Origin of the sequence: Pseudomonas sp. S3E12, from assembly GCF_001702295.1 — a bacterium.
GTDB classification, from domain to species: domain Bacteria; phylum Pseudomonadota; class Gammaproteobacteria; order Pseudomonadales; family Pseudomonadaceae; genus Aquipseudomonas; species Aquipseudomonas marginalis.
On sequence record NZ_MBDT01000020.1, the window covers coordinates 1 to 56,325 of the forward strand.

The window sequence follows — 56,325 nt, forward strand, 5'->3', positions numbered from 1 at the left end:
GAAACCCCACACTACCATCGGCGATGCATCGTTTCACTGCTGAGTTCGGGATGGGATCAGGTGGTTCCAATGCTCTATGGTCGTCAAGAAATTCGGGTACTGAGTCGTGGCCAGCGGGCCTCGCTTCAGCAAATTGGGTATGTGACAGCTGTCGGTGTTTTGTGAAATCTCGAACTTTCGGTTCATTGCGTCTTCACACACCGCAATCTGGCCTTTCGACGCAAATTGCTTGGGTGTTATATGGTCAAGCCTCACGGGCAATTAGTATTGGTTAGCTCAACGCCTCACAGCGCTTACACACCCAACCTATCAACGTCGTAGTCTTCGACGGCCCTTCAGGGGACTCAAGGTCCCAGTGAGATCTCATCTTGAGGCTAGTTTCCCGCTTAGATGCTTTCAGCGGTTATCTATTCCGAACATAGCTACCCGGCAATGCCACTGGCGTGACAACCGGAACACCAGAGGTTCGTCCACTCCGGTCCTCTCGTACTAGGAGCAGCCCCTCTCAAATCTCAAACGTCCACGGCAGATAGGGACCGAACTGTCTCACGACGTTCTAAACCCAGCTCGCGTACCACTTTAAATGGCGAACAGCCATACCCTTGGGACCGGCTTCAGCCCCAGGATGTGATGAGCCGACATCGAGGTGCCAAACACCGCCGTCGATATGAACTCTTGGGCGGTATCAGCCTGTTATCCCCGGAGTACCTTTTATCCGTTGAGCGATGGCCCTTCCATACAGAACCACCGGATCACTAAGACCTACTTTCGTACCTGCTCGACGTGTCTGTCTCGCAGTCAAGCGCGCTTTTGCCTTTATACTCTACGACCGATTTCCGACCGGTCTGAGCGCACCTTCGTACTCCTCCGTTACTCTTTAGGAGGAGACCGCCCCAGTCAAACTACCCACCATACACTGTCCTCGATCCGGATAACGGACCTGAGTTAGAACCTCAAAGTTGCCAGGGTGGTATTTCAAGGTTGGCTCCACGCAGACTGGCGTCCACGCTTCAAAGCCTCCCACCTATCCTACACAAGCAAATTCAAAGTCCAGTGCAAAGCTATAGTAAAGGTTCACGGGGTCTTTCCGTCTAGCCGCGGATACACTGCATCTTCACAGCGATTTCAATTTCACTGAGTCTCGGGTGGAGACAGCGCCGCCATCGTTACGCCATTCGTGCAGGTCGGAACTTACCCGACAAGGAATTTCGCTACCTTAGGACCGTTATAGTTACGGCCGCCGTTTACCGGGGCTTCGATCAAGAGCTTCGCGTTAGCTAACCCCATCAATTAACCTTCCGGCACCGGGCAGGCGTCACACCCTATACGTCCACTTTCGTGTTTGCAGAGTGCTGTGTTTTTAATAAACAGTCGCAGCGGCCTGGTATCTTCGACCGGCATGGGCTTACGGAGCAAGTCCTTCACCCTCACCGGCGCACCTTCTCCCGAAGTTACGGTGCCATTTTGCCTAGTTCCTTCACCCGAGTTCTCTCAAGCGCCTTGGTATTCTCTACCCAACCACCTGTGTCGGTTTGGGGTACGGTTCCTGGTTACCTGAAGCTTAGAAGCTTTTCTTGGAAGCATGGCATCAACCACTTCGTTAACTAAAAGTTAACTCGTCATCAGCTCTCGGCCTTAGAATCCCGGATTTACCTAAGATTCCAGCCTACCACCTTAAACTTGGACAACCAACGCCAAGCTGGCCTAGCCTTCTCCGTCCCTCCATCGCAATAACCAGAAGTACAGGAATATTAACCTGTTTTCCATCGACTACGCTTTTCAGCCTCGCCTTAGGGACCGACTAACCCTGCGTCGATTAACGTTGCGCAGGAAACCTTGGTCTTTCGGCGTGGGTGTTTTTCACACCCATTATCGTTACTCATGTCAGCATTCGCACTTCTGATACCTCCAGCAAGCTTCTCAACTCACCTTCACAGGCTTACAGAACGCTCCTCTACCGCATCACTTACGTGATACCCGTAGCTTCGGTGTATGGTTTGAGCCCCGTTACATCTTCCGCGCAGGCCGACTCGACTAGTGAGCTATTACGCTTTCTTTAAAGGGTGGCTGCTTCTAAGCCAACCTCCTAGCTGTCTAAGCCTTCCCACATCGTTTCCCACTTAACCATAACTTTGGGACCTTAGCTGACGGTCTGGGTTGTTTCCCTTTTCACGACGGACGTTAGCACCCGCCGTGTGTCTCCCATGCTCGGCACTTGTAGGTATTCGGAGTTTGCATCGGTTTGGTAAGTCGGGATGACCCCCTAGCCGAAACAGTGCTCTACCCCCTACAGTGATACATGAGGCGCTACCTAAATAGCTTTCGAGGAGAACCAGCTATCTCCGAGCTTGATTAGCCTTTCACTCCGATCCACAGGTCATCCGCTAACTTTTCAACGGTAGTCGGTTCGGTCCTCCAGTTAGTGTTACCCAACCTTCAACCTGCCCATGGATAGATCGCCCGGTTTCGGGTCTATTCCCAGCGACTAGACGCCCTATTAAGACTCGCTTTCGCTACGCCTCCCCTATTCGGTTAAGCTCGCCACTGAAAATAAGTCGCTGACCCATTATACAAAAGGTACGCAGTCACCCAACAAAGTGGGCTCCCACTGCTTGTACGCATACGGTTTCAGGATCTATTTCACTCCCCTCTCCGGGGTTCTTTTCGCCTTTCCCTCACGGTACTAGTTCACTATCGGTCAGTCAGTAGTATTTAGCCTTGGAGGATGGTCCCCCCATATTCAGACAAAGTTTCTCGTGCTCCGTCCTACTCGATTTCATGACTAAGAGATTTTCGCGTACAGGGCTATCACCCACTATGGCCGCACTTTCCAGAGCGTTCCGCTAATCTCAAAGCCACTTAAGGGCTAGTCCCCGTTCGCTCGCCACTACTAAGGGAATCTCGGTTGATTTCTTTTCCTCAGGGTACTTAGATGTTTCAGTTCCCCTGGTTCGCCTCTTGCACCTATGTATTCAGTACAAGATAACCATCTTATGATGGCTGGGTTCCCCCATTCAGACATCTCCGGATCAAAGTCTGTTTGCCGACTCCCCGAAGCTTTTCGCAGGCTACCACGTCTTTCATCGCCTCTGACTGCCAAGGCATCCACCGTATGCGCTTCTTCACTTGACCATATAACCCCAAGCAATCTGGTTATACTGTGAAGACGACATTCGCCGAAAATTCGATCATACTCAATTAAGAGCCACTCACAAATTTTACCTTAGCCTGATCCGTTACCAGTGAAAGTAACGTTCAGTCTATCTTTCTATCACATACCCAAATTTTTAAAGAACGATCTAATCAAAGACTAGAAATCAACATTCACCATCATACTGATGGAATGCTCATTTCTAAGCTTTCATAACGCAGAAGCAGTAGTGGTGGAGCCAAACGGGATCGAACCGTTGACCTCCTGCGTGCAAGGCAGGCGCTCTCCCAGCTGAGCTATGGCCCCGTATTTCTACAGGCGTTTCCCACACAAAATTGGTGGGTCTGGGCAGATTCGAACTGCCGACCTCACCCTTATCAGGGGTGCGCTCTAACCAACTGAGCTACAGACCCAATTTCGGGCTGCTTCTTTATCGTCTTCTTCAATGAATCAAGCAATTCGTGTGGGAACTTATGGAGCAGCTGATGTCGTCGATTAAGGAGGTGATCCAGCCGCAGGTTCCCCTACGGCTACCTTGTTACGACTTCACCCCAGTCATGAATCACACCGTGGTAACCGTCCTCCCGAAGGTTAGACTAGCTACTTCTGGTGCAACCCACTCCCATGGTGTGACGGGCGGTGTGTACAAGGCCCGGGAACGTATTCACCGCGACATTCTGATTCGCGATTACTAGCGATTCCGACTTCACGCAGTCGAGTTGCAGACTGCGATCCGGACTACGATCGGTTTTCTGGGATTAGCTCCACCTCGCGGCTTGGCAACCCTCTGTACCGACCATTGTAGCACGTGTGTAGCCCAGGCCGTAAGGGCCATGATGACTTGACGTCATCCCCACCTTCCTCCGGTTTGTCACCGGCAGTCTCCTTAGAGTGCCCACCATGACGTGCTGGTAACTAAGGACAAGGGTTGCGCTCGTTACGGGACTTAACCCAACATCTCACGACACGAGCTGACGACAGCCATGCAGCACCTGTCTCAATGTTCCCGAAGGCACCAATCCATCTCTGGAAAGTTCATTGGATGTCAAGGCCTGGTAAGGTTCTTCGCGTTGCTTCGAATTAAACCACATGCTCCACCGCTTGTGCGGGCCCCCGTCAATTCATTTGAGTTTTAACCTTGCGGCCGTACTCCCCAGGCGGTCAACTTAATGCGTTAGCTGCGCCACTAAGAGCTCAAGGCTCCCAACGGCTAGTTGACATCGTTTACGGCGTGGACTACCAGGGTATCTAATCCTGTTTGCTCCCCACGCTTTCGCACCTCAGTGTCAGTATCAGTCCAGGTGGTCGCCTTCGCCACTGGTGTTCCTTCCTATATCTACGCATTTCACCGCTACACAGGAAATTCCACCACCCTCTACCATACTCTAGTCAGTCAGTTTTGAATGCAGTTCCCAGGTTGAGCCCGGGGATTTCACATCCAACTTAACAAACCACCTACGCGCGCTTTACGCCCAGTAATTCCGATTAACGCTTGCACCCTCTGTATTACCGCGGCTGCTGGCACAGAGTTAGCCGGTGCTTATTCTGTCGGTAACGTCAAAACCATCACGTATTAGGTAATGGCCCTTCCTCCCAACTTAAAGTGCTTTACAATCCGAAGACCTTCTTCACACACGCGGCATGGCTGGATCAGGCTTTCGCCCATTGTCCAATATTCCCCACTGCTGCCTCCCGTAGGAGTCTGGACCGTGTCTCAGTTCCAGTGTGACTGATCATCCTCTCAGACCAGTTACGGATCGTCGCCTTGGTGAGCCATTACCCCACCAACTAGCTAATCCGACCTAGGCTCATCTGATAGCGCAAGGCCCGAAGGTCCCCTGCTTTCTCCCGTAGGACGTATGCGGTATTAGCGTCCGTTTCCGAACGTTATCCCCCACTACCAGGCAGATTCCTAGGCATTACTCACCCGTCCGCCGCTCTCAAGAGAAGCAAGCTTCTCTCTACCGCTCGACTTGCATGTGTTAGGCCTGCCGCCAGCGTTCAATCTGAGCCATGATCAAACTCTTCAGTTCAAACATCTTTGGGTTTTTAAGAAACCCTAAACTTGGCTCAGCAATCGTTGGTTATTCTTTGATTTCTCGCGGAGTAACTTGTGATGCTGATAATCTTGTTGACTATCAGTCTGACTCCACAAGCACCCACACGAATTGCTTGATTCAGTTGTTAAAGAGCGGTTGGTTAAGAGCTTTCGTCTCAACCGAGGCGCGCATTCTACAGCAGCCTCATTTGCTGTCAAGTGATTATTTTCAGAAGCTTTCGAAGATTTCTTCAACAACTTCAACCACTTGCGCTTGCGATCTCTCGTTAGCGGGAGGCGAATTCTACAGCGTTACACGCTGCTGTCAACACCTCTTTTTTCTCCGCTTTCGACCGAGAAGATCGAATCGTTAATAGCGTCAAACAACACGACCCTACCAACTTCTTCTGGGCCTCGATGAACTGAAGCAATCCGCTGCCTTATTCTGCATAACTCATTGTTTACCAATGAGTTTTACGTTTCGACTGCGCCGGAAGTGGGGCGAATTATAGACTTCCAGGATCTGCCGTCAATACTTAATTTAGCTTTTTCTATCAAAGGGCCTGCCAACCTATAAATCCCTCTATATATAGAAGGTCTCGTTGTCGAATTGAGCAATATATTGCTCAAATCCGAACAGTTAAGCATCATAGCGGTCCCTGATTCTCGAATATGACCTCGGACGAACGCCCCAATGACCACCTCCCCCCGCAGCTTGGCCTCGGCGTTGTTTCCTGTCGGCCTGCTGTTGATCGCCATGGCCTCCATCCAGTCCGGAGCCTCACTGGCCAAGAGCATGTTCCCGATTGTCGGAGCCCAGGGCACCACAACCCTGCGCCTGATCTTCGCCAGCGTAATCATGTTGCTCATCTTGCGACCATGGCGCGCCAGGCTGACCGCAAAATCCCTGCGTACAGTGGTTGTATACGGCATGGCCTTGGGCGGCATGAATTTCCTCTTCTATATGTCCTTGCGCAGCGTTCCGTTGGGCATTGCCGTAGCCCTTGAATTCACCGGACCGCTCGCCGTCGCGATCTACGCGTCGCGCCGAGCGGTAGACTTCCTGTGGATAGCACTCGCTATCATCGGCCTGCTCCTGCTGATCCCCACGGGGGAAGCCAGCAGCGGAATCGACCTGGCCGGCGCGACCTATGCTTTGGGGGCGGGGGCTTGCTGGGCACTCTACATTCTGTTCGGACAGAAAGCAGGCAACGACAACGGCGTCCAGACCGCCGCCCTGGGCGTAATGATCGCTGCCCTGTTTGTTGCGCCCATCGGCATTGTCCACGCCGGTACCGCACTACTGACCCCGGCATTGATCCCTGTCGCCATTGGTGTCGCGATTCTGTCCACTGCACTTCCCTACACCCTGGAGATGGTAGCGCTGACACGCCTCCCCGCCCGCACATTCGGAACGCTTATGAGCATTGAGCCTGCTTTCGGTGCGCTCTCAGGACTTTTCTTCCTGCAGGAACATCTATCCCTACCGCAATGGCTGGCCATAAGTTGCATCATCATGGCCTCGGTAGGTGCGACGTTGACAATGCGCAATGACTCCAAGCCGCTGGTTCCGGCGGATTGAATCATCTTTGAAAGTTGCTCTGGTATTTGCCGCGTATTTAGGCCATGTTTAAACTGCAAACGAATGTCATTCATGGAGTTTTTCGACAAGGACAGCGCGAACGCTACACTCGAGAGCGAGTAGAGCCGACTTCGAGCATTGTGAAGCGGCTATATAAGGATGGGAATGAAGCGAATTTTGATACTGTTAATGGTCGTGGCCCTTGCTGGCTGTGCCGCGACTACCAAGACAGAAGTAAAACGCGGCAAAAAAGGGCTGCATATCAACTGTTCCGGCCTGTCTTCTTCCTGGGACCAGTGCTACACCAGTGCAACCAACTCTTGTGGCGCGAAGGGCTACCGGGTTATCGCCAAGTCCGGTGACAATTCCGAGGAACCAGGGGACTACCCCTTCGGCCTAAACCCTGCCGGCTATACCAGCCGCAGCATGATCGTTATCTGCAAGTGATCTCCTCCGAGCAGTCACCAGCGACTGCTCATCCACATGCCTGATACAACCTCACCCCAACGCGGCGCTGCAACTGAATTATTGCAGCTCCTGATTTTGCAACAGATCAAATAGCCGTCGTGCGCACCTGCAACCACTCCAACGCAGCACCGCTGAGTAGCGGGCTCAGACGTTCACGCACCTGGGCGTGATAGGCGTTGAACCACTCGCGCTCTTCCACCGTGAGCAGCGACGGCTCCAGGCAACGGGTGTCGATCGGGCACAAGGTCAGGGTTTCAAACGAGAGGAACTCACCAAACTCGGTCTTGCCTGCCTCGCGGTTCAATACCAGGTTCTCTATACGCACGCCCCAACGTCCAGGGCGGTAGGTGCCCGGCTCGATGGAGGTGATCATCCCTGGCTGCATCGCGGTTTGCGGCGCAGTGGCGGCCTGGTAGGCGATCACTTGTGGGCCTTCATGCACATTGAGGAAGTACCCTACGCCGTGCCCGGTACCGTGGCCGTAGTCCACGCCTTCGGCCCAGATCGGCGCACGGGCAATGGAATCCAGCAGCGGCGATAGAATGCCTTTGGGGAAATGCGCACGTGACAGTGCAATCACGCCCTTCAGCACACGGGTGCAGTCACGTTTCTGTTCGTCGCTCGGCGTACCGATAGGCACCATCCGCGTGATATCCGTGGTACCGCCCAAATACTGGCCACCCGAGTCGATCAGCAGCAAGCCGTCGCCTTCGATTACCGCATGCTCTTCTTCGGTGGCGTGGTAATGCGGCATGGCCCCATTGGCATTGAACGCTGCGATGGTATTGAAACTCAGCGACACGTAATCGGGGCGACGGGTGCGCGCAGCCGTCAGGTGTTCATCAATGGTCAATTCAGTGATGCGTTCACGTCCGAGTGCACTGTCCAGCCAGGCGAAGAATTCGCACAGCGCCGCGCCGTCCTGTTCCATGGCTCGGCGGATGTGCTCCGCGTCCGCCAGGCTCTTGCGGGATTTGGCCAGCGTGGTGGGGTTCAACCCTTCGATCAGCTTGACGCCGGCATCCAGGTTTTCCAGCAGACCGGCAGTAACGCGGGCCGGGTCAACCTGCATGCTGGCGCCCGATGGCACCGCGCGCAGTGCATCCGCCACGTCGCTGTAGTCGCGCAACGTCACACCATCCTGCGCAAGCACCGCACGCAGGTCCGCGTCGACTTTACTCAGCGCCACAAACAACGTGGCCTGTTGTTGATTGATCAACGCAAACGACACAAACACCGGGTTAAACGAAACATCGCCGCCACGCAGGTTGAACAGCCAGGCGATGTCATCCAGGGTGGCGATGAAGTGCCAGTCGGCGCCCTTCTCTTTCAAACTGGCGCGCAGTGCGGCAAGTTTATCGCCACGGCTGACGGTCGCTTGCGGTGGCAGATGCTGATAGATCGGCTGGCTCGGCAGGCTCGGACGGTCCTTCCAAACTGCATCGAGTACGTCGATATCGGTCCGCAGGCGCGCCCCGCGCTCTGCCAGCCTGGCGCCCAAGGTGCGCGCCGACGCGACAGCCATGACCGCACCGTCCACCGCCACCACACCGCCTTCCGGCGTCTGCTCGGCCAGCCACTCCAACGGCCCGGGTTGGCCCGGTTGCAGCTTGACCAATTCAATGCCACTGCCCTTGAGCTCCTTGGTCGCCTGTTCCCAGTAACGGCTGTCGGCCCAGACACCGGCGAAATCCGCAGTGACAATCAGCGTGCCTACCGAGCCATGGAACCCCGACAACCATTGGCGCCCCTGCCAGTAACCCGGCAAATATTCGGACAAATGCGGGTCAGCCGATGGCACCAGCAGGGCGTGAATGCCCTCGCGGCTCATCAGTTCGCGGGTGTGCGCCAGGCGCTGGGGAACCGTTCCATGGGTCAAAGGCTGCGTACTCATTGTGTCTCCTGCTAACCACTAATAATTGTTATGTGAAAATCAGACGGCCCAGAACGCCGGTGCGCTGGCCAGTGCGGCCTTGATCAATTGCACGGCCTGGTCGATGTCCTGCTCGGTGGTAAACCGGCCCAGGCTCAAACGTATGGTGCGGCCGGCAGAACGTGCGTCAAGGCCCAACGCAAGCAGCACGTGGGAAGGCGCATTGCTCGCGGAGTTGCAGGCCGAGGTCGCCGAAAAGGCGATGCCCGCACTCAACGCAGCAGCGTCGAATTCACCTTCGCTGAACGTCAGGCTGAGGGTGTGAGGAATGCGCTGCGCAGGGCTGCCATTGAGGCGCACGCCACCGAGCGTATCCAACTGCTCCAGCAGGCGCTGGCGCAAGGCCGTGATGACTACCTTCTCCTGCGCAAAAGACGCCGCCGCCAAGGCGAATGCCGCGCCCATGCCCGCAATCTGATGAGTGGCCAGGGTACCGGAGCGCAAGCCCCCCTCGTGGCCGCCACCATGAATCTGTGCCGACACTTTCTGTTGCGCCCGAGGGCCGACATACAGCGCGCCAATCCCCTTGGGGCCATACAGCTTGTGCGCGGAAAACGACATCAAATCCACCGGCCACTGCGCCAGGTCGATCTCCACCTTGCCCGCGCCCTGCGCCGCGTCGACATGCAACAACGCGCCATGCTCACGCACGCGCGCGCCGATGGCGGGGATGTCATTGAGGGTGCCCAGTTCGTTATTCACCAGCATCAGCGATACCAGAAAGGTGTCTTCACGCAATGTCTCGCTGACGGCGTCGGCGCTGATCAACCCGTCGGCGTCCGGCACCAGGTAAGTCACGGCCACACCGGCTTCCTGCAACTGGCGCGCGGTATCCAGCGTGGCCTTGTGTTCAATCTGGCTGGTGATGATATGCCCGCCCGCCACGCCACGCGCCTGGGCAACGCCCTTGATCGCGAGGTTGTTGGACTCAGTAGCGCCGGAGGTCCAGACGATCTGTTCAGGCTGTGCGCCGACCAGTTCGGCCACCTGGCGACGCGCCTGCTCAACCGTTTGCCGGGCCGCCTGGCCGAACGCGTGGGAACTGGACGCGGGGTTACCGAAATTGGCATTGAAGCCCAGACACTCGACCATCACCTGGATGACGCGTTCGTCCACCGGGGTGGTAGCGGCGTAGTCGAAATACAGCGGACGTTTATTCATGACAGTCAAGACTCGCAGAGCAGGTTCCCGAGAGCAGCGTCTCAGGGGCATCGGCCGGAACAGAGGTCGTCAGGTTTACCGGATCGAATGCCATTAAAGAAGGACAACTTTAAGTAAATGTGCGTAGGAACGCTCCTGAAATTCAGCTTAACAGGCTGAAGTCGTGCCATGGCAAACAAAAAGCCCGAGGTTCCTTTAAGGGAAGCCTCGGGCTTTTTGCTGCGCAGTACCAACTCAACTGGGACGACCATGCAAAACCACGTTGCGCTCGGCGTTCATTTCGCCCTGGCGATCAAATCCGAAGGGCTTCTGTGGCTGGCCGGTCAGTGCGGCGCGCTGCTGTTGATATTCATCAAACGACAAGCCACGACGGCTCAGCGCTTCCAGGGCCAGTTGCTTGCTCTCTTCGGCCGTGTAGGGACGCAATTCCGGCGATGGATGGCTCGCACACCCGGCGAGTACGGCGCTGACAATCACTAAGCAAACAGCAAGAAATCGGTTCATGGCGGTAGCCCTGGAAAGAAGGTTTCGAGTCAATGAACACAGGCTACTCCCGACCTCACAGAGTGAAAAATCACCGTCCGTGATAGTCGCTATCAACCGCCAACGCACCCTCGATAGCTCCTCCTTATATTTCCTTATGATCTATAAATATGGAAATACGTTCATTTACGGAATAAATGCAACGCTCTATAAAGGACTTGCACCGCAACTGCACTGTTCGCCACGCAACTGTTTGCCAGGCAACAGCCATTCAACAAATCACCAGTCAGACAACAGCAGCATTTTTCAGCAGTGAACCTGCAACCCACGCCAATCAAGGCCTGCACCCGTTGGTACAGCTCTTGCTCAACAGGTTGCACTCCACCTGCTATGAACCACTGTTGATAAAGGAACTGTTCATGACCCGTCCCCTGAATGTCGTTGCCCTCTCCGGCGGAACCTGGCGCCCGTCCCGTACCCTCGTGCTGACCCAAGCCGTACTGGCTGAATTGGCGACCTTGCTGCCGATCCAGACCACCCTGATCGAACTGGGCGACATTGCCCGGCCGCTCGGTGGTGCGCTGTCACGGGATGAGTTGCCCGCCGAGGTCGAAGCCCAACTGGTGGCCATCGAACAGGCCGACCTGCTGATCGTCGCCGCACCGGTCTATCGCGGTTCCTACCCTGGCCTGCTCAAGCATCTGTTTGACCTGGTTGGCCTCAACGCCCTGATCGACACCCCGGTATTACTCGCAGCCACCGGCGGCAGCGAACGCCACGCGCTGGTTCTCGATCACCAACTGCGGCCGCTGTTCAGCTTCTTCCAGGCCCTGACCCTGCCGATCGGGGTGTACGCCACCGAGGCCGACTTCACCGATTACCAAATAACCAGTGAGCCCTTGAAGGGCCGTATACGCCTTGCGGCAGAACGCGCAGCGCCGTTGTTTGCAGCGCACTCCCCCTCTCTGCTGAAAATCGCTTAAGGATTGGTCATGGATGTTTTCTGGTTTCTGCCAACACATGGCGACGGTCATTACCTGGGCACCACCCAAGGTGCACGGCCGGTCACCCTCAATTATCTGAAGCAAGTCGCGCAGGCGGCTGACAGCCTGGGTTACCACGGCGTGCTGATTCCTACCGGCCGCTCGTGCGAAGACTCCTGGGTCATCGCCTCGGCGTTGGTGCCGCTGACCGAACGCCTGCGTTACCTGGTGGCAATTCGCCCGGGCATCATCTCGCCGACCGTTTCTGCGCGCATGGCGGCGACCCTGGATCGCCTGTCCAACGGTCGCCTGCTGATCAATGTGGTCACCGGCGGTGATCCCGACGAGAACCGCGGCGACGGCAGCTTCCTCGACCACAGCGAACGCTACGAAGTCTCCGACGAATTCCTGCAAATTTGGCGCCGCGTATTGCAGGGCGAATCAGTGGACTTCGAAGGCAAACACCTGCGAGTGCAGAACGCCAAGGCGCTTTACCCTCCGGTGCAAAAGCCTTATCCACCGTTATATTTCGGCGGTTCCTCGGATGCCGCCCACGACCTCGCCGCCGAACAGGTGGATGTGTACCTGACCTGGGGCGAACCGCCCGCCGCCGTCGCCGAAAAACTCGCGGATGTGCGTGAACGCGCTGCCCGCCACGGGCGTACGGTGAAGTTCGGCATTCGTCTGCACGTGATCGTGCGCGAGACCGAAGAGGACGCGTGGAAAGCCGCCGACAAGCTGATCGAGCACATCAGCGACGAAACCATTGCCGCCGCACAAAAATCCTTCTCGCGCTTCGACTCCGAAGGCCAGCGCCGCATGGCCGCCTTGCATGACGGGCGCCGCGACAACCTGGAAATCGCCCCCAACCTGTGGGCCGGTGTCGGCCTGGTACGCGGCGGTGCCGGTACCGCGCTGGTGGGCAACCCCCGGCAAGTAGCCGAGCGCATCAAGGAATACGCCGACCTGGGCATCGAAAGCTTCATCTTCTCCGGCTACCCGCACCTGGAAGAAGCCTATCGCTTTGCCGAGCTGGTGTTCCCGCTGCTGCCGGAACCCTATGCCAGTTTGGCCGGACGCGGCATCACCAACCTCACTGGCCCGTTCGGCGAAATGATTGCCAACGATGTTCTGCCAGCCAAGGCCTGATCGGCGCAGCGGCGGGAGCGGCATTGGTCGTTCCCGCTTATAAAGAGGAAAACCCGTGACAGCCAAACCCCATAGCGTCCTGCCATCACCGTTGCAGACCGCCAGACTGCTGGCCGCCGAATTCGCCCTCACTGCCGTCGAGCGCGACGAGCGCGGTGGCACCCCCAAGACCGAACGTGACGCCCTGCGCCAAAGCGGCCTGCTGGCCCTGAGCATTCCCACCCAATACGGCGGCCTCGGCGCCCGCTGGAGTGACACCCTGGCCATCGTGCGCGAGTTCGCCAAGGTCGACAGCTCCATTGCCCACGTCTTCGGCTTCCACCACCTGATGCTCGCCACCGTGCGCCTGTTCTCGCGGCCGGACCAATGGCAACCCTGGTTCGAACAGACCGCGCGCAAAAACTGGTTCTGGGGCAACGCCCTCAATCCATTGGACACACGCACCGTGGTCAAGGACTTCGGCGGCTGGCGCGAGTTCTCCGGCAAAAAGAGCTTCTGCTCCGGCGCCAGCGACTCGGAAATGCTGATTGCCTCGGCGGTGGATGAAAGCGCCGGCGGCAAGCTGCTGATCGCTGCCATCCCCAGCGGGCGCAGCGGCATCACCCTGCACAACGACTGGAACAATATCGGCCAGCGCCAGACCGACAGCGGCAGCGCCAGCTTCGAACGGGTGCGCGTCGAGGAGTCGGAATTGCTGCTCGACCCGGGCCCGCTGAGCACGCCTTTTGCCTGCCTGCGCCCGCTGATCGCCCAATTGACCTTCACCCATATGTTCCTCGGCATCGCCGAAGGTGCCTTCGAAGAAGCGCGCAACTACACGCTCACCGAGACCCGTTCCTGGCACAAGTCCTCAACCGAAGACGTGCGCCAGGACCCTTACGTACTGCATCACTACGGCGAATTCTGGGTGGCCCTGGAGGGTGTGCGCCTGTTGGTGGAACGCGCTGCCGAGCTGCTCGACCAGGCATGGGCAAAAGGCCCCAACCTCAGCGAAAACGAACGCGGTCAACTGGCGATTGCCATTGCGACCGCCAAGGTCGCCGCCACCCGCCAAGGCCTGGACCTGTGCAGCCGCCTGTTTGAAGTCACCGGCGCGCGCTCCACCCACGCATCCCTGCGCCTGGATCGTCATTGGCGCAACCTGCGCACACAAACCCTGCACGACCCGGTGGATTACAAGCTCCACGAACTGGGGGACTGGGCGTTGAACCTATCCCTGCCGATTCCGACGTTCTACTCATAAAAAGAGGTGCCCATGCAGCTTCTAACCTTACCGCCCTCGCCCGCCCTCGCGACGTCGATCCGCGCCACGGCCCAGGTCTTCGAAGACCCGAAATCCAGGGCGCTGCTCGACCACATCCAGCAAGTGGCACCCAGCGAAGCCAGCGTGCTGATCATCGGCGAGACCGGTACCGGTAAAGAGCTGGTGGCGCGCCACATCCACAACCTCAGCGCGCGGCGCAACCGGCCGTTCGTTGCGGTGAACTGCGGCGCGTTCTCCGAATCCCTGGTGGAAGCCGAGTTGTTCGGCCATGAAAAAGGCGCGTTTACCGGCGCCCTCAGCGCCAAGGCAGGCTGGTTCGAAGAGGCCGATGGTGGCACCTTGTTCCTCGATGAAATCGGCGATTTGCCGATGCCCATCCAGGTCAAGCTGCTGCGCGTCCTACAGGAGCGCGAAGTGGTGCGCCTGGGGTCGCGTAAGAGCATTCCGATCGATGTGCGGGTACTGGCCGCCACCAACGTGCAGCTGGAAAAGGCCATCAACGCCGGGCATTTCCGCGAAGACCTCTACTACCGCCTCGACGTCGTCAGTCTCGAGCTCAGCCCGCTGCGCGAGCGCCCCGGCGATATCCTGCCGCTGACCCGGCATTTTATCGAAGCCTACAGCCAACGCCTGGGCTACGGCCCGATCACCATCAGCCGCGAGGCCGAACACAAGCTAAAGAGCTACAGCTGGCCGGGCAACATCCGCGAATTGGAAAACGTGATCCACCACACCCTGCTGATCTGCCGTAACGGTGTGATCGAACGCGACGACCTGCGCCTGTCAAACATGCGCATCGAGCGCCAGGACGACAGCCAGCACGGCACCGACAACAGCGCCGAAGCCTTGCTGGAGCGCGCGTTTCAAAAGCTCTTCGAAGAACAGGCCGGTGCCCTGCACGAAAAGGTTGAAGACGCGCTATTGCGCGCCGCCTACCGCTTCAGCCATTACAACCAGGTGCACACCGCCAACTTGCTGGGCCTGAGCCGCAACGTCACGCGCACACGCCTGATCAAGATCGGCGAGTTGGCGGTGAACAAGCGTCGCCCTGGAGAAAACGTGCAGGGCGAGCGCATGCTGCACCTATCCATTTAGGCGACAGTGCAACGCGTTGTCATGGCTGCGTTCGAAACTGCGCAATACCTGGAACGAACCAAAGGTCACGGCCGTGGCCTGGTGGGCGCGGATCAGCGTCCAGAAATCTTCCTCGCCGTGTTCAAAGCATTGGAACGCCGCTTCGCCGTCCTCGCGGGAGCGCCATTGCAGGTAATTGAGCACCCGCCGCCCGTCTTCGCTGACCTGCACGCTCGCATTGATAAAGCCGCCATGGCCCTGGGCCAGGCGTTCACTTTGGGTGGACAAGGCCGCCACCAGCGCCACTTGTTGCTGGGGTTCGATGTGAAACTCGATCAGTTGAGTGAAACTGCGATTCTTCTCTGATACCTGCATGAACACTCCCCTTTCTCTGTAGGCAGAATCTTGTGATTCGATACCACGCAGGGTAAAACCTCTAGTTAAGTCAAGGTCAAGCGCTTAATTGGAGTTTTCATGGTTACCAAAGAGCTCACCGTCGGCCAACTGGCAGCCCGTAGCGGTGTAGCTGTTACGGCCCTGCACTTCTACGAAACCAAGGGGCTGATCAAGAGTCATCGCAATGCCGGCAATCAACGACGCTATCCACGGGATGTACTGCGTCGGGTGGTGGTGATCAAGATCGCCCAGCGCCTGGGAATTCCACTGGCGACGATTGGCGAGGCATTGCAGACGTTGCCGGAAGGGCGCACGCCCAACGCTCAGGATTGGGAGCGGTTGTCCGCGCTGTGGCGGGAAGACCTCGATGAGCGCATCCATAAGCTGATGCTGCTGCGGGACAAACTCACCGGTTGTATTGGGTGTGGATGCTTGTCGCTGGACGCGTGCCCGTTGCGCAACCCGGATGACCAGCTTGGTGGGCGCGGGCCGGGGGCGCAATTGCTGGAGCCTGGCTGAACGCCCCCTTGTCGGGGCCCTCGGAGCCCTTGATGGGCATGGCCTATAGTGAAGAGGCCGTGCCTCCACAACCACAATCAAGGAGAACGAAATGAGCGTTAAACCGATTCCCGAGGGTTATCACAGTGTCACGCCCTATATGGGCATCGACAAAGCTTCAGAGGCTATCGAGTTTTACAAAAAGGCCTTCGGCGCCACTCAAATCACGCGCCTGGACATGCCCGATGGCAGGGTCGGCCATGCCGAACTGCGCATTGGTGACTCAGCGATCATGCTGGGCACGCCCTGCGATGAGATGTCCCTGAGCAATCCGGCTGAACGCACCAGTGTCGCTTTGCATCTCTATGTGAACGACGTAGACGCACAGTTCAAACAAGCCGTCGCAGCGGGCGCCAGCGTGGTGTCCGAACCAGAGGACCGATTCTATGGCGACCGTTCGGGCAGCGTGAAGGATCCATACGGTCACCTTTGGTACCTCGCCACCCGCAAGGAAGACCTCAGCGAAGAACAGATCCGTCAGCGCGCCATGGAAATGTTCAAGCAAGGCTGAGCACCGGGGCCGGTCCGCCGGCTCCTACCCCACTTCATGAATACCCCCACGCTGTAAAAAACCGCTGGATGTGAACCTGAAACATTTTCTTTCATATCCACCTTGGGGATTTCTCATTCTCATCCGTCTTAATTTAGATACAGCCGGTCGCGTCAGCAAAAGCTACGACTGGCTTTTTACGGGCCTCCCTCGCCCTCCTCTGATCAAGACCCCCTTTCACATGTCGAAGAAGTCACGCTCAAAACTCTGGTTTCTCGTCCATAGCTGGCTGGCCTTGCCCATCTGGTTCTTTGTACTGATTGTCTGCGTCACCGGCACCCTGGCGGTGGTCAGCCAGGAAATCGTGTGGCTGGCCAACCCGGACATCCGTGCGAGCAAGCCGTCGGATGATGCGCAACCACTGAGCTACGACCGGGTCATCGCCGCCATCAAGCGCGACGAACCCCAAGTCTTCGTCCAATCGATCAGCCGCCCGGATGAATCCCACTTCGCCCTCAGCGTCGACCTCAGCTACCCGGACGGGCGCTCGGTAGAGGTCTACGTCAACCCATACACGGGGGCGATCCAGGGCATCAGCCCGTCGTTCAACTTCCGTCAGTTCACCCGCGCCCTGCACGGCTGGTGGCTGGTGCCGTTTACCAATGGCTTCAGTTGGGGCTGGTACCTGGTGTCGCTGCTCGGCTTGCCGTTGCTGGCCTCACTGGTCACCGGCCTGGTGGTGTACAAACGCTTCTGGAAAGGCTTTTTCAAGCCGACCCTGCGTATCCGCCACGGCGCGCGGATTTTCTGGGGCGACTTCCACCGCCTGAGCGGTATCTGGTCGATCTGGTTTATTGCGGTGATTTCCATCACTGGCACTTGGTTCCTGATCCAGGCAATCCTGGGTGACAACCAGATCTCCATCTCCAGCGAGCCCATCGCCCCGGTGATCGCCCGCGAAAAAGTCCCAACCTCAGCCCCCGGCGTGCCTGCGCCGATGATTCCGGTGGATGAGGCGATCGCGATCGCCACCCAACGTATCCCAGGGCTGGAGGCGAGTTTCGTGAGCCTGCCGCTCAATGCCTACAGCCACCTGCAAATCGGCGGGCGGGGCTGGTACCCGCTGATGTTCCAGACCGCTCAGATCAACCCGTATGACGGTGAAATCGCCTCGTCGCACCTGCTGTCCGACCGCACCAAGCTGGAGTTCGTCACCGAGTCCATGCGCCCCCTGCACACCGGCGACTTTGGCGGGTTGTGGATCAAGCTGATCTGGGCATTCTTCGGCCTTGTGCTGAGCATGATGGTCTTGAGCGGCCTGTTGATCTGGACCAAGCGCACGGCCCTGGCCACCCTCAACGCTCTCAAGCGTGAGGCCAAGACACAACGTGCGCCGGCAGCCATTCCGGCCATGCAGTCTGAAACCTCGGAGGCCAACCCATGAGCAAGTCCGCCAACGCTACCCCGCCTTCACCGTTGCGGACCTTTTGGCTGAAATGGCGTTTCCACATCAATGTCCTGCTGTTGCTGGTACCGCTGGGCTTCATGCCCAAGTACTTCGCCGATGCCGCGCTGTTTCGCGGCGACACCGGCATCGGCGAGCGGGTGGCCGGCGACGTACAGGTCGGCCCCTGGAGCCTCACGCTGGCCGAATTTCGCAATGAAGGCCCGCGCCCCGACCCGGCCGGCCCGATGAAGTCCTTCAACGCCGCCCTCTGCGCCACCTGCGCCGACCAGGTCAAGGCCACGTACCTGCGCATCGGCAAGCCGCGCAGCCTGCGTGCCGCCGGGGTGATCTTCTTCGGTACCCCGTATCGCATGGGTGCGGGCCTGCCCGTGCCGGAGCGTACCCCCGTCGACGCCGAACTGTGGGTCACCATGGAAGGCTGGGACGGCACCATGCACCAGGGTTCCATCCCGCTGAGCCAGGCCTCGCCTGCCACCATTGCCTGGCTGAACAAGCAAGGAGTCAAACCATGATGTTCAAGCACCTGTCCCGCGCCGCGCTGTTGCTGTGCGCCGGTTTCAGCACCACCGTCTTTGCCCATAACCCGATGTGCGAATGCAAGGAAATCCCCGGCGAGCAGATCCAGTGCAAAGGCGGTTTCTCCGACGGCAGCGGTGCCCCCGGCGTGACCCTGGATGTGATCGGCTATGACGAAACCATCCTGGTGCCCGGCAAGCTCGGCCAGGACTCCACCCTGACCTTCAAGAAACCGACCGCCGAGTTCTACGTGCTGTTTGATGCAGGCCCCGGTCACGTGGTGGAAATCGACCAAGCGGATATCCAGCCTCAATGAGTACGACACAGGTTGTTCGCCCCGCCGGTGCCGGCCACGAAACCCTCTACGTACTGCTGCTGTGCCTGATCATCCTCGCGGTGGCCGGTACGGTGGTGGCGCTGCACGGTGAAACCCAGGCAGTCGCGACGCTGCCCCGCCATCAGCTGGATGCCCGCCGCGACCTGAGCGCCGCCGAACAAGGCATCTACGCCGACCTGCGGGTCACGCTGGATGAAATCCACTTGCTGCAGCAGGAGCAAAGCGCCCTGCCTGGCCCCGAGCAACTGGCCGAAGAAGGCTTCGCGCCCTTTGCCCAGGACGCCAGTTCGGTCAGCCGCGGCGACCATCGCTGGCAGTTGTTGGCGAATTCGGCCTACTTGGGACTGAGCCAGACGCCGACCACCAGCGGTTCACTGCTGATGCGCGTACAGGGCAGCGAGCCGGATATCTGGCTCAACCGCAGCACACACCTGGCCGCCCCCTCCGACCTCACTGACCAGGCGCTGATCGCAGCCGGCTGGCAGCAGGTGGTCGCGCAATTCGATGCCGGCGTCACCCGCCAGCACCGTCACTGAACGAGAAGACCGATTGCCCATGTCTATTTCATCGCCCCTGTTGCGCGTGTTTCTGGTTGGCCTGTTCAGCCTGATACTCGCCCCCCTCGCGAATGCCGAAGCGGCCAAACGCCTGCGTATCGGCATCACCCTGCACCCTTATTACAGCTACGTGGCCAATATCGTCGGCGACAAGGCCGACGTCGTGCCGCTGATCCCGGCCGGCTTCAATCCCCACGCCTACGAGCCACGCGCCGAAGACATCAAGCGCATCGGCACCCTGGATGTGATCGTGCTCAACGGCGTCGGCCATGACGATTTCGCCGACCGCATGATCGCCACCAGCGAGCGCCCGGACATCCCGGTGATCGAAGCCAACACCAACGTGCCACTGCTGGCGGCCACCGGCAACGCCGCGCGTGGTGCCGGCAAGGTGGTCAACCCGCACACCTTCCTGTCGATCAGTGCATCGATTGCCCAGGTCAACAACATCGCCCGCGAACTGGGCAAGCTCGACCCGGACAACGCCAAGACCTACACCCAGAACGCCCGCGCCTACGGCAAACGCCTGCGGCAGATGCGGGCCGATGCCCTGGCCAAGTTGACCGGGGCACCCAACCCGGACCTGCGCGTCGCCACCGTGCACGCGGCCTACGATTACCTACTGCGCGAGTTCGGCCTGGAAGTCACGGCCGTGGTCGAACCGGCCCACGGGATCGAGCCAAGCCCCAGCCAGTTGAAGAAGACCATCGACGAACTGCGTGCCCTGGACGTCAAGGTGATCTTCTCGGAGATGGATTTCCCCTCCACTTACGTCGACACCATTCAGCGTGAATCCGGGGTCAAGCTGTACCCGCTGTCGCATATTTCCTACGGTGAATACAGCGCTGAAAAATACGAAGTGGAAATGACCGGCAACCTTAACACCGTGGTGCGGGCAATCCAGGAGTCGGGGGCATGACCGCAGCACAGCAACTTAAGGTCGCGAGCGTCGGCCCGACCCTCGACTTCGACCAGGTGTCCCTGACCCTGGGCCGCACCGTGATCCTCGACGGCGTGAGCTTCCAGGTGCAGCCGGGCAGTATTCATGCGCTGGTGGGCCCGAATGGCGGCGGCAAAAGCTCGCTGATCAAGACCCTGCTGGGGCAAACACCGCACCAGGGGCAACTGAGCCTGCAATGGCCGGGCACACCCGGCACCATCGGTTATGTGCCCCAGGCGCTGGAGTTCGACCGTGGCCTGCCGATGATGGTCGACGATTTCATGGCCGCCATGTGCCAGCGGCGCCCGGCGTTCCTGGGGTTGTCCAAACATTACGCCGCCGCGATTGGCGAGGCGCTGGAGCGGGTCGGCATGCAGGACAAGCGCAAGCGGCGCATGGGCGCGCTGTCCGGCGGTGAGCGCCAGCGGGTGTTGTTGGCCCAAGGGTTGATTCCGGCGCCGCAACTGCTGGTACTGGATGAGCCGATGTCGGCCCTCGACGAAGCGGGCATCCAGGTGTTCGAACGCCTGCTCAATGACTGGCGCCTGGCCGGCATCACCGTGCTGTGGATCGAGCACGACCTGGAAGCCGTGGGCCGCCTGGCCGACCGCGTCACCGGCCTGAACCGCCGCCTGCTGTTCGACGCCACGCCGAAAGAGGCGCTGACCCCGGACCGCCTGCTGACCCTGTTCTCTACCCATCCGCGGAGCCCGGCGCCATGAGTTATGAAGCGTTTCGCCTGATGGTCCAGGGCTGGGCCTCGTCCGGTTACCTGCCGGAGGCACTGGCCTATGGTTTTGTGGTCAACGCCCTGCTCGCCGGTCTGCTGATCGGCCCGGTGCTGGGCGGGCTGGGCACGCTGGTGGTGGTCAAGCGCTTTGCGTTTTTCTCCGAAGCGGTCGGCCATGCCGCACTGACCGGCGTGGCCGTGGGCATCCTGCTGGGTGAGCCCTACACCGGGCCCTATGGCAGCCTGTTCGGTTACTGCCTGTTGTTCGGCATCCTGCTCAACTACCTGCGCAACCGCACCGGCCTGGCGCCGGATACCTTGATCGGCGTGTTCCTGTCGGTGTCCCTGGCGTTGGGCGCCAGCCTGCTGCTGATCCTGGCGGGCAAGATCAACGTGCATATCCTCGAGAACGTGCTGTTCGGTTCGGTGCTCACGGTCAACGGCAACGACCTGCTGGTACTCGCGGTTGTCGGTTCGCTGGTGATGGCCCTGGCGCTGCCGCTGTACAACCGCATCATGCTCGCCAGCTTCAACCCGCAATTGGCGGCGGTGCGTGGCGTGGCGGTGAAGACCCTGGACTACCTGTTCGTGATCCTGGTGACGCTGATCACCGTGGCGGCAGTCAAGGTCATCGGCGCCATCCTGGTGGGCGCGCTGCTGGTGATCCCGGCTGCGGCGGCACGCCTGCTGAGCCAGTCGCTCAAAGGCTTCTTCTGGATCTCGGTGGTGATCGCCACCGTCAGCACCCTGTGCGGGATCCTGTTGCCGATCATCTTCGACCTGCCCATCCCCTCCGGTGCCGCGATCATCCTGATGGCCGGTATCGCTTTCGCCCTTGCCGCCGTCGCGCGGGGCACCGTGCCCAGCCTTAAAGGGAACCTTGGATAATGCGCTCCGTTCTTCAACCTCTGGCCCTGGCCATCGCTTGCTTGATCACCACGCCGCTGATGGCGGCCGACGTGGGCAAACCTGCTGCTCACGCGGCAAAACCGGTCAAAGTCCTGGCCTCGCTGCCGATCACCTACGGCCTGGCGCAGGTGCTGCTCAAGGGCACCGACGTGCAGCTTGAACGCGCCGCCCCGGCCAACCTGCCGGGCTCGCGGCAGGTGTCGTACTTTACCGGCCGTGGCGCGCCGGCATTGAACACCCTGGCCCAGGACGCCGACGCTGCCATCGGCGTGCGCTCGCTGTGGGCCGATGACCCGCTCTACCCCGTGGCACGGCGCAGCAATATCCGTATCGTCGAAATCGATGCGGCACGCCCGGTGGATGGCGGCCTGCCGGGCATCGCCGTGCAACCTGGCGTCGCCGACGGCTTGAACAGCCAGCCGTGGCAATCGAGCAACAACCTGGGGCGCATGGCCGATGTCCTGGCCGCCGACCTGAGCCGCCTGGCACCGGGCGCCAAGGCGAAGATCGACGCCAACCTGGCCGCCCTCAAGCAACGCCTGCTCAAGCTCAGCGCCGACAGCGAGGCGCGACTGGCCAAGGCGGACAACCTGAGTGTGGTCAGTTTGAGCGATCACTTTGCCTATCTGATCAGCAGTTTGAATCTGGAACTGCTCAGCACCGATGCCCGGCCCGACGCCGATTGGACACCTGAGGCGTTACAGAAGCTCAGTGCCGAGCTGAAGGACAACGACGTGGCCGTGGTGCTGCATCATCGCCAGCCGAGTGACGCAGTGAAAGCCGCCATCACGGCAGGCGGTTCAACGCTGCTGGTGTTGAACGTCGACGGCGCGGACCCGGTATCGGAGCTGGAGAGCAATGTGGACCAAGTGATCAAGGCACTCACGGTGCACTCACTGTAGGAGCGAGCTTGCTCGCGAAAAACCTGAGGGCGCTGCGGGGAGCCAGGCCTCCCGCGTCATCGTTGACATCTTTCGCGAGCAAGCTCGCTCCTACAGGAGGCCCCCCGATCACACCACATCCACACCGACATGAATCGCATCATGCCGCCAGAATTCCAGGTCGCAGTCGATCAAGCGCTGGTGCTGGTCATAATTGACCCGGGCGATCCGCAAGCCTGGGCTGCCCACCGACACACGCAATGCCGCCGCAGCTTCCACCGGCAATGAGGTCGGCACGATCTCGAAGCGCACCCGCCCGTAGTGCAAGTCGTACTTGCGCGCATACAACTCGGTCATCGACTGATTCAGGTCGCACTCGAGAATCCCCGGGAAATACTGCGGGTTCAGGTAGTGCTCCACATACAACACCAGCCGCCCGTCAATCCGCCGTCCCCGGCAGATCTGGATCACGCTGGACAACGCCGGCAGCTGCAACCACGCACACACCGCGGCCGAGGCCGGCTGCAGTCGCGCACTGATCACTTCGGTGGATGCCACTCGTCCCTGGTCGTTGACCATCGCGTGAAAGTGACTGCGCTGCATCAGGTTGTAGGCCAGGCGCGGCGGCGAGACGAACCAGCCACGACGCTCCTCACGATAAATCTGCCCTTGAGCCTCCAGTTGTAACAAGGCTTCCCGCACGGTAATTCGAGTGGTACCAAACAACTCGCTGAGCTTGCGCTCGGCGGGCAGCTTGCTTGCAGGCGGCAACAGGCCGTGGTCGATCTGCTCTTGCAGCGCCAGCCCGATGGATGTCACCGCCTTGATTGCCTCATCACGCATCAACGTTACCTATCTGGACTAGACCAGCACTGTTCAGGTGCACAAACCGCTGCATAAGTGGGCTTGCACGACTGCTTGCCAGCCTAGGCACTCCTGATGACCGACAGATGACAGTCCCTGCCCCGTCCCTGCACCACACCCTGCAATACATCGGCCAAGTCCAGTCGCTACGGGCACTTGAGCATGGTCTACGCTAAGTCTGCGCTGAGCGACATCAAGGTTTTAAAAACGACATCGACATGAAACTGTCATCCATCGCGTCTAGATTGGCTCAGGTATTGCTCTGACCTAGACCAACAACACCGTAGAAAACACCGCCGCGTTGAAAACGCCCAAAGGAGCTTCGGATGAAACAGCTTTTCCTGGCATCACTGTTAGGCTCGACCATTGCCATGTGCACCGCCGCCATGGCCGCTGATACCGATCTAAAAACCTTGGAGGCCGCCGCGAAGGCGGAAGGTGCCGTCAACAGCGTCGGCATGCCCGATGACTGGGCCAACTGGAAAGGCACCTGGGAAGACCTGGCCAAGACCTACGGCCTCAAGCACATCGACACCGACATGAGTTCGGCCCAGGAAATCGCCAAGTTCAAGGCCGAAAAAGACAACGCCAGCGCCGACATCGGCGACGTAGGCGCCGCCTTCGGCCCGATCGCGGTGAAGCAGGAAGTCACCCAGCCGTACAAGCCGTCCAACTGGGCCTCGGTGCCGGATTGGGCGAAAGACAAGGACGGTCACTGGGCCCTGGCCTACACCGGCACCATCGCGTTCATCGTCAACAAGAAGCTGCTGCACGGCTCCGAAGTCCCTACCAGTTGGGCGGACCTGCAAACCGGCAAATACAAAGTCTCGGTGGGTGACGTAAGCACTGCGGCCCAGGCCTCCAACGCCGTACTCGCCGCCGCCATCGCCAATAAAGGCGATGAAAAGAACATCGCCCCGGGCCTGCAATTCTTCACCAAGATCGCCCAGCAAGGTCGCCTCGGCCTGTCCAACCCGACCATCGCCACCATGGAAAAAGGCGAAGTCGAAGTGGGTATCGTCTGGGACTTCAACGGCCTGAGCTACAAAGCCAAGATGGCCAACCCGGATGACTACGTGGTGCTGATCCCATCGGACGGCTCGGTGAAATCCGGCTACACCACCATCATCAACAAATACGCCAAGCACCCGAACGCCGCCAAGCTGACCCGCGAATACATCTTCAGCGACGCCGGCCAACTCAACCTGGCCCGTGGCAACGCACGTCCGATCCGTGCCGAAACCGACCTGAAACTGCCGGCCGACATCGCCAAGAACCTGATCCCGGGCGAGCAGTACACCAAGGCCAACCCGCAGCCGATCAAGGATGCCGATGCCTGGGAAGCGACTTCCAAGAAGCTGCCGCAACTGTGGAACGAGCAGGTCATCGTAGAGATGAAGTAAGGGTTTATCCCACATTGGAGCTCCAGTGGAGATCCAATGTGGGAGGGGGCTTGCCCCCGATGACGGTGGATCAGCTAACAAATTCGTTGAATGACACACCGCTATCGGGGGCAAGCCCCCTCCCACATTTTTGACCCCGTTCCTCCAGAGGAATTGAGCCAAGTCAATCATTGCGGAGCGTCGCCCCCCATGAAACACCCCGTCATCCTTGTCGTGCTCGACGGCCTGAACTTCGAGGTTGCAAGGCACGCCATGGGGCACTTGCAGGCCTATGTCGGCGCAGGACGCGCAGCCCTCTACAAGCTGGAATGTGAACTGCCCGCCCTGTCCCGCCCGCTGTACGAATGCATCCTCACCGGCGTGCCACCGATCCACAGCGGCATCGTCCACAATAACGTCTCGCGCCTGTCCAACCAGCGCAGCATTTTCCATTACGCCACCGACGCCGGCCTTACCACCGCAGCGGCGGCTTACCATTGGGTCAGCGAGTTGTATAACCGCACGCCCTTTCTCGCCGCACGGGATCGTCATACCGACGACAAAGCGCTGGCGATCCAGCACGGGCATTTCTACTGGAATGACCATTACCCGGACTCCCACCTGTTTGCCGACGCCGAAAGTCTGCGGCTCAAGCACGCGCCGGACTTCATGGTGGTGCACCCGATGAACATCGACGACGCCGGCCACAAGCACGGCCTCGACACGCCGCAGTACCGCAACAGCGCACGTTCGGCCGACATCATCCTGGCCGACTACCTGCAAGCCTGGCTGGATGCGGGTTACCAGGTGCTGGTGACCGCCGACCACGGCATGAACAACGACCGCTCCCACAACGGCTTGCTGCCGGAAGAACGGGAAGTGCCGCTGTTCGTGCTCGGCGATGCCTTCAGCCTGGACACCCACGCCGCACCGAAACAGACCGAGCTGTGCGGCACGGTCTGCGAACTGCTGGGCGTACCCCACGACAAACCCGTGTGCCGGGAGTTACTGAAGTGAGTTCAATATCCCGCGGCAAATGGCTGGCCCTCCTGTGCCTGGTGCCTTTCGCACTGTTCTTTATCGTGTTCGAAATCGCCCCGCTGGTGTGGGTGCTGATCAATAGCCTGCAGACCGAAGACACCGGCTGGGGGCTGGACAACTTCACGCGCATCTTCAGTTCGAAGTTCTATCTGCAGGCCATCCAGTTCAGCCTGGAGATCAGCTTCTACTCGAGCATCTTCGGCATCATCATCGCCACGCTGGGCAGTTACTCCCTGCGCCGGGTGGATTCGCCGCTGCGCAACTTCGTCACCGCCTTCGCCAACATGACCAGCAACTTTGCCGGCGTGCCCCTGGCCTTCGCGTTCATCATCCTGCTGGGGTTCAACGGCAGCATCACCATCATGCTCAAGCAGGCCGGGATCATTCAGGACTTCAACCTGTACTCCAAGACCGGCCTGATCATCCTCTACACCTACTTCCAGATCCCCCTCGGCGTGCTGCTGCTCTACCCGGCCTTTGACGCCCTGCGCGAAGACTGGCGCGAGTCCGCTGCGTTACTGGGCGCCAATGGCTGGCAGTTCTGGCGGCATATCGGCCTGCCGGTGCTCACGCCAGCGCTGCTGGGCACGTTCGTGATCCTGCTGGCCAATGCCCTGGGTGCCTATGCGACGGTCTACGCCCTGACCACCGGTAACTTCAACGTGCTGCCGATTCGTATCGCCGGCCTGGTGTCGGGGGATGTATCCCTCGATCCAAACATGGCCAGCGCCCTGGCCGTGGTGCTGGTGGCGCTGATGACCGTGGTCACCGTGGTCCATCAACTGCTGCTCAAGAGGAGCTACCATGTCTCGCGCTGAAGCCGGCCCGGCCTCCCTCTACCACCGCGTGGTGGTGTACCTGTTGTTCGCGATCCTGGTGCTGCCGCTGATCGGCACCTTCGTCTACTCCATTGCCAGCAGTTGGTCGGCAACCATTCTGCCGGCGGGCTTCACGGTGAAATGGTATGTGCAGCTATGGAGCGACCCACGCTTCCTGATGGCCTTCGGGCAATCCTTGCTGGTGTGCGTGGGCGCGCTGATCCTGTCGGTGGTGTTGATTCTGCCGCTGCTGTTCGTGGTGCATTACCACTTTCCCAGGCTCGACGCCTTGATGAACATCCTGATCCTGCTGCCCTTCGCGGTACCGCCGGTGGTGTCGTCGGTGGGCCTTCTGCAGCTGTACGGTTCCGGGCCGTTGGCGATGGTGGGCACGCCGTGGATCCTGATCGGCTGCTACTTCACCGTGGCGCTGCCGTTCATGTACCGGGCGATCACCAACAACCTTCAAGCCATCAACCTGCGCGACCTGATGGATGCCTCGCAACTGCTCGGCGCCAGCACCTGGCAGGCCGCGCTCTTCGTGGTGCTGCCCAACCTGCGCAAAGGCCTGATGGTGGCGCTGCTGCTGTCGTTCTCGTTCCTGTTCGGTGAGTTCGTGTTCGCCAATATCCTCGTGGGCACTCGCTACGAAACCCTGCAGGTGTACCTGAACAACATGCGCAACAGCAGCGGCCACTTCACCAGCGCCGTCGTGATTTCCTATTTCTTCTTTGTGCTGGTGCTGACCTGGGCCGCCAATATCTTGAACAAGGACAAAAGCCAATGAGCTTCGTCAGCGTCCAACATCTGCAAAAAGGCTACGCCGGCACCCCGGTGTTCAGTGATATCAACTGCGAAATCGCCAAGGGTGAGTTCGTCACCCTGCTCGGCCCATCCGGTTGCGGCAAGTCCACCCTGCTGCGCTGCATCGCCGGCCTGACCGAGGTGGACAGTGGGAAAATCCTGCTGGACGGCCAGGACATCGTTCCGCTGAGCCCACAGAAACGCAACATCGGCATGGTGTTCCAGAGCTATGCGCTGTTCCCCAACATGACCGTGGAACAGAACGTCGCCTTCGGCCTGCGCATGCAAAAGGTCAACGCCGATGACAGCCACAAGCGCGTGCAGGAAGTGCTGCAACTGGTGGAACTCAAGGACCTGGCCGGCCGCTACCCGCACCAGATGTCCGGCGGCCAGTGCCAACGTGTAGCCCTGGCCCGCTCCCTGGTCACCCGCCCGCGCCTGTTGCTGCTGGATGAGCCGCTGTCGGCGCTGGATGCACGGATTCGCAAGCACCTGCGCGAACAGATTCGCCAGATCCAGCGCGAACTGGGGTTGACCACGATTTTCGTAACCCATGACCAGGAAGAAGCCCTGACCATGTCGGACCGCATCTTCCTGATGAACCAGGGCAAGATCGTACAAAGCGGCGATGCCGAGACCCTCTACACCGCTCCGGTGGATGTATTCGCCGCCGGTTTTATCGGCAACTACAACCTGCTGGACGCCGACAAGGCCAGCCAACTGCTGCAACGCCCGATCAGCGGGCGCATCGCGATTCGCCCGGAGGCCATCGAACTGAGCCGCAACGGCGAACTCGACGCGCTGGTGCGCAGCCACAGCCTGCTGGGCAACGTGATCCGCTACCGTATCGAAGCCCGTGGCGTGGAATTGGTGGTGGACGTGCTAAACCGCTCGGCGGACGATCTGCACCCGGACGGCCAGCGCCTGGCACTTTCCATCGACCCCAGTGCGCTGTGTGAAGTAGCCTGAGCAGCAGTGAATCTTGAGAGAGCGTAACGGATGGCATTGGTAATTTTTGATTTGGACGACACCCTGATCCATGGCGACTGCGCCACCCTCTGGAGCGAACAGATGGGGCGCCTGGGCTGGGTCGACCCGGCGTCGTTCATGGACAGGAACAACGAGCTGATGGACGCCTACAGCCGAGGCGAGCTGGCCATGGAAGACTTCATGGACTTCAGCCTGGAACCGATGATCGGCCGCACCCCGGAGGAAATCGAGCATTTGGTGGAGCCATGGGTCGAGGATGTGATTGAACCGCTGATCTACAGCGACGCCACCAGGACCATCGCCCGCCACCGCGCCAACGGCGACCGGATCCTGGTGATCTCCGCCTCGGGTACGCACCTGGTGAAACCGATTGCGGCGCGTATCGGCATTGATGAGGTGCTGGGGATTGAACTGGAAGTGAGTCATGGCGTGTACAGCGGCCGTACCGTCGGTGTACTGACCTACCGCGAAGGCAAGATCACGCGTTTGCTGGAATGGTTGGAGCAGGAAGGTGAGACGCTGGACGGCGCGTATTTCTATTCGGATTCACGCAATGACTTACCGTTGCTGTTGAAGGTGGATCACCCGCAGGTGGTGAACCCGGATCCGGTATTGCGCGAGCATGCCGAGAAGGCCGGCTGGCCAATCCACCACTGGGTCTGACACCGCCTATCCCGACTTGAAATCCAATCAAATGTGGGAGGGGCAAGTCGAAGCGTCGCACCGCCCCTCCCACATCGACCCTATTCCAATCCGGGCTCAGGTCAGGCTTTCGTCAATCACCAACACCAGCTTCCCGGCAATCTGGTTAGTCGCCAGCTCCGCAAACGCCGCCTCGGCATCCTTGATCGGGAACGTCCTGGCCAATTGCGGGCTCAGGCGCCCTTCGGCAAACAACGGCCATACATGCTGGCTCAGGTCGCTGAACAGGTCGGCCTTGAACTGATCGTCACGGCTGCGCAGGGTCGAACCCAGCAGTTGCACACGCTTAGCCAGCACCTGGGCCAGATCCAGTTGCGCCTCGCGGCCGCCCATCAAGCCGATCAACACCCAGCGACCGTCCAGCGCCAGCAGCTTGAGGTCCAGCGCGGCGTAGTTGCCGCCGACCGGATCGAGGATTACATCGAATGGCCCGAAATCCCGCAGCCCTTCGATACCGTCAGTGCGTACTACGCCGCCCTGGGCGCCCAGGTCTTCACAGTAGGCCAGGCGCTGCGCCGAGCCGACGCTGACCCAGCACGGGCTGCCAAATGCCTTGCACAGCTGGATGGCCGCCGAGCCCACGCCACTGGCGCCGGCGTGCAGCAACACTTTCTCACCGGGCTTGAGGCCCGCCAGCTGGAACAGATTGAGCCACGCGGTGCTGTACACCTCCGGCAGCGCCGCCGCTTCGACCAGCGACAGACCTTCCGGTACCGGCAGCACATGACGTGCATCCACCACCACTTCTTCGGCCATGCCGCCACCGGCCAGCAACGCACAGACGCGATCGCCCACCTGCCAGGACGAACCCGGGCCCACTTCGCTGATCACCCCGGAACACTCCAGGCCCAGCACGGCACTGGCGCCAGGCGGTGGCGGATAGAGCCCCGCACGCTGCAATAAATCGGCGCGATTAAGGCCCGCAGCCGCCACGCGAATGCGAACTTGGCCTACATCACATGTAGGACTGGGTTCGTCCAACCACTCCACATGACCTTCAACGCCTTGCAATGCTTTCACAGTGCCTCCATAGTGAGTCTGGACTGAGCCCGTAGCAGTAGCGCCGGGCTTTTTGCATTATGCGACCGGCCCCTATGGAACCGGCAACTTCAAAGACGGCCTAATATGCGTTATCAATTGCCCCCGCGTCGAATCAGCATGAAGCATCTGTTCCCCAGCACCGCCCTCGCTCTTTTCATTGGTATCGGCTTCGCGTCGATGTCGACCAATACGCTCGCAGCCAACAGCTGGGACAACCTTCAGCCGGACCGCGATGAGGTGATTGCCAGCCTTAACGTCGTCGAGTTGCTCAAGCGTCATCACTACAGCAAGCCGCCGCTGGACGACGCCCGCTCGGTGATCATCTACGACAGCTACCTCAAGCTGCTGGATCCGTCGCGCAGCTACTTCCTGGCCAGCGATATCGCTGAGTTCGACAAGTGGAAGACACAGTTCGACGACTTCCTCAAGAGCGGCGACCTGCAGCCCGGCTTCACCATCTACAAGCGCTACCTGGATCGCGTGAAAGCGCGTCTGGACTTCGCCCTGGGTGAGTTGGACAAGGGTGTCGACAAGCTCGACTTCACCCAGAAGGAAACCCTTCTGGTGGACCGCAAGGACGCGCCTTGGCTGACCAGCACCGCCGCCCTCGACGACCTCTGGCGCAAACGCGTCAAGGACGAAGTGCTGCGACTGAAGATCGCCGGCAAAGAGCCCAAGGCTATCCAGGAGCTGTTGACCAAGCGCTACAAGAATCAACTGGCGCGTCTGGACCAGACCCGCGCAGAAGACATCTTCCAGGCCTACATCAACACCTTCGCGATGTCCTACGATCCGCACACCAATTATCTGTCGCCAGATAACGCGGAAAACTTCGATATCAACATGAGTCTGTCGCTGGAAGGCATCGGTGCCGTCCTGCAAAGCGACAATGACCAGGTGAAGATCGTGCGTCTGGTGCCGGCCGGTCCGGCAGACAAGACCAAGCAGGTGGCGCCTGCCGACAAGATCATCGGTGTGGCCCAGGCCGACAAAGAGATGGTCGATGTGGTCGGCTGGCGCCTGGACGAAGTGGTCAAACTGATCCGCGGGCCGAAAGGCAGCGTGGTGCGCCTGGAAGTGATTCCGCACACCAATGCACCGAACGACCAGACCAGCAAGATCGTGTCCATCACCCGTGAAGCGGTGAAGCTCGAAGACCAGGCCGTGCAGAAGAAAGTCCTCAACCTCAAGCAGGATGGCAAGGACTACAAGCTGGGCGTGATTGAAATCCCGGCCTTCTACCTGGACTTCAAGGCCTTCCGTGCCGGTGACCCGGACTACAAATCCACCACCCGCGACGTGAAGAAAATCCTTACCGAGCTGCAGAAGGAAAAAGTCGACGGCGTGGTCATCGACCTGCGCAACAACGGCGGCGGTTCCCTGCAGGAAGCCACCGAGCTGACCAGCCTGTTTATCGACAAGGGCCCGACCGTGTTGGTACGCAACGCTGACGGCCGTGTCGACGTGCTCGAAGACGAGAACCCGGGCGCCTTCTACAAAGGCCCGATGGCGTTGCTGGTCAACCGTCTGTCGGCTTCGGCTTCGGAGATTTTCGCCGGCGCCATGCAGGACTACCACCGCGCGTTGATCATCGGCGGCCAGACCTTCGGCAAAGGCACCGTGCAGACCATCCAGCCGCTGAACCATGGCGAGCTCAAGCTGACGCTGGCCAAGTTCTACCGGGTTTCCGGGCAGAGCACCCAGCATCAGGGCGTACTGCCGGACATCGATTTCCCGTCGATCATCGACACCAAGGAAATCGGCGAAAGCGCCCTGCCGGAAGCCATGCCGTGGGACACCATCCGTCCTGCGATCAAGCCGGCCTCGGACCCGTTCAAGCCGTTCCTCGCGCAGTTGAAGGCTGACCACGATACCCGCTCTGCCAAGGATGCCGAGTTTGTGTTCATCCGCGACAAGCTGGCCCTGGCCAAGAAGTTGATGGAAGAAAAAACCGTCAGCCTCAATGAAGTGGACCGTCGTGCACAGCACTCCGACATCGAAAACAAGCAACTTGCCTTGGAAAACATCCGCCGCAAGGCCAAGGGTGAAGAACCCCTCAAGGAGCTGAAGAAAGAAGACGAGGATGCGCTGCCGACCGAAGCGGATAAAACCAAGCCGGAAGACGACGCTTACCTGGCCGAGAGCGGCCGGATCCTGCTGGACTACCTGAAAATCACCAAACAGGTGGCCAAGCAGTAAATGATGGCGATTTAATGTGATCGCTCCTTGGAGTGTCATCATATAGACATCATTCTGTCGTGAAATGAAGGACCGTCGGCGTAACGCCCGCGGTCCTTTTTTTTCGATCGAGATCGCCATGACTATGACCGAACAGCTGAGTGCATTGGGCTCTATCCTGGCTCAAGGCAGTTTGCACAGCCTGTTCCAACCCATTATCTGTCTGTCGGAACGGCGCATCCTTGGCTACGAAGCCCTCAGCCGCGGCCCGTCGAACAGCCCGCTGCACTCCCCCATCGCGCTGTTCTCGGTGGCGCGCCACGCCGGACGCCTCAGCGAACTGGAAATGGCCTGCCGCGAAAGCGCCTGCCGCCGCTTCAGCGAGCAAAAGCTGCCGGGCAAGCTGTTCCTGAATGTCTCGCCGGAATCCTTGATGGAGACCGCTCATCAACCGGGCCGCACCCTGCAATTGCTGCGCGACTTCGGCATTCCGCCGAGCCAGGTGGTGATCGAACTCACCGAGCAGACCCCCACCGACGATTTCGACCTGCTGCAAACCGCCCTGCACCATTACCGCAACATGGGCTTTTCGATTGCCTTGGATGACTTGGGTGCCGGCTATTCCAGCCTGCGCTTGTGGTCGGAGCTGCGCCCGGATTACGTGAAGATCGACCGCCACTTTATCGACGGTATCCATCAGGATGCGCTCAAGCGTGAGTTTGTCGGCTCTATCCTGCAGATCGCCAGGGCCTCACGGGCCCAGGTAATCGCCGAGGGCATCGAATTGCCGGAAGAGCTGGCGGTATTGACCGAGATGGGCGTCGACCTGGTCCAGGGTTACCTGCTCTGCCGTCCACAGGAGCAGCCGCCACAGGAAGCGCGCCAGATGCTGCCCAAGCCCGACCAGGCCAATGTGGCCCTCAGCGAAGAGGCCGGCGACCTCAGCGCCCTGCTCAACGAACAACCGGCGGTCGATCAGGACACTGCGACCGCCCAGGTGTTGGAGGCCTTCCGCCGCCAGGCCAACCTTAACTCCCTGGCGGTTCTGGATGGGCGCGGCCACCCCGTGGGGATTGTGCACCGGCATTCGCTGTCGGATGCGCTGCTCAAGCCGTTTGCCACCGACCTGTTTGCACGCAAGCCCATCAGCCGGCTGATGAGTACGGATTTTCTGGCGGTGGAGTTGAGCCAGTCGCTGCAACAGGTCAGCCGCCTGCTGACCAGCCGCGCACGGCAACGTATCGAAGAAGATTTCATCATCACCCTCAATGGCGACTACCTGGGCCTGGGCCGGGTAATCGATGTACTCAAGCTGATCACCGAGCTGAAAATCCAGCAGGCGCGCTATGCCAACCCGCTGACCCTGCTGCCCGGCAACGTGCCGATCCAGCAGTGCCTGACGCGGCTGTTGCAGCAACAGCGGGAGTCGGTGATCTGCTACGTGGATATCGACAGCTTCAAGCCGTTCAACGACATCTACGGCTACGGACGTGGGGATGAGGTGTTGCTGTGCCTGGCGCAGTGCCTGAACGACCGGGTCGATCCCAGCCGCGACTTTGTCGGGCATATCGGTGGCGATGACTTTCTGCTGGTATTGGGGCCACAGGATTGGCGCAAGCGGCTCAACCAGCTGCTGGACGATTTCCATACCCAGTGCCGGCGCTTCTACCGCGCCGAGCACCTCGACGCCGGCTGCTTCGTGGCGCTGAACCGCCAGGGCGTACGCCAGGAGTTTGCGTTGCTGTCACTGTCGATCGGGGTGGTGCATTTGTATCCACAGGCCTGTGGACAACTCGATGCCAGCCAGTTGGCAGAGTTGGCCTCACAGGCCAAGCACCATGCCAAGGACATGGCCGGCTACAGCATCCATGTGATCGACAGCATGGACATCCTGGCCCAGGCGCTTTAAGCCTCGGCAGACTCCGGATACTCGTATTCGAACACCCGCACCACTTCCGAGGCATGCCAGGAGGCGGCGGCCACGCCATCGGACGGCCCGCTGAAACGCCCCAGGCGCTCCACACATTCAAAGAACCCGGTACGCGGCAGGCGACTGGCGCCCTGGCTGATCACCAGGGAACTGCGCAACGGTTGCTCGGCCTTGGCGTCCAGCGCCGCCAGGTGCTCCAGGGCAGCGGCCAGGGTTTGCATCGCCGGCGTCGGAAATTGCAGGCGCTCCAACAGTGCCCGGTAGGTCAGCAGATGGCGCTGGCGGCGCGCCTGGTCCAGTTCGTTAAGTAACCCATCCCAATGTTGACGACTGATACGTAGGCTCAAGATTCATCCCTCCACCCTGTAACGCCCAATTCCCAGGCCAGGCTGCGGCGGATTGCGGCATCCGGCTGACGTTCACCACTTTCGATCAATCCTAGATACGAGGGGCTGATGCCCACGGTGCGGGCCAACGCTTCAATCGCCAGGCCCTTGGCTTCACGCAAGCCGCGCAGGTCTGCGAGCGGGCGCAAAACCTGGTCAGGCGCGGCTTGGACAGTAGAAGAAGGCGTCGGTGAAGGCTGTTGCTGACCGGCGGCTTTTAGCAGCGCCTGGTACTGATCCCATGGCAACACCGCATACTCGGGTTCGCCATTGCGTGAAATTATCTGAATATCCATGACCGCCCCGTAGGATAACTGCACTTACTGAGTAAGCTCTTTCCTTAGGAGTGTAATCCTAACAGCCACAAAGGTCGCAGGGGGATAGCCACGTCATCCGTTTTTTTGCGGGTTTTCCTTGGCCAGCAAGGCCGGGGTCGCAGGCAAGCGCTCAACCACCGCGAGTTTTTCCGGGTGTTGTGCGTCACGCCAGGCGCGAAACGCGCTCAGTTCGCCTTCCAGGGTCTTCATGACCCACGCCAGTACCGCGATGTCATCGAGCATGCCGAACATGGGGATAAAGTCCGGGATCGCATCAATCGGGCTGAGGAAATACATCAACCCCGCCACCACAGAGATCAGCGCCTTTGGGCTGATGGCCCGGTACTCGCCACGCCAGTAGGCCAGACACAGGGATTGAAGCAGTTTGAGATCATCCTTGAGCTTGCCCAGGCGGTTGCCCTGGCTGGAGCCTTTGGCGGCGACAGCAAACAGCAGGGTCGGCAAACGTCCACGGCCCAGCAAGCGCGCAGCCATGGGCAGGAAACGGGTGAAATTGAAGGGTGGTTTCATCTGTCACTCCAGTTCCATCAAACAGAAAGGTTATCCACACAAATTGTGGATAACCTTGTGAACAGAGCCTGTTTTACCGGCTGAAAGCCACGGTCTACAAGGCTTCCAGTCAGATCGGGCGTTTTTTGCGCACATCAAAAAAACCCAAGAATTCATTGACTTGGCGCAGATGTGCCGATACCCGTACTCGAGTCTTACATCAGACTGTTACCGCGTACGGGCGTTCGATCGGATGTCTACACGTACTGATTTTGAAAACCCCGGAAACAACAACGCCCCGTCAAGACGGGGCGTTGTGTGTTCAAGCGCCGATTACTTCTTGGCGGCAGGTGCGGCAGGGGCTTCAGCCTTGGCTGGGTCCTTGATGGCCAGCAGTTCCAGGTCGAATACCAGCACCGAGTTGGCCGGGATTGCCGGGCTCGGGCTCTGGGCACCGTAGGCCAGGTCGGACGGGATGTACAACTCGACCTTCTCGCCAACGTGCATCAGTTGCAGGCCTTCGACCCAACCAGGAATCACGCCGCTGACCGGCAGGTCAATCGGGCTGCCGCGATCCACGGAGCTGTCAAAGGTGGTGCCGTTGGTGAGCTTGCCGGTGTAGTGAACAGTCACCACGTCAGTCGGCTTAGGCTGTGGGCCGTCGGCTTTCTTGGTGATCTTGTACTGCAGGCCGGAAGCCGTGGTGACTACGCCGTCTTTCTTGGCGTTGTCTTCGAGGAATTTCTTGCCGGCGGCTGCCGACTCTTCGCTCATTTTGGTCATGCGTTCTTCAGCACGCTTCTGCAGTGCGGCAAACGCTTCAACAAGTTCGTCGTCTTTGAGCTTCTGCTCTTTCTTGCCGACGGCATCTTCGATGCCCTGGGCTACCGCTTTGGAATCCAGGTCATCCATGCCTTCCTGAGCAAGGCTTTTGCCCATGTTCAGGCCGATGCCGTAGGAAGCTTTCTGCGCCGGGGTTTTCAGCTCTACGCTGGTCTGCGAATCACAACCCGCAAGTACCAGGCTAACCAGGGCCACCGCCGCCGCCAACCGATGCTGTTTCATGCTATTTCCTTGTTCATGCGCCAAAAGGGCATTCGAATAAAGTCGCGAGCTTATCAGGCGGCCACGACCAATGGCTACCGGCATGTGAGCAGGAAACTTCCGATAAGTTCACGTGTTTAAAAGCATTTTCATTCATTATGGGAGCCCGCGACGGATCGCGGGACCGCCTCTCATCTGACTCATGGCCACTTGCCGCACCCGTGGCGTAGTGGCATAACAACGCGACCACTCGACAAGGCCGAGACAAGGATAGCCATCTTGCGCATTTTTTCCCGTGTTTTACTGCTGATACTCATCGCGCTGGGCCTGATCCTGGCCGTGGTGCTGTACTACACCGTCAACCCCAGACTGCCCGACTACGTGCCGGTGGAACAGGTGCGCTACCAGGACCAATGGAGTGCCGCCGACCGCCAGACCTATTACTTCACGCCCCAGGGCACCCAAGTAAAAGGCCTGCACTACAACTGGTTCACCGCCCTGGAACTGCCCTTCTCCGAGCGGCGTTTTGCCACGCCGGAGTACCTGGCGCGCTTCGGTTTCCTGGTGGACCCCAAGCAGGTACCCACTACGCAAAACCCCGGCAACCTGCCCGTGGGGTTCGCCCGGCACAAGAACGCCGACAGTAACGTCGAATACCTGGATATTACCTGTGCCGCCTGCCATACCGGCGAATTGCACTTCAAAGGCCAGGCCCTGCGTATCGACGGCGGCTCGGCCCAACACGTACTGCCTTCCAGCGTACCCACCTTGCGCGGTGGCAGTTTCGGCCAGGCCCTGGTCGCCAGCCTCGCCGCCACCTACTACAACCCCTGGAAATTCGAGCGGTTTGCCCGCCAGGTGCTGGGGGATCGCTACGACGCCGAGCACAGCCAGTTGCGCGAGGACTTCAAACAGTCGCTGAACCAGTTCCTCAAGGTCGCCTGGAACGACACCCATCGCGGCCTCTACCCCACCGAAGAAGGCCCGGGCCGCACCGACGCCTTTGGCCGAATCGCCAATGCCAGCTTTGGTGATGCCATTTCGCCAGACAACTACCGCGTCGCCAATGCGCCGGTGGACTACCCGCAGCTGTGGGACATCTGGACCTTCGACTGGGTGCAATGGAACGGCTCGGCCCAGCAACCCATGGCGCGCAATATCGGTGAAGCCCTCGGGGTAGGCGCGACATTGAGTTTTTTCGACGCCGCCGGCCAACCGCTTCAGGGCGATACGCGCTACCCGTCGAGCGTCAGGGTGCGTGACCTCAACCGGATCGAAGAAACCCTGCAACGCCTCAAACCACCGACCTGGCCCGAGGACTTGTTCGGCCCCGTCGACAAGCCCCTCGCCGCCCAGGGCCGCGCGCTGTTCGCCGAGAACTGCGCCGGCTGCCATGTGCCGGCCGTCACCGAGGAAAATGGCCGCCCGGTGCAGCAACTGAAAATGCTGCCGGTGGAGTACATCGGCACCGACCCCGGCACCGCCAGCAACATTGCCGACCAGCGCTATGACCTCAGTGCCCTGCAGTGGGACCCGGCGGAACTGGCCAAGCTCAATGTCGAACTGCACCCCACCCCCACCGAGCCGCTGGACCTGAAGAAAATGTCCGTGGCCAAGGGCCTGGCCTACGTCACCGCCTTCGTCGAAGACCACGCCTACCGCGCCGCCGGCGTCACCCCGGCCGAGCGCCCGCGCCTGGATGGCGACGGCCTGCCCATTGGCGTGCGCGAGTTGCGTGCCTACAAGGCCCGCCCGCTGGCCGGTGTATGGGCGACCCCGCCGTTCCTGCACAACGGCTCGGTGCCGACGATCTACCAGTTGCTCTCGCCTCAGGATGAACGCAGCACCACCTTCTATAAAGGCACCTTCAACTATGACCCGCGTCACCTGGGCTTTGAGACCGCAGCGTTCAAGAATGCCTTCCTGTTCGATACCAAACTCACCGGCAACCACAACAGCGGCCACGAATTCCGTGCCGGCAAGCGTGGCAATGGCGTTATCGGCCGCAGCTTGCTGCCGCAGGAACGCTGGGCACTGCTGGAATACCTCAAAGTGCTGGGCGGCCCGCTGGAGCAACAACTGCCATGATGATCCGATCTCGATACGACCAACCTTCCCTGCTAGCCCGCCTGTGGCTGCGCCTTGGCCGGTTTCTCGGCAAGACCCTGCTGTGGCTTGTCGGCCTGGGCCTGCTCGGCTGGCTGGCGAGCACGGCCTGGTTTGCCTGGCAGCACAGCGGGCCGGTGTCGCCGGACGAGCAGATCCCTGCGGGTGAAGCGGCAATGACCCAGGGCATTATCCAGACCGCCGTGCGCATCGTTGACCAGCATCGCGAAGGCACGCGCTACCTGCGCGATGCCCACGCCAAGGCCCATGGTTGCGTGAAAGCCGAAGTCAGTGTGCTGGCCGATCTTGACCCGGCGTTGCGCCAGGGCGTATTTGCCGAACCAGGCAAGACCTGGCAGGCCATGATGCGCTTGTCCAACGGCAACGCCTACCCGCAGTTCGACAGCATCCGCGATGCCCGGGGCATGGCGCTCAAGCTGCTGGACGTGCCGGGCAAACAATTGCTCGCCGACCAGCAGGCCCGCACGGAACAGGACTTCGTGATGTTCAGCCACCCGAATTTCTTTGTCAGCGATGTGGCGGAGTACGCGCAGAACATCGGCGCCCAGGCGGATGGCAAGAAAGTCCTGGCGTTTTTCCCCAAGGCCGACCCGCGCAGCTGGCAGGTGCGTCACCTGTTTATCGCCCTGGCAACCCTGGCACCCGCACCGGCCAGCCCGACGCAGACTACCTATTTTTCGGTATCGCCCTACAAGTTCGGCGCGGCCAATGCCAAGTTCCGTGTGGCGCCCGACCCACAGAGCTGCCCGGAATACGCCCTGCCCAAGCAGAACCAGGACCTGCCGAACTTCCTGCGCAGCGCCTTGAGCCAGCAACTGTCCACCGACCGCGTGCCGGCATGTTTCGTGTTGCAGATCCAGCGGCAGAACCCGCAGAAATTCATGCCAATCGAAGACACCAGCATCGAGTGGAAGGAGAGCGATGCGCCCTACGAGAGCGTGGCCAAGGTGCGGATCCCGGCCCAGGATTTCGATACGCCCGAGCAGAACCTGGCGTGCGACAACCAGTCGTTCAACCCATGGTTTGGCATAGCCGAGCATCGGCCCATCGGTGGCATCAATCGCTTGCGCAAGGCGGTGTACGAAGCCGTCAGCGATTACCGCCACAGCCGCAACGCCCCGTAAAGACTGCGTAACAATGGCCCCGGCGTCGTAAGGATTGCGTCGGGTCTATTGAGGCGCTTTCGCCGCAACTCTACCGTGGACGCCTACTCCATCACGTAGGAAGCCCATCGTGGAAAGCTCAACCCTAGGCATGATCGTCCTGACCATAATCGCCGTGTTCGGCACTGCGTCTTTTTGCTTCGAGCACTTGGCCACGCGCCAGCCACGCAAGAAAAAGGTCAGGTAGCGTCAGGGCGACGGCAAGGCGCAGAAAGGTCAAATCGCAGGCAAAAAAAAGCCCGCTCATTGAGCGGGCTTTCCGTGGTGACCTGGCGTTCAGCGTTCCAGGCTACCGAATATGGCGCAGCGGACGGGACTCGAACCCGCGACCCCCGGCGTGACAGGCCGGTATTCTAACCGACTGAACTACCGCTGCGCGTAACACGTGAAGCGAATGGTGGGTGATGACGGGATCGAACCGCCGACCCTCTGCTTGTAAGGCAGATGCTCTCCCAGCTGAGCTAATCACCCTTCGTTTCGGTGTGGGCGCATCATACACCAAAAAATCGTAATGTCTTGATTTAAATGCAATTTATTCAAAAAAAGTTTAGCGCACGATTTTTTGCCATATCCCGGACAGCAAAAAGCCCGCGATTAAGCGGGCTTTCTGTGGTGACCTGGCGTTCAGTGTTCCAGGCTACCGAATATGGCGCAGCGGACGGGACTCGAACCCGCGACCCCCGGCGTGACAGGCCGGTATTCTAACCGACTGAACTACCGCTGCGCGTAACACATGAAGCGAATGGTGGGTGATGACGGGATCGAACCGCCGACCCTCTGCTTGTAAGGCAGATGCTCTCCCAGCTGAGCTAATCACCCTTCGTCTCGGTGTGGCGCGCATTCTACGGAGCGACCTTATGTCTGGCAAGCACTTTCTTAAATCTTTTTTTTGAGGCCTTCCAATGGCTTAGGCAGGGTTGGCCTGGGGCGCTATCAAGAGAATAATGCCCCCCTTTGTATAGAGGAGAGACTCACCCCATGTGGTTCAAGAACCTGCTTATCTATCGCCTGACCCAAGATCTGCCTGTTGATGCCGAGGCGTTGGAAGCGGCCATGGCCACCAAACTGGCGCGCCCTTGTGCGAGCCAGGAGTTGACCACCTACGGTTTCGTCGCGCCTTTCGGTAAAGGCGAGGACGCTCCCCTGGTTCACGTCAGCGGTGACTTCCTGCTGATCGCCGCCCGCAAGGAAGAACGCATCCTGCCGGGCAGCGTGGTGCGTGACGCGCTGAAAGAGAAAGTCGAAGAGATCGAAGCCGAGCAAATGCGCAAGGTCTATAAAAAGGAACGCGACCAGATCAAGGATGAAATCATCCAGGCCTTCCTGCCCCGCGCCTTTATTCGTCGCTCGTCGACCTTTGCCGCCATCGCGCCGAAACAGGGCCTGATCCTGGTGAACTCGGCCAGCCCGAAACGCGCCGAAGACCTGCTCTCCACCCTGCGGGAAGTGATCGGCACCCTGCCGGTTCGCCCACTCACCGTGAAGACCGCGCCCACGGCCATCATGACCGACTGGGTCACCACCCAGAAACCGGCCGCTGACTTCTTCGTCCTCGACGAATGCGAACTGCGCGACACCCACGAAGACGGCGGCATTGTGCGTTGCAAGCGCCAGGACCTGACCGGCGAAGAAATCCAGTTGCACCTGACGACCGGCAAGGTCGTGACCCAGCTGTCCCTGGCCTGGCAGGACAAGCTGTCCTTCATGCTCGACGACAAGATGACCGTCAAGCGCCTGAAGTTCGAAGACCTGCTGCAAGACCAGGCGGAACAGGACGGTGGTGAAGAAGCCCTGGGTCAACTGGACGCCAGCTTCACGCTGATGATGCTGACCTTCGGTGACTTCCTGCCGGCGCTGATCGAAGCCCTTGGCGGCGAAGAAACCCCGCAAGGCATCTAAGCCGTGTGAAGATCAAATTGTGGGAGGGCCCCCTCCCACATTTGATCGCAGTTGCACTTCAAGCATCTAACAACAAGGACACCCCATGCGCGCACTCGCCGCCTTGAGCCGCTTCGTCGGCAATACCTTCGCCTACTGGGTGTTGATCTTCGCCGTCGTGGCTTTCCTCGAACCCAGCTGGTTCATCGGCCTGAAAAGCGCCATCGTCCCGCTGCTGGGCCTGGTGATGTTCGGCATGGGGCTGACCCTCAAACTTGAAGACTTCGCCGAAGTCGCTCGCCACCCGTGGCGCGTGGCCCTGGGTGTAGTCGCGCATTTCGTGATCATGCCGGGGGTGGCCTGGCTGCTGTGCCAGGCCTTTCGGCTGCCGCCGGAAATTGCCGTCGGCGTGATCCTGGTTGGTTGCTGCCCAAGCGGCACCTCGTCCAACGTGATGACCTGGCTGGCCCGTGGCGACCTGGCGCTGTCGGTGGCCATCGCTGCCGTCACCACCCTCCTCGCCCCGCTGCTCACCCCGGCGCTGATCTGGCTGTTGGCCTCGGCCTGGTTGCCGGTGTCGTTCATGGAGTTGTTCTGGTCGATCCTGCAAGTGGTGCTGCTGCCGATCGTGCTCGGCGTGGTCGCGCAACGCCTGCTCGGCGAGCGGGTCCGCCATGCAGTGGATGTGCTGCCCCTGGTGTCGGTGGTCAGCATTGTGATCATCGTCGCCGCGGTAGTGGCGGCCAGCCAGGCGAAAATTGCCGAATCGGGCCTGCTGATCATGGCCGTGGTGATGCTGCACAACAGCTTCGGCTATTTGCTGGGCTACTTCACCGGCCGCTTGTTCAAGTTGCCACTGGCCCAACGCAAGTCGTTGGCGCTGGAAGTGGGCATGCAGAACTCAGGGCTGGGCGCCGCGTTGGCCAGCGCGCACTTTTCGCCGTTGGCGGCAGTGCCCAGTGCGTTGTTCAGTGTCTGGCACAATATTTCCGGGGCGTTGCTGTCGACGTATTTCCGCCGCATGAGCGAGAAGGAAGACCGCCGCGTACTGGAGAACACGCCGCAAACTTGATCGCATGATCAATATTCGGCACTCTACCGGGCTTCGCGGGGACGACCTCGCGACGCTGTCGAGGCGCACAATCCGGGGACGACCCCGCCTATGGAAGCGAGGTCATCATGTCCTGGATCATTCTGTTTTTTGCCGGTCTGTTCGAAGTCGGCTGGGCCGTCGGCCTGAAGTACACCGACGGTTTCAGCAAGCCACTGCCCACGGCCCTGACGATTGCCGCCATGGCCATCAGCCTCGGCCTGCTGGGGCTGGCCATGAAGGAACTGCCTCTGGGCACCGCCTACGCCATCTGGACCGGCGTGGGCGCGGTGGGCACCGTGATTGCCGGGATTGTCCTGTTCGGGGAGTCCATGGCGTTGTTCCGATTAGCCAGCGTGGCGTTGATTATCTGCGGGCTTATTGGGCTTAAGATCAGCGCTTAGGCCGCTACCGCCATCGGGGGTAAGCCCCCGATGAGGCCGGTACATCCAGCACAGAACTACCTGACACTCCCCCGCAAAACACCCACCACCGCCTGCAACTGCGCAGGCGTAGCCGCCTCCACGGCAATCGGCTCACCCGCCACCAACACCACCCGCGACCAGATCCGATGAAAGAAGCCCTTGTGCGGATCGCGGCTGAAAAAACTCCCCCACAGCCCCTGCAACGCCATGGGAATCACCGGCACCGGTGTCTCCTCCAGAATGCGCGTCACCCCACCACGGAACTCATTCATCTCGCCATCCGCCGTCAATTTGCCTTCCGGGAAGATACACACCAACTCCCCGTCCTTCAGGTACTGGGCAATGCGCGTGAAGGCCTTTTCGTAGATCTGGATGTCTTCATTGCGCCCCGCAATCGGAATCGCCCCGGCGGTGCGGAAGATAAAGTTCAGCACCGGCAAACGGTAGATCTTGTAGTACATGACAAAGCGAATCGGACGACGCACCGCGCCACCGATCAACAACGCATCGACAAACGACACGTGATTGCACACCAGCAACGCCGCGCCTTCATCAGGGATAGCGTCAAGGTTGCGATGCTCAACGCGGTACATGGAGTGGCTGAGCAGCCAGATCATGAAGCGCATGGTGAACTCGGGGACGATCTTGAAGATGTAGGCGTTGACCGCGATGTTGAGCAGCGACACCACCAGGAACAACTCCGGGATCGACAGCTTGGCCACGCTCAGCAGCAGGATCGACACGATCGCCGACACCACCATGAACAGCGCATTGAGAATGTTGTTGGCGGCGATCACCCGCGCCCGCTCGTTCTCAGCGGTACGCGACTGGATCAGCGCGTACAGCGGCACGATATAGAAGCCGCCGAACACCCCCAGGCCAAGGATATCGAACAACACCCACCAGGCCTGGCCGTAGCTGAGCACCGCGAGCCAATCGTTGGCCTGGACGTTCTGCGGGAAGCCACCGGAATGCCACCAGAGCAGCAGGCCGAACACCGTCAGGCCGAACGAGCCAAACGGCACCAGGCCGATTTCCACCTTACGCCCGGAGAGTTTTTCGCAGAGCATCGAGCCCAGGGCGATGCCCACCGAGAACACCGTGAGGATCAGGGTGACCACGGTTTCATCGCCGTACAACCATTCCTTGGCGTAGGCCGGGATCTGCGTCAGGTAGATCGCGCCGACAAACCAGAACCACGAGTTACCGACAATCGAGCGCGACACCGCCGGCGTCTGCCCCAGGCCCATGCGCAGCGTGGCCCAGGACTGGGTAAAGATATTCCAATCCAGGAGCAGTTGCGGCGTGGATGCCGCCGCCCGTGGAATGCTGCGGCTGGCCAGATAACCCAGCACCGCCACGCCGACAATCGCCACCGCCACGATCGGCGCGTAATGGGTGGACGACATCATGATCCCGGCGCCAATGGTGCCGGCCAGGATGGCCAGGAACGTGCCCATCTCCACCAGGCCATTGCCACCTACCAGCTCATCTTCGTGCAGGGCCTGGGGCATGATCGAGTACTTCACCGGACCGAACAGCGCCGAGTGGGTACCCATGGCAAACAACGCCAGCAGCATCAATTCCAAATGGTTGAACAGGAAGCCTGTGGCACCGACGGCCATGATCACGATCTCGCCGATCTTGATCGCACGGATCAACGCATCCTTGTTGAATTTTTCGCCAAACTGCCCGGCCAGCGCCGAAAACAGGAAGAACGGCAGGATAAACAGCAAGGCGCACAGGTTGACCCAAATGCTGCGGTCACCGTCGATGGTGAGCTTGTAGAGAATCGCCAGGATCAGCGATTGCTTGAAGATGTTGTCGTTGAAAGCTCCCAGCAACTGGGTGATGAAAAACGGCAGGAAGCGCCGTGTGCGCAGCAAGGTGAATTGTGAGGGGTGGCTCATCGTCCGTGTTCCTGCGTGGCCTAATAGTTATCAGGCCACGACTTTACCTAACTCCGCTTACTTATTCCCTAGTCCTGCAATGCACGGCGAAACAAAAAGCTCGCCTTTATAGGCGCCCTGCACGGTGCGCTTGGCCACAACCAGCCACATCAGCGCCAACGCCGCCACCAGCAGGCTGCCGAAGGCGCTGAAGAAGCCCAGGTGCAGCAGGCTCGCCAGCTTCAGCGTGGCCAGGGCGTACACCCCCAACGGGAAGGTAAAGCCCCACCAACCGAGGTTGAACGGAATACCGCCGCGCAGGTAACGCAGGGTGATCAATACCGCGATCAGCATCCACCACAAGCCGAAGCCCCACAGGGTGATGCCTGCGACCAGGCCGAGCCCATTGGCTATTTCACCCACGCCGGGCAAGCCATTGGCGGCAAAGATCGCCGGAGCATCGCCGCCCAGCAACAACATGCCCAGGGCACCGGTACCGATCGGGCCCAGCGCCAGCCAGCTCGACGCCGCCATATTGGCGTGGGGCAGTTTGTGCAGGGCCATGCGCAACATCAGGATGGTCAGGATGCTGAACGCCACCGGCAGGGAAAACGCCCACAACACGTAGCTGGTCACCAGCATCACCAGTTGCGAATGAGCGTCCGCCAGGTGCGGCGCGAGCAAGCCGCCGCTGGCTGCAGCGACTTCGGCCGCCACCACCGGCAGCAACCAGACGGCAGTCATCTGATCGATGCTGTGTTCCTGGCGGGTGAACATCATGAAGGGAATCAGCACACCGCAGGCCAGGGCCATCGCCACATCCAGCCACCACAGGGCTTCGGCCAACGCAATCACATCGGCGCCCCAACGCGGCAGGCCAAACAGCAGCAAGCCATTGAGAATGGTCGCCAGGCCCATGGGGATCGTGCCGAAGAACATCGAGACCGTGGAGTGCCCGAAAATCCGCCGTGCCTCGTGGAAAAACATCACCCAGCGCGCCGTATACAAGGCACTGAACAGAATGAACAGGCCAATGGTGAACCACCACAGTGCTTCGGCAATGGCCTGCACACCTGGCAGGTTGACCGGCCATTGCGCCAGGGCCAGCGCCAGCACGCCGGTGCCCATGGTCGCGGCGAACCAGTTGGGGGTAAATTGGCGAATCACTTCCCGAGGCCGGGTCAGGTGACTGAAGGGTTTGTAGCTGATGGTCGTCGAGCAGGTCATAATGGCAATCCTCTTCCTCGCATGAGGTTGAGGCCATGGTAGAACCTGATCGAATATCTATATAACGGGTAATATCTCTAACTGTTATCTACTTTGCAGATATGCAGGCCGCCTTGGATTTTGCCGAGTCCTGCAGCAGCAAGGCGACCAACGCCCCGAGGGCCAGCAGGATCAGTACAGCGCCGTAACCGTCGGTGGTGGCGATCAGGCCAAAGCGGCGAATCAGGTTGCCCGCCAGCAGCGAAGGCAAGCAAAACGCCAAGTAACTCAGCACATAGAATGCCGACATCAAGCCTGCCCGTTCATGGGGCAAGGCCAGTGGCACCACACTGCGCAATGCGCCGAGAAAGCCGGCGCCAAAGCCGCTGCCGGCGATCAACGTGGCGATAAAAAACAGCGGCAGGCTGGCGCTGTGCACCGCCGTAAGGATCAGCGCCACCCCCACCGCCAGCAGCGTCGCGCCCAGGCGCAGCACCTTGCTGGCCGGGCGATTGCGCAGGGTGAAGATCATCAGCGCACCGCTCAACGTCAGCACCGCCACCAGGCCGCCACCGATAAGGTTCGATATAGAGCCTGTCGCCGCCCGTACCAGCGACGGCGCCAGAGACAAGTAAAAGCCCCCCATCGCCCACACCGCCACGTCCACCGGCAAAGACAGCCACAACGCCCGACGCGCCTGGGGCGGCACATGCAGCGTGGGGCGCAGCGAGGCCAGTGCACCGGGAATGCGATCAACGGTTTCCGGCAGGCGCCACACATACAGCGCCTGCATCAGCATCAGCGCCAGCAGCGTCCAGTAGATCAACTGCGTCGGCAGTGGCGCGAACTCCGCCAGCACGCTGCTGCCCATCGCACCGCACGCCATGCCCAGCAGAGGTGCCACGCTGTTGACCAGCGGGCCTTGCTGGCGGTCGGTGTCGAGCAAGGCCGCGCCCAGCACCGCCGTGGCCATGCCGGTGGCAAACCCTTGTACGGTACGCGCGGCGATCAGCCAGGCCACGCTGTCTTCATTGATAAACAACAGCATCGCCAGCATATTCAGGACCAACGCCGTAAAAATCACGGGCCTGCGTCCCAGGTGGTCCGACAGCGAGCCCACGGTCAACAGCGCCGCCAACAGGCTCAAGGCGTACACGCCAAAGATCAGCGTGAGCGTGCCCGCCGAAAAATGCAGGCCCTCCTGGTACAGGTGATACAACGGAGTCGGCGCACTGGAAGCGGCAAGAAACGTCAGCAACGTGACCGCGAGGAACACCAGGCTGGAACGATGAGAAGTGAGGCTGGACATGGGCACGCTCCGCTAAAGCTAATATTTTGCTTTTGCGGAGTGTGCTACCCGCCGGCGCTTAAAGCAAATTCTTTGTGTTAAGGTCACACGCATGGCGATAAAAGAAGGCCTCCGCCCGGGGGGCCGCAGTGCCCGGGTACAGGAATCGGTCCACTCGGCCGTGCGTGAATTGCTCGAAACCCATGAGCGCTCCAGTGTCACGGTGCCGATGATTGCGGCGCGCGCAGGCGTAACGCCCTCGACTATCTACCGGCGCTGGGGCGACCTCTCGGTGCTGCTTGCGGATGTGGCCCTTGCGCGTATGCGCCCCGACAGCGAGCCCGCCAACACCGGCAGCCTGCGTGGCGACCTGCGGGCGTGGGCCGAGCAATACCTGGATGAGATGAGTTCGGAGCCGGGCCGCAACATGATGCGCGACCTGCAATGCAGGGGGACGCCGGGCTACTGCGTGAGCATCTTGAGTGGGCAGCTCCAGGCGATTGTCGACCGTTATCCGCACCAGGCGCCACCGAGCGTGGACCACTTGATCAATCTGCTGGCAGCGCCGACGGTGTTTCGTATTCTGTTCTCAAGCACACCGCTGACGGTTGAAGAACTGCACGCGCTGATCGAGCTGGCACTGAAAGCCTGAAGACCTGACACAAAAACCAAATGTGGGAGGGGGCTTGCTCCCGATAGCGGTATGTCAGTCAGCTTATCTGTAGCTGACACATCGCAATCGGGAGCAAGCCCCCTCCCACATTTTTTGACCGCGTCTTATCAGGTACGCATCCCGCGCCCGCTCACCAGCAGCTTCGCACAACCGATATACAACACCACCGTCGCCACCAGCATGAAGGTGATCGCCACGCTGATCTTGATATCCGACACGCCCAGGATGCCGTAGCGGAAGGCGTTGACCATGTGCAGCACCGGGTTGGCCAGCGACACGGTCTGCCAGAACGGCGGCAGCAAGGTGATGGAGTAGAACACCCCGCCCAGGTAGGTCAGCGGCGTCAGCACGAAAGTCGGGATGATCGAGATGTCATCGAAGTTGCGTGCAAACACGGCGTTGATAAACCCCAGCAGCGAGAAGATCGTCGCCGTCAGCACCACCACCAGAATGGTGACGCCGAGGTGATGCACCTGCAGGTGGGTGAAGAACAGCGACAGCAGCGTCACGATCACGCCCACCATCAAGCCGCGCAGTACGCCACCCAAGGTGTAGCCGATCAGGATGGTGTGGGGCGACACCGGCGAGACCATCAGCTCTTCGATGGAGCGCTGGAACTTGCTGCCGAAGAAACTGGAGACCACGTTGCCATAGGAATTGGTGATCACCGACATCATGATCAGGCCCGGCACGATGTACTCCATATAGGTGAAACCACCCATGTCGCCGATCTGCCGGCCAATCAGGTTACCGAAGATCACGAAGTACAACACCATGGTGATCGCCGGCGGCAGCAGGGTCTGCGGCCAGATCCGGGTAAAGCGCTTCACTTCGCGGTAGACGATGGTCTGCAGTGCGACGAGGTTGGGTTGCAGCTCAGAACTCATACCGCCACCTTCGTCAGATTTTTCTCCACCAGGGACACGAACAACTCCTCAAGGCGATTGGTTTTATTACGCAGGCTCAGCACGTCGATGTTCTGCGCCGCCAACTGGGTGAACAACGCAGTGATGCCCATGGCTTTATCCACCTGGACTTCCAGGGTATGGCTGTCCACCAGGCGGCTGGGGTAGCCGAGCAGTTGCGGCGGTGCCGACAGGTTGTTCTTCAGGTCGAGCAGGAAGGTTTCCACATGCAGCTGGCCCAGCAGGTTACGCATGCTGGTGTTCTCGACGATGGTGCCGTGGTCGATGATGCCGATGTTGCGGCACAGCTGCTCAGCCTCCTCCAGGTAATGGGTGGTGAGGATGATGGTGATGCCCTTCTCGTTCAGCTCGGTGAGGAAGGTCCACATCGAACGGCGCAGTTCGATATCCACGCCGGCGGTGGGCTCATCGAGGATCAACAGGCGCGGTTCATGCACCAGTGCACGGGCGATCATCAGGCGACGCTTCATGCCACCGGACAGCGAACGGGACGGCACGTCGCGCTTGTCCCACAGGCCCAACTGGGTCAGGTATTGCTCGGCGCGCTCCTTGGCAACTTTCGCCGGGATGCCGTAGTAACCAGCCTGGGTCACGACAATGTCGAAGGTCTTTTCAAACTGGTTGAAGTTGAATTCCTGGGGCACCACGCCGATGGAACGCTTGAGCGCCGCCGGGGATTTGTCCAGGTCATGGCCGAAGATATTCACCGTGCCGCTGGTCTTGTTGACCAGGGTGGAGAGGATACCGATGGTGGTGGATTTGCCGGCGCCGTTGGGGCCGAGCAAGGCGAAGAAGTCACCTTCGGCAACGTCCAGATCGATACCACTCAGGGCCTGGAAACCGTTGCCGTAGGTTTTGGTTAGCTGCCGGATGGACAGAGCGGAACTCATATCGGAATACGCACCAAAGAAGGGAATAGAAAGAGTAGATGAGGGCGCAGCGCACGTAGTTCAACGGCGGCGCATGACAGGCATGGTGCTTGCCCGCGCCGCACAAGTACAGTCACCTGTATTAATAGTCAGTATTAAGTCAACGCGGTCATGACCGCCTTGCGGTAGGCCGGGCGCTGTTGCAGGCGCTGGTACCAGGCCTCCAGATGGGGCATCGCAGGGCGTTCGATGGGCATCTCGAACCAGGCGTAGATAAAGCAGCCCAGGGGAATATCACCTACGCCGAAGGTCTCGCCCGACAGGTAAGGCTGCTCGGCCAATGCGTTGTCAACGGTGCTCAGTGCATCGATACAGGCCTGACGCCCGGCGTTGATGCTGTCCCAGTTCTGCTTCTGCGCCGGGGTACGCACGATGCCCCAGAACACGGCCTTGAACGGCTCGGCGAGGGTCGAGGTGGTCCAGTCCATCCATTTCTCGGCGCTGGCACGCGCCTGCAGGTCGTTCGGGTACAACCCCGACGCGTGTTTGGCGCAGAGGTAGCGCACGATGGTGTTGGATTCCCACAGCACAAAGTCGCCATCCTCGATCATCGGCACCCGGCCATTCGGGTTCAATGCCCGGTATTGCGGCGTGTCCACCACGCCAAAAGCCCCGCCCGCATCAATTGCCTCATAGTCCAGGCCGAGTTCCTCGGCGCACCACAGTGCTTTCCTGACGTTTGATGAATTTTTACGACCCCAGATCTTCAGCATGACCGCGCCTTTTTGTTGATGAACATGGCTGGATGAACGCAGCAGCATACGCCGGTTCACCCGCGTCTCAAATCGCTCTGCATGCCGCCCAGCAAGGTCGGCATCTGTTCGGCAAACAGGTGCGGGTAACATTTCTCCAGATGGGCGAAGAAGAAATCCTCGGGCACATCGGGAAACTGCCCATGGTCCACCACGTACTCCATCGAGCGTTGCCCCTGGCGGTTGAATGCATGGAACACGCTGTCGTTGATCCCGTCGAAATCCAGCGGTGGTACGTCGAACACCTCACACAGTTGGCGGTTGAACGCCGGCGTCGCCTTGACCCAGCGGCCGTCCAGATAAAACTCGGTGTAGCCATGCATGGCGAACACATCGCTTTTGAGCAACGCGATCAGGCGCGGTGTCGACAGATGATTGCGCACATCCGCAAGACCGATGCGCGCCGGGATGCCGCAGTGGCGGGCGCAGGCGGCGAGCAAAGTGGCCTTGGGCACGCAATAGCTTTCGCCGGCGGCCAGGGCAAAGCTGGCGCTGAGGCTGCCGGGGTCGCGGCTGAAGGTGTAGGGGTTGTAGCGAATCGCATCACGCACGGCGTAATAGAGACTGACCGCCTGGTCACGTAAATTCGCGCTGGCGCCGCGGTGTTTTTCGGCGAACTCCACCACCGCAGGGTGGTCACTATCGATGAAGCGGCTGGGACTCAGGTACGTATCCATGAGCTTGATCTCCGAAGGAAGCCTGGAGTTTAACGACAGGTCCGCCACGGAGATAACGACGATTCGGCCAAATGTCGGCGCCTGATGCCAGGTGTTCCCAGTACAACTTGTAACACCCTGATCACCCGCTTGTTCGGATGCCGACTAAGCTCCCTGGTGGTTTCGCCCCTGGTTTCACGGAGGATTGAATATGCTGTTGTTGTGGATACTGGTTCTGGTGGTCGGCATTGCCTACCTGGCACATCGCCGCGTCGCCCCCCTGCCCGCCCTGGGCGTGGTCGCCGTTTACCTGCTGGCGATGGGCGCCTGGAGCCATGCACCGGGTTGGCTGCTGCTGATTTTCTGGGTATTGATCGCAGTGGTGGCCGCGCCCTTGCTGCTGCCGGACCTGCGCCGCCAATACTTCTCCAAGCCGCTGTTCAGCTGGTTCCAGAAAGTCTTGCCGCCGATGTCCGAGACCGAGCGCGACGCCATCGACGCCGGCACCGTGTGGTGGGACGGCGAACTGTTCAGCGGTCGTCCCGACTGGGACAAATTGCTGGCCTACCCCAAGGTCCAACTAACCGAGGAAGAACAGGCCTTTATCGACGGCCCCACCGAAGAACTCTGCGCCATGGTCAGCGACTGGGAAATCGGCCAGGCCATGGACCTGCCGCCGGCCGCGTGGGAGCACATCAAGACCCACGGTTTCTTCGCCCTGATCATTCCCAAGGAATATGGCGGCAAGGGCTTCTCCGCTTATGCCCACTCCCAGGTCGCGATGAAACTCGCCACCCGCAGCGGCGACCTGGCCTCCACCGTGATGGTGCCCAACTCCCTCGGCCCGGCCGAATTGCTGTTGCATTACGGCACCGACGAACAACGCAACCACTACCTGCCGCGCCTGGCGCGTGGCGATGACATCCCCTGCTTCGCCCTCACCGGCCCGCTGGCCGGCTCCGATGCCGGGGCGATGCCGGACACGGGGGTGATCTGCAAAGGCGAATGGGAAGGCAAGGAAACCCTCGGCCTGCGCCTGAACTGGGAAAAACGCTACATCACCCTCGGCCCGGTCGCGACCCTGCTGGGCCTGGCCTTCAAGGCCCACGATCCAGACCACCTGCTGGGTGAAGAAGAAGACCTGGGTATCAGCCTCGCACTGATCCCTACCGACACCCCCGGTGTGGAAATCGGCCGTCGCCACCTGCCCCTCGGCGCCGCGTTCATGAACGGCCCCAACTCCGGCAAGGACGTGTTCATCCCCCTGGAATACCTCATCGGCGGCCAGGAAATGCTCGGCAAAGGCTGGATGATGCTGATGAACTGCCTGTCGGTCGGCCGTTCGATCTCCCTGCCCGCCGTGGGCACCGGCGCCGCCAAGTTCACCAGCCTGGTCACCGGCCAGTACGCCCAGGTGCGCGAGCAGTTCAACGTACCGCTGTCAGCCTTCGAAGGTATCCAGGAAGCCCTGGCGCGCATCGGCGGCAACGCCTGGCTGATGGACAGCGCACGCATGCTCACCGCCAATGCCGTGGACCTTGGGGAAAAACCCTCGGTGCTGTCGGCGATCCTCAAGTACCACCTGACCGAACGCGGCCGTGAGTGCATCAGCCACGCCATGGACGTACACGGCGGCAAGGGCATCATCATGGGCCCGAACAACTACCTGGGCCGCAGCTGGCAGGGCGCGCCGATCTTCATCACCGTGGAAGGCGCGAATATCCTCTCGCGCAACCTGATGATCTTCGGCCAGGGTGCCATCCGCTGCCATCCGTTCGTGCTCAAGGAAATGGCGCTGGCCGGTCGTGAGGACCACGATCAGGCGCTGAAGGAGTTCGACGGGCTGCTGATGCAACACATTGGTTTTGCCGTGAGCAATGCCGCCAGCACCCTGGTGCTGAACCTCGGCGTGGGGCACTTCGAGAAAGCCCCGGGCAACCGTTTGAGCCAGGGTTATTTCCGCGCATTGAACCGCCAGGCTGCCGCGTTCGCGCTGCTGGCAGACCTGAGCATGATGCTGCTGGGTGGCGAGTTGAAACGCCGCGAACGCCTGTCGGCACGCCTCGGTGACGTGCTGAGCCATATGTACCTGGCGTCGGCGGCACTCAAGCGTTACCACGACCTGGATTCGCCGGATCACCTGGAACCGCTGTTCGCCTGGGCCATGGAAGAAAGCCTCGGCGAGTCCGAGCGTGCGTTGGATGAGCTGCTGAGCAACTTCCCGAATAAAGTGCTGGGCTGCCTGCTGCGGGTGATTGTGTTCCCGTTCGGGCGTCGCCATACCGGCCCGTCCGATGCGCTGGATGCCGAAGTGGCTGCGGTGATTGGCCGCGCCAAAGGCGATCCGACCCTGGAAGAATTGCTGGCTGGCTGCTACCGCCCGCAATCGGCAGAAGATCCCGTGGGCGCGCTGCAACACGCCTACGATCTATTGGGTGCCAGCCATCCATTGCAGAAAAAGCTGCACACCGCGCTCAAAAGCGGCCAGGTCAAACCGACTGCCGGCGAGCATGCTATCGACGCCGCGCTGCATGCCGGTGTGCTGCAACCGGCGGAAGCGCAAACCTTGCGTGACGCCGAAGCAGCACGGCGCAAGGTGATCGACGTGGATGATTTCAGCAAGGAAGAGCTGGTACACGCTGAAGGTAAAGTCCGCTGAGTCCGGCGGTCATATAAAAACGGGCGCGAGAGGCATATACTCTCGCGCCCGTTTTTGCTTTAGAGGACTTATCTCGTGTCCAACGTCGTTGCCGATCATCTCGTCTTGCTCGACCACCTGCGCAGCATCCTGGTTGCCGTCGGCGAAGCCGAACAGGTGCCCGAGGAAAGCCACACCCTGTTCCTGGAGCGCTTCGACGAACTGCGCGCCCTGCTGCCGATCGACCCGATCGAAAGCCAGTACCTGGGCCAGGACCTGATGAGCCAGGTCATCCTGCGCTACCCGCAGATCGCCCACCTGGTCCCCCGCGACCTGCTGTGGTTCTTCGGCGGCGATTGCCTGCACTTCATGCCCGACGAAGAACTGGACCTGTACCAGGCCCTGGAAGAGCGTCGCTTTGAAGCCGAACAAAACGACGAACCCTTCGACTGGAACCAGGAAAAGCAACTGCTGGCCATGCCGCAGGACCAAAGCAAACACTGATTTTTCCAGGCACCACAGAACTGTATGTGGGAGGGAGCAAGCCCGTCTCCCACATTTTCGGCCACGCGCCTATCGACGGCGCAATGTCGGCTCCCTCGCCATGCACTCCACCAGATAATCGATAAACACCCGCAGCTTCGGCGGAAGGTAACGCGTGGGCGAATGCAACAACCACGCCTCGCCATGGTAGGACGCAATAAAGTCCCACCCGGGCAGCACCTGTACCAAGCACCCCTCCTCCAACGCATGACGCGCGGTGAAATACGGCAAGCTGCCAATTCCCACATGCTGCAACACCGCATCCAGCCGAACGCCGGTGTGATTCGCCGCATAACGTCCACGCACGCCGACCGTCACCGCCTTACCGCCCTGGCGGAATTTCCAGCGCGAGTCACCCGGTGTTTCCCCCAGGTAGATACAACTGTGCTCCAGCAAATCATGGGGATGACTCGGCGTGCCATGCTCGGCCAGGTACTGCGGTGTCGCGCACAGCAAGTGCTCGATGGGCAATAGCTGTCGCCCGACCAGCCCCGGTGGCGGACTGTCGGTGATGCGAATGCTCAGGTCGACATTGTCGTCGATCAGGTCTACATGCCGGTCTTCAAGAATCAGTTGCACATCCACCCTGGGATAGCGCCGCAGGAACTCCGGCATATGCGGATGCACCACAAACCGCCCGACCGCCTTCGGCACACTGACCCGCACCAGGCCCTCGGCCTCGTGGGTGAACTGGCCGCTGATTTCCATCACTGAGCGCGCCGCGCTGACCATTTCCTGGCAGCGCTTGAAGACCTCCTCACCGGCTTCACTCAGGCGCAATTTGCGTGTGGTGCGTTGCAACAAGCGGGTAGCCAGGGCCTTTTCCAGGCGCGAGATGCTACGGCTCACCGCCGACGGCGAAACGCTCAACTGCCGCGCCGCTTCGGAGAAGCTGCCGGTCTCCACTACCTTGACGAAAATCGCCATTTCGCCCAGCAGCGGCAAAGGAAGATTGATGCTCATGACGCACAGGTCCATTGATATTTGAGCGGATTATCACCTATCCAGGCACTATTTATACTCCCCGCAGAACCCTGATGCGGATGTAGAAAATGACCGAGCGCCTG

The 56,325-nt window shown here is 60.2% G+C and carries 52 protein-coding genes, 6 tRNA genes, 3 rRNA genes and 1 pseudogene (1 of these 62 only partly in view); 33 read left to right on the forward strand and 29 right to left on the reverse strand.

Annotated elements, in window-relative coordinates; all coding sequences use genetic code 11:
- From rrf to BB029_RS15515, 5 genes are all read right to left on the reverse strand, one after another.
- Positions 1–88 (reverse strand): 5S ribosomal RNA (gene rrf / locus BB029_RS15495); the annotation flags it as partial.
- A 152-nt stretch (positions 89–240) separates the two neighbouring features.
- A 23S ribosomal RNA gene (locus tag BB029_RS15500) occupies positions 241–3,132 on the reverse strand.
- 249 nt (positions 3,133–3,381) lie between these two features.
- Positions 3,382–3,457 (reverse strand) — tRNA-Ala (locus BB029_RS15505).
- Positions 3,458–3,487: 30 nt separating this feature from the next.
- Positions 3,488–3,564: transfer RNA gene (locus tag BB029_RS15510), tRNA-Ile, on the reverse strand.
- Between the two features lie 83 nt (positions 3,565–3,647).
- Positions 3,648–5,184 (reverse strand): 16S ribosomal RNA (locus BB029_RS15515).
- Between the two features lie 699 nt (positions 5,185–5,883).
- Here BB029_RS15515 and rhtA point away from each other — a divergent pair.
- Together rhtA and BB029_RS15525 are read left to right on the forward strand one after the other, a co-directional pair.
- Positions 5,884–6,771 carry a threonine/homoserine exporter RhtA gene (gene rhtA, locus BB029_RS15520; RefSeq protein WP_065939873.1) on the forward strand — a complete coding sequence of 296 codons (888 nt, stop codon included), beginning with the start codon at positions 5,884–5,886 and terminating at the stop codon, positions 6,769–6,771.
- Between the two features lie 165 nt (positions 6,772–6,936).
- A complete protein-coding gene (locus BB029_RS15525) occupies positions 6,937–7,218 on the forward strand; it encodes a hypothetical protein (protein ID WP_065939874.1) in 282 nt (93 codons plus the stop codon).
- Positions 7,219–7,324: 106 nt separating this feature from the next.
- On the opposite strand, the gene BB029_RS15530 is transcribed toward BB029_RS15525, so the two are convergent.
- From BB029_RS15530 to BB029_RS15540, 3 genes are all read right to left on the reverse strand, one after another.
- On the reverse strand, positions 7,325–9,133 hold the full coding sequence (locus BB029_RS15530; protein WP_065939875.1) for an aminopeptidase P family protein: 1,809 nt from the start codon (positions 9,131–9,133) through the stop codon (positions 7,325–7,327).
- Between the two features lie 39 nt (positions 9,134–9,172).
- Complete coding sequence (locus BB029_RS15535; RefSeq protein WP_065939876.1) at positions 9,173–10,333, reverse strand: cysteine desulfurase family protein; 1,161 nt, start codon at positions 10,331–10,333, stop codon at positions 9,173–9,175.
- Positions 10,334–10,567: 234 nt separating this feature from the next.
- Positions 10,568–10,837 (reverse strand): hypothetical protein, encoded by a 270-nt coding sequence (locus BB029_RS15540; protein ID WP_065924558.1) that lies wholly within the window; start codon positions 10,835–10,837, stop codon positions 10,568–10,570.
- Positions 10,838–11,235: 398 nt separating this feature from the next.
- On the opposite strand from BB029_RS15540, the gene msuE reads away from it, so the two are divergent.
- Genes msuE through BB029_RS15560 form a run of 4 tightly spaced genes read left to right on the forward strand, consistent with a single transcriptional unit; the run spans position 11,236 to position 15,307 of the window.
- Complete coding sequence (gene msuE, locus BB029_RS15545) at positions 11,236–11,799, forward strand: FMN reductase (RefSeq protein WP_027607134.1); 564 nt, start codon at positions 11,236–11,238, stop codon at positions 11,797–11,799.
- A gap of 9 nt (positions 11,800–11,808) precedes the next feature.
- A complete protein-coding gene (gene ssuD / locus BB029_RS15550) occupies positions 11,809–12,948 on the forward strand; it encodes an FMNH2-dependent alkanesulfonate monooxygenase (RefSeq protein WP_027607133.1) in 1,140 nt (379 codons plus the stop codon).
- 55 nt (positions 12,949–13,003) lie between these two features.
- Positions 13,004–14,191, forward strand: coding sequence for an acyl-CoA dehydrogenase family protein (locus BB029_RS15555; protein ID WP_065939877.1), 1,188 nt, complete (start codon positions 13,004–13,006; stop codon positions 14,189–14,191).
- Positions 14,192–14,203: 12 nt separating this feature from the next.
- The gene (locus BB029_RS15560) at positions 14,204–15,307 is read left to right on the forward strand and encodes a sigma-54-dependent Fis family transcriptional regulator (protein ID WP_065924541.1); all 1,104 of its coding nucleotides are present in this window, start codon (positions 14,204–14,206) and stop codon (positions 15,305–15,307) included.
- Here the strand turns inward: BB029_RS15560 and BB029_RS15565 are convergent.
- The gene (locus BB029_RS15565) at positions 15,296–15,661 is read right to left on the reverse strand and encodes an antibiotic biosynthesis monooxygenase (protein ID WP_065924540.1); all 366 of its coding nucleotides are present in this window, start codon (positions 15,659–15,661) and stop codon (positions 15,296–15,298) included. The two genes, BB029_RS15560 and BB029_RS15565, sit on opposite strands and share 12 nt — an antisense overlap.
- Before the next feature lie 99 nt (positions 15,662–15,760).
- On the opposite strand from BB029_RS15565, the gene soxR reads away from it, so the two are divergent.
- The 10 genes from soxR to BB029_RS15615 all read left to right on the forward strand — a co-directional run bounded on the left by soxR (position 15,761) and on the right by BB029_RS15615 (position 23,089).
- Positions 15,761–16,201 carry a redox-sensitive transcriptional activator SoxR gene (gene soxR, locus BB029_RS15570; protein ID WP_027607129.1) on the forward strand — a complete coding sequence of 147 codons (441 nt, stop codon included), beginning with the start codon at positions 15,761–15,763 and terminating at the stop codon, positions 16,199–16,201.
- Between the two features lie 91 nt (positions 16,202–16,292).
- A complete protein-coding gene (locus tag BB029_RS15575; RefSeq protein WP_065939878.1) occupies positions 16,293–16,751 on the forward strand; it encodes a VOC family protein in 459 nt (152 codons plus the stop codon).
- A gap of 220 nt (positions 16,752–16,971) precedes the next feature.
- On the forward strand, positions 16,972–18,174 hold the full coding sequence (locus tag BB029_RS15580) for a PepSY domain-containing protein (protein WP_065939879.1): 1,203 nt from the start codon (positions 16,972–16,974) through the stop codon (positions 18,172–18,174).
- Positions 18,171–18,710, forward strand: a complete 540-nt coding sequence (locus BB029_RS15585; RefSeq protein WP_065939880.1) for a thiamine pyrophosphate-binding protein — start codon at positions 18,171–18,173, stop codon at positions 18,708–18,710. The genes BB029_RS15580 and BB029_RS15585 overlap by 4 nt, the downstream gene beginning before the upstream one ends.
- Positions 18,707–19,030, forward strand: coding sequence for a hypothetical protein (locus tag BB029_RS15590; RefSeq protein ID WP_065939881.1), 324 nt, complete (start codon positions 18,707–18,709; stop codon positions 19,028–19,030). Before BB029_RS15585 ends, BB029_RS15590 begins: the two co-directional genes overlap by 4 nt.
- Positions 19,027–19,587, forward strand: coding sequence for a DUF6162 family protein (locus BB029_RS15595; RefSeq protein WP_065939882.1), 561 nt, complete (start codon positions 19,027–19,029; stop codon positions 19,585–19,587). Before BB029_RS15590 ends, BB029_RS15595 begins: the two co-directional genes overlap by 4 nt.
- A gap of 19 nt (positions 19,588–19,606) precedes the next feature.
- On the forward strand, positions 19,607–20,527 hold the full coding sequence (locus tag BB029_RS15600; protein WP_065939883.1) for a metal ABC transporter substrate-binding protein: 921 nt from the start codon (positions 19,607–19,609) through the stop codon (positions 20,525–20,527).
- Positions 20,524–21,270, forward strand: a complete 747-nt coding sequence (locus BB029_RS15605; protein ID WP_065939884.1) for a metal ABC transporter ATP-binding protein — start codon at positions 20,524–20,526, stop codon at positions 21,268–21,270. The genes BB029_RS15600 and BB029_RS15605 overlap by 4 nt, the downstream gene beginning before the upstream one ends.
- Positions 21,267–22,166, forward strand: a complete 900-nt coding sequence (locus BB029_RS15610) for a metal ABC transporter permease (RefSeq protein WP_065939885.1) — start codon at positions 21,267–21,269, stop codon at positions 22,164–22,166. The genes BB029_RS15605 and BB029_RS15610 overlap by 4 nt, the downstream gene beginning before the upstream one ends.
- Positions 22,166–23,089, forward strand: coding sequence for a metal ABC transporter solute-binding protein, Zn/Mn family (locus tag BB029_RS15615; protein WP_065939886.1), 924 nt, complete (start codon positions 22,166–22,168; stop codon positions 23,087–23,089). The genes BB029_RS15610 and BB029_RS15615 overlap by 1 nt, the downstream gene beginning before the upstream one ends.
- Here the strand turns inward: BB029_RS15615 and BB029_RS34290 are convergent.
- Positions 23,082–23,201: pseudogene (locus tag BB029_RS34290) on the reverse strand (outer membrane lipoprotein carrier protein LolA); the annotation flags it as partial. The gene BB029_RS15615 and the pseudogene BB029_RS34290 overlap by 8 nt on opposite strands.
- Positions 23,198–23,911 (reverse strand): UTRA domain-containing protein, encoded by a 714-nt coding sequence (locus tag BB029_RS15620; protein ID WP_053128712.1) that lies wholly within the window; start codon positions 23,909–23,911, stop codon positions 23,198–23,200. The pseudogene BB029_RS34290 and the gene BB029_RS15620, both read right to left, overlap by 4 nt.
- A gap of 347 nt (positions 23,912–24,258) precedes the next feature.
- Between BB029_RS15620 and BB029_RS15625 the strand changes: the two genes are divergently transcribed.
- The 6 genes from BB029_RS15625 to BB029_RS15650 all read left to right on the forward strand — a co-directional run bounded on the left by BB029_RS15625 (position 24,259) and on the right by BB029_RS15650 (position 29,630).
- Positions 24,259–25,335, forward strand: a complete 1,077-nt coding sequence (locus BB029_RS15625) for an ABC transporter substrate-binding protein (RefSeq protein WP_027607118.1) — start codon at positions 24,259–24,261, stop codon at positions 25,333–25,335.
- A 189-nt stretch (positions 25,336–25,524) separates the two neighbouring features.
- On the forward strand, positions 25,525–26,331 hold the full coding sequence (locus BB029_RS15630; RefSeq protein WP_065939887.1) for an alkaline phosphatase family protein: 807 nt from the start codon (positions 25,525–25,527) through the stop codon (positions 26,329–26,331).
- Positions 26,328–27,173: an ABC transporter permease subunit gene (locus BB029_RS15635; RefSeq protein ID WP_027607116.1), complete on the forward strand. Its 846-nt coding sequence runs from the start codon at positions 26,328–26,330 to the stop codon at positions 27,171–27,173. The genes BB029_RS15630 and BB029_RS15635 overlap by 4 nt, the downstream gene beginning before the upstream one ends.
- On the forward strand, positions 27,160–27,960 hold the full coding sequence (locus BB029_RS15640; RefSeq protein WP_065939888.1) for an ABC transporter permease: 801 nt from the start codon (positions 27,160–27,162) through the stop codon (positions 27,958–27,960). Before BB029_RS15635 ends, BB029_RS15640 begins: the two co-directional genes overlap by 14 nt.
- Complete coding sequence (locus tag BB029_RS15645) at positions 27,957–28,946, forward strand: ABC transporter ATP-binding protein (RefSeq protein WP_065939889.1); 990 nt, start codon at positions 27,957–27,959, stop codon at positions 28,944–28,946. Before BB029_RS15640 ends, BB029_RS15645 begins: the two co-directional genes overlap by 4 nt.
- A 30-nt stretch (positions 28,947–28,976) precedes the next feature.
- The gene (locus tag BB029_RS15650; RefSeq protein ID WP_065939890.1) at positions 28,977–29,630 is read left to right on the forward strand and encodes an HAD family phosphatase; all 654 of its coding nucleotides are present in this window, start codon (positions 28,977–28,979) and stop codon (positions 29,628–29,630) included.
- Positions 29,631–29,726: 96 nt separating this feature from the next.
- Here BB029_RS15650 and BB029_RS15655 read toward each other — a convergent pair whose 3' ends face one another.
- Positions 29,727–30,689, reverse strand: coding sequence for a zinc-binding dehydrogenase (locus BB029_RS15655; protein WP_065939891.1), 963 nt, complete (start codon positions 30,687–30,689; stop codon positions 29,727–29,729).
- A 138-nt stretch (positions 30,690–30,827) separates the two neighbouring features.
- On the opposite strand from BB029_RS15655, the gene BB029_RS15660 reads away from it, so the two are divergent.
- Positions 30,828–32,909, forward strand: coding sequence for a carboxy terminal-processing peptidase (locus BB029_RS15660; protein WP_169898467.1), 2,082 nt, complete (start codon positions 30,828–30,830; stop codon positions 32,907–32,909).
- A gap of 118 nt (positions 32,910–33,027) precedes the next feature.
- Positions 33,028–34,797, forward strand: coding sequence for a bifunctional diguanylate cyclase/phosphodiesterase (locus tag BB029_RS15665; protein WP_065939992.1), 1,770 nt, complete (start codon positions 33,028–33,030; stop codon positions 34,795–34,797).
- Here BB029_RS15665 and BB029_RS15670 read toward each other — a convergent pair.
- From BB029_RS15670 to BB029_RS15685, 4 genes are all read right to left on the reverse strand, one after another.
- Complete coding sequence (locus BB029_RS15670) at positions 34,794–35,165, reverse strand: hypothetical protein (RefSeq protein WP_005786715.1); 372 nt, start codon at positions 35,163–35,165, stop codon at positions 34,794–34,796. The genes BB029_RS15665 and BB029_RS15670 overlap by 4 nt on opposite strands.
- Positions 35,162–35,500 carry a helix-turn-helix transcriptional regulator gene (locus BB029_RS15675; protein WP_065939991.1) on the reverse strand — a complete coding sequence of 113 codons (339 nt, stop codon included), beginning with the start codon at positions 35,498–35,500 and terminating at the stop codon, positions 35,162–35,164. The genes BB029_RS15670 and BB029_RS15675 overlap by 4 nt, the downstream gene beginning before the upstream one ends.
- Before the next feature lie 93 nt (positions 35,501–35,593).
- A complete protein-coding gene (locus BB029_RS15680; RefSeq protein ID WP_065939893.1) occupies positions 35,594–36,052 on the reverse strand; it encodes a YkvA family protein in 459 nt (152 codons plus the stop codon).
- A 312-nt stretch (positions 36,053–36,364) separates the two neighbouring features.
- Positions 36,365–37,096, reverse strand: a complete 732-nt coding sequence (locus tag BB029_RS15685; RefSeq protein ID WP_012723274.1) for an FKBP-type peptidyl-prolyl cis-trans isomerase — start codon at positions 37,094–37,096, stop codon at positions 36,365–36,367.
- Positions 37,097–37,354: 258 nt separating this feature from the next.
- On the opposite strand from BB029_RS15685, the gene BB029_RS15690 reads away from it, so the two are divergent.
- Positions 37,355–39,163 carry a di-heme-cytochrome C peroxidase gene (locus BB029_RS15690; protein ID WP_065939894.1) on the forward strand — a complete coding sequence of 603 codons (1,809 nt, stop codon included), beginning with the start codon at positions 37,355–37,357 and terminating at the stop codon, positions 39,161–39,163.
- Positions 39,160–40,326 carry a catalase family protein gene (locus BB029_RS15695; protein ID WP_065939895.1) on the forward strand — a complete coding sequence of 389 codons (1,167 nt, stop codon included), beginning with the start codon at positions 39,160–39,162 and terminating at the stop codon, positions 40,324–40,326. Before BB029_RS15690 ends, BB029_RS15695 begins: the two co-directional genes overlap by 4 nt.
- Before the next feature lie 124 nt (positions 40,327–40,450).
- Here BB029_RS15695 and BB029_RS33260 read toward each other — a convergent pair whose 3' ends face one another.
- The 5 genes from BB029_RS33260 to BB029_RS15715 all read right to left on the reverse strand — a co-directional run bounded on the left by BB029_RS33260 (position 40,451) and on the right by BB029_RS15715 (position 41,184).
- Positions 40,451–40,612, reverse strand: a complete 162-nt coding sequence (locus BB029_RS33260; protein WP_155954383.1) for a hypothetical protein — start codon at positions 40,610–40,612, stop codon at positions 40,451–40,453.
- Positions 40,613–40,664: 52 nt separating this feature from the next.
- Positions 40,665–40,741: transfer RNA gene (locus BB029_RS15700), tRNA-Asp, on the reverse strand.
- Positions 40,742–40,760: 19 nt separating this feature from the next.
- Positions 40,761–40,836: transfer RNA gene (locus tag BB029_RS15705), tRNA-Val, on the reverse strand.
- A 176-nt stretch (positions 40,837–41,012) separates the two neighbouring features.
- A tRNA-Asp gene (locus tag BB029_RS15710) sits at positions 41,013–41,089 on the reverse strand.
- A 19-nt stretch (positions 41,090–41,108) separates the two neighbouring features.
- Positions 41,109–41,184 (reverse strand) — tRNA-Val (locus BB029_RS15715).
- Between the two features lie 159 nt (positions 41,185–41,343).
- On the opposite strand from BB029_RS15715, the gene rdgC reads away from it, so the two are divergent.
- The 3 genes from rdgC to sugE all read left to right on the forward strand — a co-directional run bounded on the left by rdgC (position 41,344) and on the right by sugE (position 43,737).
- Entirely contained in the window at positions 41,344–42,264 is a 921-nt protein-coding gene (gene rdgC, locus BB029_RS15720; protein WP_065939896.1) for a recombination-associated protein RdgC, read from the forward strand.
- 85 nt (positions 42,265–42,349) lie between these two features.
- Entirely contained in the window at positions 42,350–43,315 is a 966-nt protein-coding gene (locus BB029_RS15725; protein WP_065939897.1) for a bile acid:sodium symporter family protein, read from the forward strand.
- Positions 43,316–43,422: 107 nt separating this feature from the next.
- Positions 43,423–43,737 (forward strand): quaternary ammonium compound efflux SMR transporter SugE, encoded by a 315-nt coding sequence (gene sugE / locus BB029_RS15730; RefSeq protein ID WP_065939898.1) that lies wholly within the window; start codon positions 43,423–43,425, stop codon positions 43,735–43,737.
- A gap of 56 nt (positions 43,738–43,793) precedes the next feature.
- Here the strand turns inward: sugE and BB029_RS15735 are convergent, their stop codons facing one another.
- From BB029_RS15735 to BB029_RS15745, 3 genes are all read right to left on the reverse strand, one after another.
- Entirely contained in the window at positions 43,794–45,668 is a 1,875-nt protein-coding gene (locus tag BB029_RS15735; RefSeq protein WP_065939899.1) for an MFS transporter, read from the reverse strand.
- Between the two features lie 57 nt (positions 45,669–45,725).
- Positions 45,726–46,874 (reverse strand): TDT family transporter, encoded by a 1,149-nt coding sequence (locus tag BB029_RS15740; RefSeq protein WP_065939900.1) that lies wholly within the window; start codon positions 46,872–46,874, stop codon positions 45,726–45,728.
- An 88-nt stretch (positions 46,875–46,962) separates the two neighbouring features.
- Positions 46,963–48,162, reverse strand: coding sequence for an MFS transporter (locus BB029_RS15745; protein ID WP_065939901.1), 1,200 nt, complete (start codon positions 48,160–48,162; stop codon positions 46,963–46,965).
- Between the two features lie 91 nt (positions 48,163–48,253).
- Here BB029_RS15745 and BB029_RS15750 point away from each other — a divergent pair, with 91 nt between their 5' ends.
- The gene (locus BB029_RS15750; RefSeq protein WP_065939902.1) at positions 48,254–48,793 is read left to right on the forward strand and encodes a TetR/AcrR family transcriptional regulator; all 540 of its coding nucleotides are present in this window, start codon (positions 48,254–48,256) and stop codon (positions 48,791–48,793) included.
- A gap of 128 nt (positions 48,794–48,921) precedes the next feature.
- On the opposite strand, the gene BB029_RS15755 is transcribed toward BB029_RS15750, so the two are convergent.
- From BB029_RS15755 to BB029_RS15770, 4 genes are all read right to left on the reverse strand, one after another.
- The gene (locus BB029_RS15755; protein ID WP_012723134.1) at positions 48,922–49,701 is read right to left on the reverse strand and encodes an ABC transporter permease; all 780 of its coding nucleotides are present in this window, start codon (positions 49,699–49,701) and stop codon (positions 48,922–48,924) included.
- The gene (locus tag BB029_RS15760) at positions 49,698–50,630 is read right to left on the reverse strand and encodes an ABC transporter ATP-binding protein (RefSeq protein ID WP_027607098.1); all 933 of its coding nucleotides are present in this window, start codon (positions 50,628–50,630) and stop codon (positions 49,698–49,700) included. The genes BB029_RS15755 and BB029_RS15760 overlap by 4 nt, the downstream gene beginning before the upstream one ends.
- 134 nt (positions 50,631–50,764) lie before the next feature.
- Positions 50,765–51,382: a glutathione S-transferase family protein gene (locus BB029_RS15765; RefSeq protein WP_065939993.1), complete on the reverse strand. Its 618-nt coding sequence runs from the start codon at positions 51,380–51,382 to the stop codon at positions 50,765–50,767.
- Positions 51,383–51,438: 56 nt separating this feature from the next.
- Positions 51,439–52,098, reverse strand: coding sequence for a transglutaminase family protein (locus tag BB029_RS15770; RefSeq protein ID WP_065939903.1), 660 nt, complete (start codon positions 52,096–52,098; stop codon positions 51,439–51,441).
- 190 nt (positions 52,099–52,288) lie between these two features.
- Between BB029_RS15770 and BB029_RS15775 the strand changes: the two genes are divergently transcribed.
- Both BB029_RS15775 and BB029_RS15780 read left to right on the forward strand, forming a co-directional pair.
- Positions 52,289–54,736, forward strand: coding sequence for an acyl-CoA dehydrogenase (locus tag BB029_RS15775; protein WP_065939904.1), 2,448 nt, complete (start codon positions 52,289–52,291; stop codon positions 54,734–54,736).
- Between the two features lie 75 nt (positions 54,737–54,811).
- Entirely contained in the window at positions 54,812–55,219 is a 408-nt protein-coding gene (locus BB029_RS15780; RefSeq protein ID WP_010567536.1) for a PA2817 family protein, read from the forward strand.
- Between the two features lie 69 nt (positions 55,220–55,288).
- Here BB029_RS15780 and BB029_RS15785 read toward each other — a convergent pair whose 3' ends face one another.
- Positions 55,289–56,221 carry a LysR family transcriptional regulator gene (locus BB029_RS15785; RefSeq protein ID WP_065939994.1) on the reverse strand — a complete coding sequence of 311 codons (933 nt, stop codon included), beginning with the start codon at positions 56,219–56,221 and terminating at the stop codon, positions 55,289–55,291.
- An 89-nt stretch (positions 56,222–56,310) separates the two neighbouring features.
- On the opposite strand from BB029_RS15785, the gene BB029_RS15790 reads away from it, so the two are divergent.
- On the forward strand, positions 56,311–56,325 hold the beginning of the coding sequence (locus BB029_RS15790; RefSeq protein WP_065939905.1) for a hypothetical protein. The gene runs 612 nt beyond the window's last position; the window shows 15 of its 627 coding nt (coding positions 1–15); it begins with the start codon at positions 56,311–56,313; its stop codon lies off the right edge, out of view.

What these genes read in the sequence shown, in the direction of transcription:
- rhtA (WP_065939873.1), top strand. Translation starts at nt 5,884, where the DNA reads ATGACCACCTCCCCCCGCAGCTTGGCCTCGGCGTTGTTTCCTGTCGGC.
- BB029_RS15525 (WP_065939874.1), top strand. Translation starts at nt 6,937, where the DNA reads ATGAAGCGAATTTTGATACTGTTAATGGTCGTGGCCCTTGCTGGCTGT.
- BB029_RS15530 (WP_065939875.1), bottom strand. Translation starts at nt 9,133, where the DNA reads ATGAGTACGCAGCCTTTGACCCATGGAACGGTTCCCCAGCGCCTGGCG.
- BB029_RS15535 (WP_065939876.1), bottom strand. Translation starts at nt 10,333, where the DNA reads ATGAATAAACGTCCGCTGTATTTCGACTACGCCGCTACCACCCCGGTG.
- BB029_RS15540 (WP_065924558.1), bottom strand. Translation starts at nt 10,837, where the DNA reads ATGAACCGATTTCTTGCTGTTTGCTTAGTGATTGTCAGCGCCGTACTC.
- msuE (WP_027607134.1), top strand. Translation starts at nt 11,236, where the DNA reads ATGACCCGTCCCCTGAATGTCGTTGCCCTCTCCGGCGGAACCTGGCGC.
- ssuD (WP_027607133.1), top strand. Translation starts at nt 11,809, where the DNA reads ATGGATGTTTTCTGGTTTCTGCCAACACATGGCGACGGTCATTACCTG.
- BB029_RS15560 (WP_065924541.1), top strand. Translation starts at nt 14,204, where the DNA reads ATGCAGCTTCTAACCTTACCGCCCTCGCCCGCCCTCGCGACGTCGATC.
- BB029_RS15565 (WP_065924540.1), bottom strand. Translation starts at nt 15,661, where the DNA reads ATGCAGGTATCAGAGAAGAATCGCAGTTTCACTCAACTGATCGAGTTT.
- soxR (WP_027607129.1), top strand. Translation starts at nt 15,761, where the DNA reads ATGGTTACCAAAGAGCTCACCGTCGGCCAACTGGCAGCCCGTAGCGGT.
- BB029_RS15575 (WP_065939878.1), top strand. Translation starts at nt 16,293, where the DNA reads ATGAGCGTTAAACCGATTCCCGAGGGTTATCACAGTGTCACGCCCTAT.
- BB029_RS15580 (WP_065939879.1), top strand. Translation starts at nt 16,972, where the DNA reads ATGTCGAAGAAGTCACGCTCAAAACTCTGGTTTCTCGTCCATAGCTGG.
- BB029_RS15585 (WP_065939880.1), top strand. Translation starts at nt 18,171, where the DNA reads ATGAGCAAGTCCGCCAACGCTACCCCGCCTTCACCGTTGCGGACCTTT.
- BB029_RS15590 (WP_065939881.1), top strand. Translation starts at nt 18,707, where the DNA reads ATGATGTTCAAGCACCTGTCCCGCGCCGCGCTGTTGCTGTGCGCCGGT.
- BB029_RS15595 (WP_065939882.1), top strand. Translation starts at nt 19,027, where the DNA reads ATGAGTACGACACAGGTTGTTCGCCCCGCCGGTGCCGGCCACGAAACC.
- BB029_RS15600 (WP_065939883.1), top strand. Translation starts at nt 19,607, where the DNA reads ATGTCTATTTCATCGCCCCTGTTGCGCGTGTTTCTGGTTGGCCTGTTC.
- BB029_RS15605 (WP_065939884.1), top strand. Translation starts at nt 20,524, where the DNA reads ATGACCGCAGCACAGCAACTTAAGGTCGCGAGCGTCGGCCCGACCCTC.
- BB029_RS15610 (WP_065939885.1), top strand. Translation starts at nt 21,267, where the DNA reads ATGAGTTATGAAGCGTTTCGCCTGATGGTCCAGGGCTGGGCCTCGTCC.
- BB029_RS15615 (WP_065939886.1), top strand. Translation starts at nt 22,166, where the DNA reads ATGCGCTCCGTTCTTCAACCTCTGGCCCTGGCCATCGCTTGCTTGATC.
- BB029_RS15620 (WP_053128712.1), bottom strand. Translation starts at nt 23,911, where the DNA reads ATGCGTGATGAGGCAATCAAGGCGGTGACATCCATCGGGCTGGCGCTG.
- BB029_RS15625 (WP_027607118.1), top strand. Translation starts at nt 24,259, where the DNA reads ATGAAACAGCTTTTCCTGGCATCACTGTTAGGCTCGACCATTGCCATG.
- BB029_RS15630 (WP_065939887.1), top strand. Translation starts at nt 25,525, where the DNA reads ATGAAACACCCCGTCATCCTTGTCGTGCTCGACGGCCTGAACTTCGAG.
- BB029_RS15640 (WP_065939888.1), top strand. Translation starts at nt 27,160, where the DNA reads ATGTCTCGCGCTGAAGCCGGCCCGGCCTCCCTCTACCACCGCGTGGTG.
- BB029_RS15645 (WP_065939889.1), top strand. Translation starts at nt 27,957, where the DNA reads ATGAGCTTCGTCAGCGTCCAACATCTGCAAAAAGGCTACGCCGGCACC.
- BB029_RS15650 (WP_065939890.1), top strand. Translation starts at nt 28,977, where the DNA reads ATGGCATTGGTAATTTTTGATTTGGACGACACCCTGATCCATGGCGAC.
- BB029_RS15660 (WP_169898467.1), top strand. Translation starts at nt 30,828, where the DNA reads ATGAAGCATCTGTTCCCCAGCACCGCCCTCGCTCTTTTCATTGGTATC.
- BB029_RS15665 (WP_065939992.1), top strand. Translation starts at nt 33,028, where the DNA reads ATGACTATGACCGAACAGCTGAGTGCATTGGGCTCTATCCTGGCTCAA.
- BB029_RS15675 (WP_065939991.1), bottom strand. Translation starts at nt 35,500, where the DNA reads ATGGATATTCAGATAATTTCACGCAATGGCGAACCCGAGTATGCGGTG.
- BB029_RS15680 (WP_065939893.1), bottom strand. Translation starts at nt 36,052, where the DNA reads ATGAAACCACCCTTCAATTTCACCCGTTTCCTGCCCATGGCTGCGCGC.
- BB029_RS15685 (WP_012723274.1), bottom strand. Translation starts at nt 37,096, where the DNA reads ATGAAACAGCATCGGTTGGCGGCGGCGGTGGCCCTGGTTAGCCTGGTA.
- BB029_RS15695 (WP_065939895.1), top strand. Translation starts at nt 39,160, where the DNA reads ATGATGATCCGATCTCGATACGACCAACCTTCCCTGCTAGCCCGCCTG.
- BB029_RS33260 (WP_155954383.1), bottom strand. Translation starts at nt 40,612, where the DNA reads ATGAGCGGGCTTTTTTTTGCCTGCGATTTGACCTTTCTGCGCCTTGCC.
- rdgC (WP_065939896.1), top strand. Translation starts at nt 41,344, where the DNA reads ATGTGGTTCAAGAACCTGCTTATCTATCGCCTGACCCAAGATCTGCCT.
- BB029_RS15725 (WP_065939897.1), top strand. Translation starts at nt 42,350, where the DNA reads ATGCGCGCACTCGCCGCCTTGAGCCGCTTCGTCGGCAATACCTTCGCC.
- sugE (WP_065939898.1), top strand. Translation starts at nt 43,423, where the DNA reads ATGTCCTGGATCATTCTGTTTTTTGCCGGTCTGTTCGAAGTCGGCTGG.
- BB029_RS15735 (WP_065939899.1), bottom strand. Translation starts at nt 45,668, where the DNA reads ATGAGCCACCCCTCACAATTCACCTTGCTGCGCACACGGCGCTTCCTG.
- BB029_RS15740 (WP_065939900.1), bottom strand. Translation starts at nt 46,874, where the DNA reads ATGACCTGCTCGACGACCATCAGCTACAAACCCTTCAGTCACCTGACC.
- BB029_RS15745 (WP_065939901.1), bottom strand. Translation starts at nt 48,162, where the DNA reads ATGTCCAGCCTCACTTCTCATCGTTCCAGCCTGGTGTTCCTCGCGGTC.
- BB029_RS15750 (WP_065939902.1), top strand. Translation starts at nt 48,254, where the DNA reads ATGGCGATAAAAGAAGGCCTCCGCCCGGGGGGCCGCAGTGCCCGGGTA.
- BB029_RS15755 (WP_012723134.1), bottom strand. Translation starts at nt 49,701, where the DNA reads ATGAGTTCTGAGCTGCAACCCAACCTCGTCGCACTGCAGACCATCGTC.
- BB029_RS15760 (WP_027607098.1), bottom strand. Translation starts at nt 50,630, where the DNA reads ATGAGTTCCGCTCTGTCCATCCGGCAGCTAACCAAAACCTACGGCAAC.
- BB029_RS15765 (WP_065939993.1), bottom strand. Translation starts at nt 51,382, where the DNA reads ATGCTGAAGATCTGGGGTCGTAAAAATTCATCAAACGTCAGGAAAGCA.
- BB029_RS15770 (WP_065939903.1), bottom strand. Translation starts at nt 52,098, where the DNA reads ATGGATACGTACCTGAGTCCCAGCCGCTTCATCGATAGTGACCACCCT.
- BB029_RS15775 (WP_065939904.1), top strand. Translation starts at nt 52,289, where the DNA reads ATGCTGTTGTTGTGGATACTGGTTCTGGTGGTCGGCATTGCCTACCTG.
- BB029_RS15785 (WP_065939994.1), bottom strand. Translation starts at nt 56,221, where the DNA reads ATGAGCATCAATCTTCCTTTGCCGCTGCTGGGCGAAATGGCGATTTTC.